The organism is Pseudomonas sp. P4_C8 (genome assembly GCF_056401975.1).
This window is the reverse complement of sequence record NZ_JBFUIH010000002.1, coordinates 1-55,709: the sequence shown is the minus strand read 5'-3', so window position 1 is coordinate 55,709 and position 55,709 is coordinate 1. Positions and strand designations below refer to the sequence as shown.

Genomic DNA, 55,709 nt, shown 5'->3' with positions numbered 1-55,709 from the left:
CCTTCGGACTCGTGTTGCTCTTCTTCGACTGCGTCGCCACTTCCATCTTTAGGCTTCAGTTCGCTCGGAATCGCTTCCTTGGCATCCTGGAACTGTCTCTGCACGTCCTGGTTGGCACGGGTTTCACCCGGCGGCAGTGGTGGGCGGGACTCGATCAGGCCCAGTGTGGCCTTGCTCATCCACGAGCGGTTGTCAGCTTCGGCAACCGAAGGCTTGAACTGACCGTCTTCCAGGCTTGGGTTGGTCGGGTAGTTGAGCTTCAGGGTTTCGAGGCTGGTGGCCGCCAGCTCGTCCAGATGCATACGCTGGTAGGCTTCAGTCATGATCGCCAGGCCGTCACCGACGGACGGGGTATCCTGGAAGTTTTCCACCACGTAACGGCCACGGTTCGCAGCGGCGACATAGGCCTGACGGGTCAGGTAATAGTGGCCAACGTGAATCTCGTAGGCCGCCAGCAAGTTGCGCAGGTAAATCATGCGCTGCTTGGCGTCTGGCGAGTAGCGGCTGTTCGGGAAGCGGCTAGTCAGCTGGGCGAACTCGTTGAAGGAGTCGCGAGCGGCACCCGGATCACGCTTGGTCATGTCCAGTGGCAGGAAGCGCGCCAGCAGGCCAACGTCCTGATCAAAGGACGTCAGACCTTTCATATAGTAGGCGTAATCCACGTTCGGGTGCTGCGGGTGCAGGCGAATGAAACGCTCGGCGGCCGACTTGGCAGCTTCTGGCTCGGTGTTTTTGTAGTTCGCGTAGATGAGCTCCAGTTGAGCCTGATCAGCGTAGCGACCGAACGGATAACGCGACTCCAGAGCCTTCAGCTTGGCAATGGCGCTGGTGTAGCTACTCTTGTCCAAATCTTGTTGAGCCTGCTGGTACAGCTCTACTTCGCTAAGGTTTTCGTCTACGACTTCCTTCGATGAGCAAGCAGCGGTCAATGCGAGGATGGCGATCAGCAGCAGGTGTTTCACTTGCATGGCGGCTTGCGTCCCTATGACGGCCGCTGTCTTGGGCGGGGCCGTCCTGTTATGATGAGCGCCCCGTTGTGTAGCCTCGGGGCAAAAGACGCCGTATTTAACCACAAGCGCGCAGCTGAAACCAAAAGCTGTGCCGACGCCTAGTCTGAGCATGTCCGATAAAATTGAACTCCGCGCAGAGGTGCCGTCCGAATTGGGCGGCCAACGCCTCGATCAAGTCGCCGCACAATTATTCGCTGAGCACTCGCGCTCGCGCCTTTCCGCCTGGATCAAAGACGGCCGCCTGACTGTGGATGGGGCGGTTATCCGCCCGCGAGACATCGTTCACGGTGGCGCCATTCTTGAACTGACTGCCGAGCAGGAAGCTCAGGGCGAATGGATCGCTCAAGACATCGAGCTGGACATCGTCTATGAAGATGACGACATCCTGGTGATCAACAAACCTGCGGGTCTGGTGGTGCATCCGGCTGCCGGCCACGCTGATGGCACCTTGCTCAACGCCTTGCTGCACCACGTGCCGGACATTATTAATGTGCCCCGCGCCGGTATCGTGCATCGCCTGGACAAGGACACCACCGGTCTGATGGTGGTGGCCAAGACCATTCAGGCGCAGACACAGCTTGTCACTCAATTGCAGAGCCGCAGCGTAAGCCGGATCTACGAATGCATCGTGATCGGTGTGGTGACAGCGGGTGGCAAGATCAACGCGCCAATCGGTCGTCACGGCCAGCAACGCCAGCGCATGGCGGTGATGGAAGGTGGCAAGCAAGCCGTCAGCCACTACCGCGTGCTCGAGCGTTTCCGCTCCCACACTCATGTGCGGGTGAAGCTGGAAACCGGTCGTACCCACCAGATTCGTGTGCACATGGCTCACATCAACTACCCGTTGGTCGGAGACCCTGCCTACGGCGGTCGCTTCCGTATTCCGCCGGCAGCCAGTGTGACCATGGTCGAATCGTTGAAGGCGTTCCCGCGTCAGGCCCTGCATGCGCGGTTCCTGGAGCTGGATCACCCGACCACCGGTAAACGCATGAGCTGGGAATCACCATTGCCGGACGATTTCGTCTGGTTGCTGACCCTGCTCAAGCAAGACCGTGAGGCGTTCATCGGATGAGTGACTGGCTGATTCCCGACTGGCCTGCGCCTGCCGGGGTGAAAGCCTGTGTGACCACCCGTGCGGGCGGCGTCAGCCTGACGCCGTTCGACAGCCTCAACCTCGGCGATCATGTCGACGACAGCCCCGAAGCTGTGGCCGAGAACCGTCGTCGCCTCACCGAACATTTCTCTATTCAACCGGCCTGGCTGCAACAGGTTCACGGCATCGCCGTGGCCCATGCGGATCCAAGCCTGGTAGCCACCGCTGACGCCAGCTGGACGGCCACGCCCGGTATCGCCTGCGCGGCGATGACGGCTGACTGTTTGCCAGCGCTGTTTTGCGACCGTGCCGGCACCCGCGTTGCAGCGGCGCACGCCGGTTGGCGCGGGTTGGCGGCGGGGGTGCTGGAAGCGACCCTCGACGCGTTGGCCGTACCGGCAGAAGACGTGCTGGTCTGGCTCGGCCCGGCCATTGGCCCGCAAGCCTTTGAAGTCGGCCCGGAAGTGCGCGAAACCTTCGTCCAGCAACTGCCAGAAGCCGCCAACGCCTTTGTGCCTAGTGCCAATGCTGGCAAGTTCATGGCCGATATCTATGAGCTGGCGCGTTTGCGTCTGGCGGTCCGTGGTGTCACTGCTGTTTATGGCGGCGGTTTTTGTACCGTGACCGATCCTCGCTTTTTTTCTTACCGCCGTAGTCCTCGCACCGGTCGGTTTGCCTCCCTTATTTGGCTCGAACGCTAAACTCTCCTGATCTGCGTCAACGTTACAACGCTTGAAACTCCCGGAATCGACCGCATCTATAACGTTATCTGGCAGGTTTCTTCATTCAGGATGTTTTATAGGTCCGGCCTGCTCAAAAGGAAGGTGACCCATGCGTATAGATCGTTTAACCAGCAAATTGCAGTTAGCACTATCCGACGCCCAATCCCTGGCTGTCGGCCTCGACCATCACGGCATCGAGCCGGCGCACTTGATGCAGGCCTTGCTTGAACAGCAGGGCGGCTCGATCAAACCCCTGCTGATGCAGGTCGGTTTCGACGTCAACAGCCTGCGTAAAGAGCTGACCAAAGAGCTCGACCAGCTGCCGAAAATCCAGAACCCGACCGGCGACGTGAACATGTCGCAGGACCTGGCGCGCCTGCTCAATCAGGCTGATCGCCTGGCCCAGCAGAAGGGCGACCAGTTCATCTCCAGCGAGCTGGTGCTGCTCGCTGCCATGGACGAAAACAGCAAACTCGGCAAGTTGTTGCTGGGGCAGGGCGTGAGCAAGAAAGCCCTGGAAAACGCGATCAATAACCTGCGTGGCGGCGAAGCGGTCAACGACGCCAACCACGAGGAGTCGCGCCAGGCACTGGATAAATACACCGTCGACCTGACCAAGCGTGCCGAAGAAGGCAAGCTCGATCCGGTGATCGGCCGTGACGATGAAATTCGCCGGACCATTCAGGTCCTGCAACGCCGTACCAAGAACAACCCGGTGCTGATCGGCGAGCCTGGCGTGGGTAAAACCGCCATCGCCGAGGGCCTGGCCCAGCGCATCATCAATGGCGAAGTGCCGGATGGCCTGAAAGGCAAGCGCCTGCTGTCCCTCGACATGGGGGCGCTGATTGCCGGCGCCAAGTATCGCGGTGAGTTTGAAGAGCGCCTGAAGTCGCTGCTCAACGAGCTGTCGAAGCAGGAAGGGCAGATCATTCTGTTCATCGACGAACTGCACACCATGGTCGGCGCTGGCAAAGGCGAAGGCTCGATGGATGCGGGCAACATGCTCAAGCCTGCCCTGGCTCGTGGCGAGCTGCATTGCGTCGGCGCGACCACGCTCAACGAGTACCGCCAATATATAGAGAAGGACGCAGCCCTCGAACGGCGCTTCCAGAAAGTACTGGTGGACGAGCCGAGCGAAGAAGACACCATCGCGATTTTGCGTGGCCTGAAAGAACGTTACGAGGTTCACCACAAGGTGGCGATCACCGACGGCGCGATCATCGCCGCGGCCAAGCTCAGTCATCGCTACATTACTGATCGTCAGTTGCCGGACAAGGCCATCGACCTGATCGACGAAGCGGCCAGCCGCATCCGTATGGAGATCGACTCCAAGCCGGAAGTGCTGGACCGTCTGGAGCGTCGCCTGATTCAGTTGAAGGTGGAATCCCAGGCGCTGAAGAAAGAAAGCGATGAGGCGGCGATAAAACGCCTGGAAAAACTCCAGGATGAAATCGGTCGCCTTGAGCGTGAGTACTCGGACCTCGAAGAAATCTGGAATTCGGAAAAAGCCGAAGTCCAGGGTTCTGCGCAGATCCAGCAGAAAATCGAACAGTCCCGTCAGGAGCTGGAAGCCGCGCGCCGTAAAGGCGACCTGAACCGCATGGCCGAGCTGCAATACGGGGTGATCCCGGACCTGGAGCGCAGCCTGCAAATGGTCGATCAGCACGGTAAAAGCGAGAACCAGTTGCTGCGCAGCAAGGTGACTGAGGAAGAAATTGCTGAAGTCGTGTCGAAGTGGACCGGCATTCCGGTGTCGAAAATGCTCGAAGGCGAGCGCGACAAACTGATGAAGATGGAAAGCCTGTTGCACCAGCGTGTGATTGGTCAGGACGAAGCGGTGATCGCGGTTTCCAACGCAGTGCGCCGTTCGCGGGCCGGGTTGTCTGACCCGAATCGCCCAAGTGGTTCGTTCATGTTCCTCGGCCCGACCGGTGTCGGTAAAACCGAGCTGTGCAAGGCACTGGCCGAGTTCCTCTTTGATACCGAAGAGGCGATGGTGCGGATCGACATGTCCGAATTCATGGAGAAACATTCCGTGGCCCGACTGATCGGTGCGCCACCAGGGTACGTGGGCTATGAAGAGGGCGGTTACCTGACCGAGGCGGTGCGTCGCAAGCCTTACTCGGTGATCCTCCTGGACGAGTTCGAGAAGGCCCACCCGGATGTGTTCAACATCTTGCTGCAAGTGCTGGAAGATGGCCGCTTGACCGACAGCCATGGCCGCACGGTGGATTTCAAGAATACCGTGATCGTCATGACGTCTAACCTGGGTTCGGTGCAGATCCAGGAACTGGTCGGTGATCGTGAAGCGCAGCGTGCGGCGGTGATGGATGCGATTTCCACCCACTTCCGGCCGGAGTTCATCAACCGGGTCGACGAAGTGGTGATCTTCGAGCCATTGGCGCGGGATCAGATCGCAGGCATTACCGAGATCCAGTTGGGACGCCTGCGCAGTCGTCTGACCGAGCGTGAGCTGAAACTGGAGCTGAGTCCTGAGGCCATGGATAAGCTGATCGCGGTGGGTTACGACCCTGTGTACGGCGCACGTCCGCTCAAACGAGCGATTCAGCGCTGGATCGAGAACCCTCTGGCTCAGTTGATTCTGTCGGGTCGTTTCATGCCCGGCGAGACCGCCAAGGGTGTGGTGGAGAACGACGAAATCGTATTCGTCTGACCCATCCAGGCAACAAAACTGATGAGGCCTCGCATTGCGAGGCCTTTTTTTCGCCAGGCTGTTGAACTCTAAGGAAAAGGCTTGTAAAGTGCGCCCCGCAGTAAGTCACCCGCCAGGGTTTCCGCTCCCCAAGCAGGAATCCAAAATAAGTTGCAAATCATTAACTTGAAAGCAATTTAGGGGGTTGACAGAGGTTCTGAAGATTGTAGAATAGCGCGCCTCAGACACACGAACGCAGCGATGCGAACGAGTCGAAGAGAACGCAAAAAGCTTCACCGTTGTAAATTGAAATATGTAGTTCCGTGATAGCTCAGTCGGTAGAGCAAATGACTGTTAATCATTGGGTCCCAGGTTCGAGTCCTGGTCACGGAGCCAATTTCAAACCGGGGTATAGCGCAGTCCGGTAGCGCGCCTGCTTTGGGAGCAGGATGTCAGGAGTTCGAATCCCCTTACCCCGACCATATTAAAAATCCTCGTATCGAAAGATACGGGGATTTTTTTTGTCTGCCGAAAAAGCCCCGCTTCTCGGTGGAGAAAGCGGGGCGTGGTACTCAGCGGCTTAGGCGCCTTCTTGATCTTTCAGGTGCTCGAACAAACCTTTTGGCATTTTCTTGCCGTTGGCTTCGAAGTTGGCTTTCACGTTGTTGTAAGCCTCTTGCTCGTCGATAAAACCGTCATGGTTGGTGTCGATCTTGTCGAAATTGGACTTTGGCGCGACTTTCAGGAATTCCGCACGGGAAACTTTACCGTCGTCATCGGTGTCGGTTTTGGCCATCGATGCATCGCCACACTTGCCTTCACCGCATTTGCCTTCAGGGGTTTTCACCACCTGTTCAGCCGAGGCCAGCAGATAGCCTTGAGTCAACGGCTGCGAAGCGAATACGGAGCCGGTCAACATCATGCCACCGGCCAAAACAGCGCCAAGCAGACCGATAGTGTTTTTGGTGGTACGGGACATTTCAATTCTCCTGGGTTGCACGACACAACCGCTTGATAACGGGTTGCCACGTAAGTGCGGCGATAAACCTGCGCAGGCGTGGTGCCTTGCTCGGGTGTGGCCATTTAGCGGGAGTGGTGTATCGCTACTGTGTCGCGCAAGGGGGGAGTTTGTAATCGAAGGGGCAAAAACGCGGGGGGAGATACAGTGAGACACAGATTTATACGTTGATGACTAAAAAATGTGGGAGCGAGCCTGCTCGCGAAGGCGGTGTAACAGTCAACACAGAGGTTGAATGTAATGGCCTCTTCGCGAGCAGGCTCGCTCCCGCAGTTGGATGTGTGTCAGTGCAGCTTGAGTCGCGGTTCAGTTCCGCGCCCGATCTTGCTGCCCAGCATCAGCATCGCCGTACGAAACGCGCCATACAGCGCCATCTGGTGCATACGGTACAGCGACACATAAAACATCCGCGCCAGCCAGCCTTCCAGCATCACACTACCGGTCAGGTTGCCCATCAAGTTACCCACAGCCGAAAAACGCGACAGCGAGATCAGCGAGCCGTAATCGGTGTACTTGTACTCCGGCAACGCCTTGCCTTCGATCCGCAGCTTCAGCGATTTGGCCAGCAACGAAGCCTGCTGGTGCGCCGCCTGGGCACGCGGCGGTACATTGCGATCAGTGCCCGGTTGCGGGCAGGCCGCGCAATCGCCGAAGGCGAAGATGTTCTCGTCGCGGGTGGTTTGCAGGGTTGGCAGCACTTGCAGCTGGTTGATGCGGTTGGTTTCCAGACCGTCGATGTCCTTGAGGAAACCCGGAGCCCGAATCCCGGCGGCCCAGACTTTCAGGCTGGCGTTGATCACTTTGCCATCGGCGGTGATCAGGCTGTCGGCCGTGACTTCACTGACCGCGGCATTGGTCATGACGTTGACCCCGAGTTTCTCCAGGGTTTTATGCACAGGCCCGCCGATACGTTCCGGCAGGGCAGGCAATACCCGTGGCCCGGCTTCGATCAGGGTGATGTGCATGTTTTCCGGTTTGATCCGATCCAGACCATAAGCGGCCAGTTCATGCGCAGCGTTGTGCAGCTCGGCGGCCAGTTCAACGCCGGTAGCGCCGGCACCAACGATGGCCACGCTGATCTGTTCGACTTTGTCGGTTTGCCCGGCATGGGCGCGTAGATAGTGGTTGAGCAGTTGCTGGTGGAAACGCTCGGCCTGTTTGCGCGTGTCGAGGAACAGGCAGTGCTGCGCCGCGCCTTGGGTGCCGAAATCGTTGGTGGTGCTGCCGACGGCAATCACCAGCGAGTCGTAACCCACTTCGCGGGCGGGCACCAGTTCCAGACCGGCTTCGTCGTAAGTGGCGGCCAGCTGGATTTTTTTCTGCGTGCGATCGAGCCCGCTCATGCGCCCCAGCTGGAACTCGAAGTGGTTCCATTTGGCCTGGGCAACATAGTTGAGTTCGTCTTCGGAGGAGTTCAGCGACCCGGCCGCCACTTCGTGCAACAGCGGTTTCCAGATGTGGGTCAGGTTCGCGTCGACCAGCATCACACTGGCCGTGCCGCGCTTGCCCAGAGTCTTACCCAGACGGGTAGCCAACTCCAGACCGCCGGCGCCGCCGCCAACGATGACAATACGATGAGTCATGGGGATATCTCGCAAGGCTAAAAGAAATCGGTGCAGTCAACCGAGCGAGCGCGATGCTGCTCATAGCGTCAGGTAACTGATAAATCGGCTCAACAGGCCCAGACCAATGGTCACTGCCAGTACTACCACCAGGAGCATCCACGGCCGGAAAGGACGGCGCTCGACTCGGTGCTGGGACAAGTGCAGGTACTCTTCGACATGCTTTTGGTCGTCGGGGTTCAGGCGGCTGGTCATAAAGGCCTCGTCAGTAGACGTTGCTGAATGTGTAGAAGCTACAGGCTGAGTTAACGAACGTTGAACGGAGCATAGCCGCTGTCCGGGACAGGCTCGACGCTCACCGTGTCGTCCAGGCGAATGATTCCACTTTGTATCACTCGGGCGGTGATTCCGCCATGTCCGCGCACGGCCTGAAAAGTCCCGGGGCCGAGGTTGTTTTGAAGGCGCGCACAAGGCTGGCACCAGCCGGTGGTTTCGAAAATCGCCTGACCGATCCGGAAGCGCCGACCCTTCAGGCTGAACAGGTTGATACCGCTGATAACGAGGTTGCGCCGCAAATCATTAGGTAATACCGGCTGATCGTCCGTGCGGCCCATCAACGAACTGATCACCGCCAGATGCTCCCACTGAATCAACGTCACCTGCCGCGCGTTACGCACGCCAGGGCGGGCTCGATCGCCGGTCAAACCGGCTTCGAGTCGCGCTTCCACGGCATCCAGTTCGATCATCGGTACGTGAGGTTCGGGGCGCACGCCGATCCAGCGTACGCGGCCGGTTTGCGGGACTTGCGCGATCAATTCCTGCAATGGGCTCACAGGCTGATTCCGACATCGAAGACGATGCTGCGCCCCAGATTACTGCGCAAGAAGTCCGGTGCATCCGGGTGCGCGAACAGCACCCGGGCGAACGTCGGGCCGACCAGTGACAGCGAACGCCAGCCCTGGCGCAGGTATTCGGTCGGCGGTGGAAAATGGCTGTTGAGGTCCAGCACTTCGCGCTTGAGGCTGGCGAAGGCGATGATGTCGAGCTCCCCCAGATCCATGCCACGTTCTTTGTAGTTGTGCGCTTTTTTGCGCAAGGTCGGCGCCAGTCTCAGCAAAAACTCATTGGCGGGGATGCGTTTGGGTTTGGCTTCGCGTCGCACTAACTGACTCAGGGAAAACGCACTGCGCCGACGTTGCAGTTCGTCGCGCCATTCGTCGTTCAGTCGCCGGCCCTCATCGAGCACGAAGAACACCTCGAAATTCGCCTCCCGAAACAATACGTCCGGCGGCTCGCCGGCCGGGGCGAACTCGTCGGCGCGGTAGGGAATGTTCAAGCCTTGCAGCAGGCGCTGGCACACCCAACGCTCACGCTCCCATTTGCGGGCATTGGACAGGAACGCGTTGGCTTGCTCGGCCGCGATGGTCAGCAGGCGTAAATAATCTGAGTCATCCATAGGCCCAAGCTTAGCGTTCAAATGCGACAAGCAGAAAGCGTTTACCGGCAATGGACGTCACTGGGCAGTCTGAAAGGGCGGTGTAGACTGATGGCCATCATGCAGAAGCGATAGGACAAGGGGTTGAAGGTGAAATATTGGCCGGTGTTGCTGCTCAGTTTTCTGCCCTTGTGGGCCCAGGCACTGGAAGTGGGCGAGCGACTGGCGCCCTGGACCTTGCTCGATCAGTACGACCAGGCGTTCACGCTAGATAATCAGGCTCGGACGCTGCTGGTGGCGCGAAGTATGGACGCCGCCAAACTGGTAGAGGCTGCACTGCAAGGCCAGCCAAAAGGCTATCTGGAGGCGCGGCACGTCGTATTTTTAGCGGACATCCAGCGCATGCCACGGTTGATTGCGAAGATGTTTGCCATTCCGGCCATGCGCGATTATTCCTACCGGGTAATGCTGGACCGTGAGGGGCGTGTGGCGCAGCGCTACCCCGGGGCTGAGGACAAGGTACTGTGGCTGCAACTCAAGGACGGCCAATTGTTGGCACAACACGAATATGCCACGGCCGCGCAGCTACATGAGGCGCTAGAGAAGGCCCGACCATGATTGGTGCCGAGTTGCTGTCACCGCAGACGCTGACGGTCGGCTGGCTGATCTATGTGCCTGTGCTGCTCTGGGCCATCTGGCGCACGCCCTGGGTTGAGCTATTCACAGACAGCCGCCGCCAGCATTTGCTGTTTGGCACGGTGTTCGCGCTGTTTATGCTGTGGCTGGTGCGGCGGGATTTCGACACTGGCGTGTCTTATCACTTCATCGGCATGACAGCCGTGACCCTGCTGCTGGATTGGCCGTTGGCGATCATCGGCGGCTTGATTGCGCAGTTCGGGCTGGTGTTGCTCGGGCGTCAGGACCTGGTCGCCGTTGGCGTAAACGGGGCGCTGCTGATTTTACTGCCGGTGCTGGTCACTGAGTGCATCGCCATCCGGGTGGAGCGGGCGCAGCCGCGTAACCTCTTTGTGTATATCTTTTGTTCCGGTTTTTTTGCGGCGGCGCTGTCGGCGTTGTTGTGCCTGCTGCTGGCGTTGTGGGTGCTGTGGTTCGACGAACGTTTTGCCATGCCGTATTGGCTGGAAGATTTTGTCGGCTATCTGTGGCTGCTGATTTTTCCGGAAGCGTTCATCAACGGCATGATCGTCAGCGCGCTGGTGGTGTTTTGCCCAGAATGGCTGGAGACGTTCAATCGCACGCGCTACCTTTCGGCCCCCTGGAAAGACGACGATCCGAAGTCTTGATCCACATCACATCGGCACTTCATCGACGAATTCATGCTCGACAAAACCTTCAGGAGCATCGGTATGAGTGTGTACGAGTGGGCGAGGCAGGAGTTGCGTCAGAGTCTGGATGGGGCGCAGGAGGTGGGGTTTGATCCGGGCTTGAGCCTGCGCGCCTTGCTCAGCGCGGTAGTAGAGCAAAGCAAGGCAGTGCGCAGTACCGAAGACCTGGCCGACGAGTTGCGTTTTCTCGCGGAAAACCTCGATGACGACCAGGACTACGGTTTTATGCGGCCTTGAACCTCAGTGACGCGGTTCGAAGTCTTCGCTGAACAGGTCGTCCTCGGCGTCCGGGCTGACCGGAATCTTGTGTTCTTCCGATGCCCATGCCCCGAGATCGATCAGTTTGCAGCGATCCGAGCAGAACGGCCGGAAGGTGTTCTCGGCACTCCATTCAACAGGAGCGCCACAGGTTGGGCATTGGACGGTTGGGGTCTGGCTCATGACTGGCCTCCACGCAAAGTAAGGTAAAAGTGATGCAGGCGTTCGACCTCGCTGTGCAGCCAGGCGAGGTCGCGGTCGTTGACCACCACATCGTCGGCATGGCTCACGCGGTCCTGGCGGCTGGTCTGGACCTTGAGGATCGCCTGGACCTGTTGTTCAGTGGTCTGGTCACGCTGCAAGGTGCGTTCGATTTGTAACTGTTGCGGGGCATCGATTACCAGGACGCGTTGAGTCATGGCGGTCTGCCCGGACTCGATCAGCAGCGGCGAAACCAGAATCGCGTAAGGCGATTGTGCCTTGGCCAGATTGTGAGCGATTTCTTCACCGATCAACGGATGCAACAAGCCTTCGAGCCACCGGCGTTCCTCCGGCACTTCAAAGATCAATGCGCGCAGGGCCGCACGATCCAGTTGTCCGTCGGCTTGCAGCACACCAGGTCCGAAGTGTTCGGCGATGGCGGCCAGCGCCGGGCGACCCGGTTCCACCACCCAGCGCGCCGCGTGATCGGCGTCCACGACGTGGATGCCCAGGTCGATGAAGTGTTGGGCGGCCGCGCTTTTGCCGCTGCCGATGCCGCCGGTCAGGCCGAGAATCCAGGGTTTTTCCACAGGGGTATTCATTTCAAACCGACAAACTGCCAATAGAAGTCGGTTATTTGACCACCCCAGAGCAAGGCAATCCAGCCGGCAATCGCCAGATAGGGGCCGAAGGGGATTGGCGACGAGGTTTTTGCGTTGCGCAGACGCAACAAAATCACCCCGAGAATGGCGCCCACGAGCGATGACAGCAGGATCGTCAGCGGCAGAATTTGCCAGCCACCCCACGCCCCGAGCATGGCCAGTAACTTGAAATCACCGTGGCCGATACCGTCTTTTCCGGTAAGCAGCTTGAACAGCCAGAAAACCGACCACAACGCCATGTACCCGGCCACCGCCCCCCAAAGAGCTTCATGTAATGATACGAAGACCCCGAAGCTGTTGACGATCAACCCCAGCCATAACAGCGGCAGTACCAGCACATCCGGCAGCAGTTGGTGCTCGGCGTCGATCAGGCTCATCGCCAGCAAGCCCCAGGTCAGGACCAACACCATGCAGGCCTGCCACCCGAAACCGAAATGCCAGGCGATAAACGCCGAGAGCAGGCCACAAGTCAGTTCGGTCAGCGGATAGCGCTTGCCGATAGGTGCGGCGCAGTTCGAGCATCGCCCCCGTAAAAACAGATAACTGAGCACCGGGATGTTTTCCCATGCGCGAATTCGATGGTCGCACTGCGGGCAATGGGAGTGGGGCAGCATCAGATTGTAGGTCGGGCCGGGTGCTTCGGGTGGTACACCCAGCACGTCATGGGCTTGTAGCCGCCATTCGCGGTCGAGCATTTTCGGCAGGCGCCAGATCACCACATTGAGGAAGCTGCCCACGACCAGGCCCACCACTAATGCGAGGGTCACGAAGAACGCCGGGTAAACAGTCAGAATTTCATTCAAAGGCATGTCAGATCGCTGAGCCGAGTTGGAAGATGGGCAAGTACATCGCAACCACCAGGCCCCCGACGATAACACCCAGCACGACCATGATGAATGGTTCCATCAGGCTGGTGAGGTTATCGACCATGTTGTCTACTTCGTCTTCGTAGAAGCCCGCGACCTTGTCAAGCATGGCATCCAGTGCGCCGGACTCTTCACCAATGGCCGTCATTTGAATCGCCATGTTGGGGAATACGCCGCAAGTGCGCATGGAAAAATTCAGTTGCATGCCGGTCGACACGTCCTGCCTGATGCGCAGGACCGCACGCTTGAACACGATGTTGCCGGTCGCACCGGCCACGGACTCCAATGCTTCGACCAATGGCACGCCGGCGGCAAAGGTAGTCGACAGCGTTCGGGCGTAGCGGGCCACGGCAGACTTGTACATCAGCGTGCCGATCAGGGGCAGTTTCAACAGCCAGGTGTCCAGCCAGTCGCGAAAGCCCGGGGATTTCTTGAAAGCGTGGCGCACGCCGAAAATCGCCGCGATCAGCACACCGAGCATCACCCACCACCAGTGCTGCATGAACGCCGACAGGCCGATGACCATCACCGTGAAGGCAGGCAGTTCGGCACCAAAACCTTTGAACACCGACTCGAACTGCGGCACCACCTTGACCAGTAGAATCCCCGTGACAATGATCGCGACAAACACCACGGCCAATGGGTAGGTCATGGCTTTCTTGATTTTTGCCTTCAGGCTTTCGCTCTTTTCCTTATAGGTCGCCACCCGTTCCAGCAAAGTATCGAGAGCGCCGGCCTGCTCGCCGGCATCCACCAGGTTGCAGTAGAGCTCATCGAAATACTGCGGCTTTTTGCGCAGGGACGCGGCGAAGCTGTTACCCGCCGCGACTTCCTGTTTCAACTCGTCCACCAGTTTGCGCATGGCCGGGTTATCGAAGCCTTCGCCGATAATGTCGAACGACTGCAACAGCGGCACGCCGGCTTTCATCATGGTCGCCATCTGCCGGGTGAACAGGGCGATGTCCTGAGTCTTGATGCGTTTGCCGACGTTGAAAATCGACGCGGATTTCTTGCGCACCTTGCCGGGGGTGATGCCTTGCTTGCGCAGTTGGGCCTTGATCAACGCCGGGTTCTGGCCGCTCAACTCACCGATCATCTTGGTGCCTTTCCTGTCTGTGCCTTCCCAAGCGTAGACATTTGTTTTTGCTGCTTTGACCGACATGTTCAGTCCTTGGTGACCCGATTGATTTCTTCATGGCTTATAGCCTAGTCAAGGCGCTGAGCCAAACCAGCGGCCTTGAGGTGACAAAAAGTGTCAGATAGTGCGCTTCCTGGGGGTAGGAACGGTCCTTGATTCGACTCGCCGCCCCGCGAACAAGGGCTGTAGCGCTTGGCATGGGCTGTGCTGATGCTCTTTCAGATCATGAGCTTTCGACTCATGCATGGAGCTTGTCTATGAAGACTCAGAAAGGTTTTACCCTGATCGAACTGCTGATCGTGGTGGCGATCATCGGGATTCTGGCGACGTTTGCGTTGCCGATGTATTCCAAATATCAGGCCAGGGCGAAGTTGACGGCTGGCCTGGCCGAGATTTCCGCGATGAAGGTGCCGTATGAAGATGCGATCAACCAAGGCATTGCGCCAACGGTAGCCAACGTGGCGCCGGCGGGTAATGCCACGACCAGCAATTGCACCGTCGCGGTCACCGGCGCAGTGGCCACAGGCAATGGCACCATCACCTGCACGATTTTGAATGCCCCAGGGCCAGTGCTGAGCAAGACCATTACGTTGAAGCGTGATGCGGCCAATGGCTGGTCGTGTATCAGTTCCGCTGACCAAGATTACTTACCTAAAGCCTGCACCAGTTCCGCCTCGTAAACGCTGACGCCCAACACGGCCCCGCTGCTTCGGTTGCGGGGCTTTTTTTTGTTTGTCGAATGCCTGGCTACTGCAAAAAAGGCAAAAAATTCAGGGTGTTAGGAACTTTGTGAAAACCCGCAAGTTGCATGCAGAGTTTTGCCTGGTCATGCATTTTGCATGATTTCGAAAATTCGCAATATTTATAACGTATTGATTTATAACGATTTAGTTGTTGTCTCAACGTTGGCACAGCGTTCGCACTCTACCCAGTAACCCTGCTGCGAAGACAACCAGCAGACTTTCTAGAAAAACAGGAGTTACTCGTATGAAGAAGTTCGCTATCGCTGCCGCTACTGCTACCGCGCTGACCCTGACGCTGGCCAACGCTGCATTCGCGCAGACCACCACCACTCAAGCCCCGTTGACAGTGGCTACTGGTGAAGCTGCCAAGGTCGAGGAAGTTACTTCCGATACCTGGATCACGACCAAAGTTAAAAGCGACTTGCTGACCGAAAAAGGCATTCCTGGCACCGACATCAAAGTCGAAACCAACAAAGGCGTCGTGTCACTGTCGTCCACTGTTGCAGTGACTGATTCCCAGAAAGCCACCGCAGTGGCGATCACCAAGAAAATCAAAGGCGTCAAAGCGGTCTCCGCTGACGGCCTGAAAGCCGAGTAAGGCAAGACTTCTCGCCTGGACCGGGAGAAGGTGTGGCAGACGGGCTGAGTAATACGGCTGCCACTTCTTGGGCGTTCATGCGAACGGCCATAAGGATGTGGTCATTACAGGCCCCCGACAATCGTGTCAGGGGCCTGTTCTATTTGGGTGGCACAAAACAACTGTGGGAGCGAGCCTGCTCGCGATAGCTGAGTGTCAGGCGACATCTATCTGGAATGTCCGATCCCCATCGCGAGCAGGCTCACTTCTACAATGGATTTTTGGTCACTCAAAATGGTGGTGAGTTCGATGGCTGCTGACCAATCTTCCGAGCATCACTCGGCATCCAGATGCAACGGCGTCACCACCCGGCCGTCACTTTGCGCTTCGCCAAGGTTGGCGTCGATGAAGTACACACGGTCGTCGGCCAGCTGACCTTTATCCACCAGATAGTCCTTGATGCTGCTCGCGCGCTCCTGCCCCAACTGACGCAACAGCACGTCACTGGTACTCCAGAACTTGATCACGTCGGCGCGCATTTTGGCGGTGCGTTCTTCCTTGCCCAGGTCCTTCCATTCGGCCGGCGGTTGAGTCTTCAGGCGCGTGCGGTAGATGCCTTCCAACAGCGGGCCTTTCTCGTTTTCCGGGACCACCAGCAATGAGGCCTGGGCCGGGACTTTGTCACCGCGACGCTGGAGCATTTTGTAGTAGTTGTATTGGTATTCCCGTTCCAGGCGTTGCTCGGCAATCAACGGGCCGTCACTGCTGGCGGCCGCCGTGCCTTCGATTTCAAGGCGCAGGGCCGGACGTTCCTTCAAGGCTTGGGACAGTTTGACCAACGCCCCTTCGGCTTCCTGGCTCAAATCGCTTGAGCCTGGTGCGAACGATACGGTGCCCAAGTCCTCGGAACCGCCGCCACTGACCAGTCCGCCAATCAGTTTGAACGGCGCAGCGGCGGCTTTGACGATCAGGTTGCGCAGGGTTTGCCAGATAATCGGCATGACGCTGAACTGCGGATTATTGAGGTCGCCAGTGACAGGCAATTCGATGGAAATCTTGCCATCTACGTCTTTGAGCAAGGCAATCGCCAGTTTCAGCGGCAGGCTCACGGCATCCGGGCTGTCGACCTTTTCACCGAGTTGCAATTGCTCGATCACCACTTTGTTCTCGGCCTTGAGCTGGCCTTTGGTGATCAGGTAATGCACATCGAGATTGAGCCGGCCCTTGCGGATGCGATACCCGGCGAATTTGCCGGAGTAGGGCGTGAGCGTGGTCAGTTCCACCCGTTTGAAGCTGGTGGCGATGTCGAGACTGGCCATCGGGTCGAACGGATTGACCGCGCCCTTGATGGTCACCGGCGCATAACGGTCAACCTTGCCTTTGACGTCCACGCTGGCCGGTTTCGCCTGGCGGCTGTCGATGGTACCGATCTGCCCGTTGAGCTGTTGGATGGCGGTGGCGAAGTTCGGTGTCAGGCTGAAGTCGGCGAAGTTCGCCGAACCGTCATTGATGGCAATGCCGCCGATGTGAATGCCCAGTGGTTTGTCTTTGCTGGCCGGTTTGGCCGCGGTGGTTTTGGCGCCGCTATCGGGCGGTTGCGGGATCAGCAGGTCATCGATGTTGGTGGTGCGATCATCATTGATCATGAAGCGCGCATAGGGCTGGAACAGATTGACCTTGTCGATCGACAGGCTGTCACCGTGCTGATAATTCAGGCCTTCGAGCACCAATTGTTGCCACTTGAGGAAGTCGCGGGTTTTAAGGGTGTCGAGGGTGTGCAACTGATCGACCTGAGCACGACCGGTGACGCTGAATGCCAATGGCTCGGTGCTTTTCAGATCGACCGCCAGATCACTGCCGAGCATGCCGCTGCGCAGTTCCAGGCGAATGAACGGGGTGATGTAGGACTGTGCGACACGCAGGTCGATGTCTTTGGTCTGCACCTTCAGTTTGGCGCTGACCGGGGCGAGATTGACCACGCCATCGGCCATGATCTTGCCCTGTTTGCCCACGCCGGTGTCGAGCTTGAGATTAAAGGGCGAACCATTGAGGCTGTCGAAGTTCTGCAGGTCCAGGTTCAACGGGCCGACTTCCAGCGCTACGGCGGGTTGTGCCTTGCGGTCGGCCAGGTGCACCTGGTAATCGCGCAATTGCACGTCTTTGAGCAACACCTGCCACGGTTTGCTCGGTGGCGCTGGTTCAGGTTTGGGTGAGTCGGCGGCTGCTGGTGTACTGGCGGGTTCGGCCTTGGCTTTGGCAGCGGGTTTGGACGGCTGGCTGGCGAACAGCTTTTGCCAGTCGAGTTGCCCGTCGGCTTCGAGGGCGGCCCAGGTTTCGAGTTTCTGGCTGCGAATCTTGCCGACTACCACTTGCTGCTTGGCCAGGTCGACCGTGGTTTCACTGATGTCCAGTCGTTCCAGCTTCGCCAACGCTCGGCCGTCCGGGGCCTTGATCGCGAACGGCGCGATGCTGGCCGCGAGGTTGTTCAGCAGCAGTTCGGTTTCTTTGGACAGGTTGAGTTTGTAGTCGGTACTGAGGCTCATGATGCCGCTTTCGAGGTCCAGGGGCACGGCGTCGCGCACATAGGGCCAGAAGGCTTTCATTTTGCCATCGGTGATTTTCAGCTTACCTTCGGAGGCGAGCGGGATCAGGCTGAAGTTGCCGGTCCAGTCTACCTGTCCGCCGTTGGGGCCGATGGCCACCAAGGTCATGTCGGCGCTGTCGTCGGGCAGGGTGCTGAGGTTTTTCAGCTCGAAGTCGAGTTTGTCGTAGAGGAACTCGATAGGTTCGCTTGGTCGGGCATCTTCAAAGTGCACGGCGCCGCCGGCCAGTTCGATCCGCTCGATGCGCAGCGGAAACGGCTTGGCATCCGGGTCGGCGGGGGTGGGTTCGCTCGCTGGCAGTTTGAACAGCCCAAGCAGATTGAGCTTGCCGTCCTTGCTGAAGAGGATTTCAGTCTTGGGCTTGACCAGTTCGATCTCGGACAAATGCACGGCCTTGGTCCACAGACTGTCCACTTGCAGGTTGGCGTACAGGCGTTCGAAGCCGAACTGCTCTTTGCCCGGCTCGCCGATGACCAGGCCCCAAAGGGTGACTTCCAGGCTGAACGGGTTGAGTTCGATCCGCTGAAGGTGGGCGGGCACCGTGGCGTAGTTGGCCAATTGTTGGTTGGCAACCCGCAACGCGATACCCGGTAAAATCAGAAACCCCAGCAAGCTGTAGAGGGCCAGAGCAGTCAACAAGGCGCCGATAGCGCGAATCAATCCTTTGGGCATGTGTGGCTTCATCTGTCTGAATCGGAGTGCCTTGGAGTATGGCATGCGATTGCAGTTCCGAAGTGACCACGCTTTGCAGGATTTAACTGAATTTTTGGGTGAATGTCAGAGCTGCAGGATCAGCGTTTTCAGCGGCGGCTGCTGATCCATCGACGGAAAATCAGCGCCCGGTGTCATCACTGTCCACTCGCGCACCGGTCGCCCGGCTTTCTCTGCGCAACGCAGCACCTGTTCGCGCCAGTCGTCCATGCTGACTTTTGCCAGGTTGTTGCAGCAGATCAGTACGCCATTGTCGGCGGTGGTCAGCAGCGCGGGTTTGAGCAGACTCTGGTAGTCGCGCAGCAGGTCGACGGTGCCGAAAGCACTCTTGGCCCACGCGGGAGGGTCGAGCAACACCAGGTCGTACTGGCGCTGTTCCAGGCGTTGGTAGCTCGGCAGTTTCTGCCCGCGCCGCTGGCTGATTGGCAGGCCGGCCAGTTGGCGGATCGCCGGGAAGTAATCGGACTGGACGAATTGCATGGCTGGCAACTGCGGATTCAGTAGACCGTTCTCACGGCCGACTGCCAGGTTGCCCTCGGCGAAATCCAGGTTGCACACCTCACGGGCGCCACCGGCCGCAGCGCTCAGGCCGACGCCACAGGTGTAGGCAAACAGGTTGAGCACGCTTTTGTTTTGGCTGTGCGCTTTGACCCAGCCACGGGTATTGCGCAGGTCGAGGAACAGCAGAGGATCCTGGCCGGCATGACGCCCGCGAACCCGGTAATTCAGGCCCCATTCGTGGCCAACCAAATCCTCCAGCGCCGCCTCATTCGCACGGTAGACCGTGTCTTCACGGTCGATGCGCGAATTGCCCCGGGAGCGGTCGTTGTAGACCAGCAGGGTGTCGAGGCCCAAATGCTGATTGATTGCCTCGTGCAGGTGCAGCAGTGAGTCGCGTTCCAGCGACTGGTGAAAGCTTTGCACCAGCAGCTGCGGGCCATAGCGGTCGATGGTCAGGCCGCCGGCGCCTTCCTGGCTGCCGTGGAACAGTCGATAGCAATCGGTGCCTTGCTGATGCAGTTCGGCAAGCAGGTCCTGGCGATGTTCGAGGGCGGCGCGCAGCGCCTGATTCAAGGAAGACATGCTGGGCGCCTTGCAGGAGGGAATTTGGCGCGGGAGTTTAACAGCTTGGCGCCACACCGAGGTGCTGCCTTCGCGAGCAGGCTCGCTCCCACAAGAGATCTCAACTGTTTGCACATTTATGTTCGACACATATCCACTGTGGGAGCGAGCCTGCTCGCGAAGCTTTTAGCTTTTCAGGTGAGCAACCCCATCCGCCGTTTAGCCCGCTGCACCGAGCCATTTCGCACCGCCCAGCGCAGCATCGGCGCGCTGCGATTGACGCTGGTGCGGATCAGTTTGCGTTGCAACGGGTTTTGGCTGACGCCCAGCATGTCACTGGCCCAGTCAGGCAACAGATCGATGCCGGCCTGCATCATCAAACTGCCGAAAGGTTTGGCCAAACGGCTGGGGGAGGGCGCGTTCAGCAACAGTCGCAAGACTTCGCGGCTGCGCTCATCGCACAGCAACTGTGGGCGAATGCGCTCAAGGTAATCAGCCATTTCCTGCCGCGAACGGGGCACATCACGGGCGCCCAGTCGTTCGGCGACCAACGCGATTTCCCCGTAGTAACGGTCTTGGTCGGCCAGTGACAGATTCGGATTGCGATAACGCAAATGCGCGGCGAGAAAGTTGCTGACTTCGGCCACATGCACCCAGGTCAGCAGGTCTGGATCGCTGGCCGCATAGGGGCGCCCGTCCGGCGCAGTGCCCGTCACTTGCAGGTGGATAGTGCGGACTTTCTCGATCAGCCAGTCGGCATCCTTTCGCGAGCCAAACGTGGTGCCGGAGATGAACTGCCCGGTGCGACGCAGCCGGCCGAGCATGTCCTGGCGAAAATTCGAATGGTCCCAGACACCAGCCAGGGCCAATGGATGCAAGGCTTGCAGCATCAGGGCACTGATGCCGCCGATCAGCATGCTGCTGAAATCGCCATGCACTTGCCAACTCACCGAGTCGGGGCCGAACAGGCCGGGATCGCCTTTGGGATTTTCCAGATCGAGCTTGCCGAGGGACAGACCGGTCAGGCTCATGATCTGGGTTTCGATGCGGGTACGGATGAATTCCATGGCGACTCAGTGGCGAACATAAAACGCGGCCATTGCTGGCCGCGCGAGGCTTATTGGTTCAGGCGTTTATCGACCAGATCCTGAACAACGCTCGGGTCGGCCAGGGTCGAAGTATCCCCCAGCGTGTCCAGTTCGTTGCAGGCAATTTTGCGCAGGATTCGCCGCATGATCTTGCCCGAACGGGTTTTCGGCAAGGCCGGGGCCCATTGGATCAAGTCCGGTTTGGCGAAGCTGCCGATTTCCTTGCTGACGTGGGCCAGCAACACTTTCTTCAGTTCGTCGTCGGGGGTAGTGCCGTTCATGGGTGTGACGAAGGCGTAGATGCCCTGGCCTTTGAGGTCGTGGGGGTAACCAACCACTGCGGCTTCGGCGATGCTGTCGTGCAACACCAGGGCACTTTCCACTTCGGCGGTGCCGATACGGTGCCCGGAGACGTTGATCACGTCGTCGATGCGCCCGGTGATCCAGTAATCGCCGTCCTCATCGCGTCGCGCGCCGTCGCCGGTGAAGTAATAACCGGGGTAGGGCTTGAAGTAGGTGTCGACCATCCGTTGCGGGTCGCCGTAGACGCTGCGGATCTGCGCCGGCCAGCTGGATTTGATGGCCAGCACGCCGCTGCCGGCGCCTTTGATTTCCTTGCCCGTTTCATCGAGCAACACCGGCTGCACGCCGAACATCGGTTGCGTGGCGCAGCCGGGTTTGATCCGTTGTGCGCTGACCAGCGGGCTGAGCATGATGCCGCCGGTTTCGGTCTGCCACCAGGTGTCGACAATCGGGCAACGCTGTTCGCCGACCGCATTGAAGTACCAGTCCCACGCTTCCGGGTTGATCGGCTCACCGACAGTGCCGAGTAATCTGAGGCTGGCGCGCGAGGTTTCCTTCAACGGTTCCGGCCCTTCGCGCATCAGCGAACGCAGGGCGGTTGGCGCCGTGTAGAAAATGTTGACGTGGTGTTTGTCGATGACCTGCCAGAAGCGCGAGCTGCTCGGGTAACTCGGCACGCCTTCAAAGATCAGCGTGGTCGCGCCGTTGGCCAGCGGGCCGTAGACGATGTAGCTGTGGCCGGTGACCCAACCGACATCGGCGGTGCACCAGAACACTTCGTTATCACGGTAGTCGAGCACGTATTTGAAGGTCATCGCGGCTTGCAGCAGGTAACCGCCGGTGGTGTGTAGCACGCCTTTGGGTTTTCCGGTGCTGCCGGAGGTGTAGAGGATGAACAGCGGATCTTCGGCGTCCATCGGTTCCGGCGGGCAATCGTCACTGACGTCGCGTAGAGCCTGGTGATACCAGAGGTCGCGGCCTTCAACCCACTTCACTTCGCCTTGGGTGTGCTCGACCACGATCACCGTGCTGACGTTCGGGCAATTTTGCAGCGCCTTGTCGACTTTCTCTTTCAGGGGCACGAATTTTCCGCCGCGCACACCTTCATCGGCGGTGATCACGGTGCGGCAATCGGCATCAAGAATCCGGTCGCGCACCGAGTCCGGGGAGAAACCGCCAAAGACCACCGAATGCACCGCGCCGATTCGCGTGCAGGCGAGCATGGCGTAGGCAGCTTCGGGGATCATCGGCATGTAAATACAGACGCGGTCGCCTTTCTTCACGCCACGGCTTTTCAGCACGTTGGCCAGGCGACAGACGTAGTGATGGAGTTTTTTGTAAGTGATTTGCGCGGATTCGGCGGGATCGTCGCCTTCCCAGATGATCGCGACTTGATCGCCGCGCTGTTCCAGATGACGGTCGATGCAGTTGTAACTGACATTCAACTTGCCGCCGGCAAACCAGCTGGCTTCACCGGTTTTCAGGTTGTAGCGCTGGACGGTGGCCCACGGCGTACTCCAGTCGAGAAAGCGCGTGGCTTGTTCGGCCCAGAAGGTAGAGGGGTGTTCGATGGACTCGCGGTACAGGCGGTGATAGTCGTCTTGACTTAAATTCGCAGACCGGCGGACGGCATCGGCTTTGGGGAACGTGCTGATATCGAACATGACGGTTCCTTATTCTTGTTGTGCGACAAGAGGGGAGCTACACGACCCTCGTAGGAGCTGGCTTGCCAGCGAAGGCGGTGTGTCATTCAACATTTATGTCGACTGATCCACCGCTTCGCTGGCAAGCCAGCTCCTACAAGGTTAGTACCGTCTGTAGTCTGGCGTCAGATCAACCGCGGTGACGGCCGCGGAAGTAGTTGATCAGGCCTTGGGTCGAGGCATCGTCAGCCGGGGTTTCTTCGCTGCCGACCAGACGGTTGTAGACGCCTTTGCCCAGTTCTTTACCCAGCTCCACGCCCCACTGATCGAAGGCGTTGATGCCCCAGATCACGCTTTGCACGAAGACTTTGTGTTCGTACATCGCCACCAGTGCGCCGAGACGACGCGGGCTGATGCGTTCGACCACCAGGGTGTTGCTCGGACGGTTGCCCGGGATCACCTTGTGCGCCGCCAGTTTCTGCACGTCGTCTTCGCTCATGCCTTTGTCACGCAGTTCGGCTTGCGCTTCGGCAAGGGTCTTGCCGAGCATCAGCGCCTGGCTTTGCGACAGGCAGTTGGCGTACAGCCACTGGTGGTGGTCGGACACCGGGTTGAAGCTGACGATCGGCACGATGAAGTCGGCCGGGATCAGTTGGGTGCCTTGGTGCAGCAGCTGGTGATAGGCGTGTTGGCCGTTGCAACCGACGCCACCCCAGATGACCGGGCCGGTGTCGGTGGACACCGGGGTGCCGTCCTGACGCACACTCTTGCCGTTGGACTCCATGTCCAGCTGTTGCAAGTGCTTGGTGATGTTGCGCAGGTAGTGGTCGTACGGCAGGATCGCGTGGCTTTGCGCGCCCCAGAAATTGCCGTACCACACGCCGAGCAAGGCCAGCAGCACCGGCATGTTCTGTTCGAAAGGCGCGCTCTGGAAATGCTGGTCCATGGTGTAGGCACCGGACAGCAGTTCCTTGAAGTTCGACATGCCGATGGCCAGCGCGATGGGCAAGCCGATGGCCGACCACAGCGAGTAACGGCCGCCGACCCAGTCCCACATCGGGAAGATGTTTTCTTCGCGAATACCGAACGCCACCGCCGCGGCATTGTTGCTGGAAACGGCGATGAAGTGACGATGCAGTTCGGCTTCCGAACCACCCTGAGCCAGGTACCAGGCGCGTGCTGCCTGGGCATTCTTCAGGGTTTCGAGGGTGTTGAAGGATTTCGACGAAACGATAAACAGCGTGGTCTCTGCACGCAGCTTCATGGTCAGTTCGTGGAACTCACTGCCATCGATGTTCGCCAGGTAGTGACAACGCACGCCTTTCTGGGCGTAGGACAGCAGCGCCTCGGACACAAGCTCAGGGCCGAGGAACGAGCCACCGATGCCGATGTTCACTACGTCAGTGATCGGCTTCTCGGTGTAACCGCGCCAAAGGCCATCGTGGATACGGCCCACGAGGTCGGTGATCTGGTTCAGTACCTTGTGTACCTGCGGCATCACGTTGACGCCGTCCACCGACAGCTTGTCGCCGACCGGGCGACGCAGGGCGGTGTGCAGCGCGGGGCGGCCTTCGGAGGCGTTGACGATTTCACCGTCGAACAGCGACTTGATCGCGCCGCTGAGGTCGACTTCGTTGGCCAGACCTACCAGCAGATTGCGGGTCTCGGCGTTGATCAGGTTCTTCGAGTAATCGAGAAACAGTCCGCAGCTGCTAAGAGTAAATTGAGTAAAACGCTGCGGGTCGGCATTGAAGGCTTCGCGCATGCTGAAATCCTGCATGGCTTGGCGGTGATCATTCAGCGCCTGCCAAGCGGGCAGAGCGGTCACGTCTTGAGGAGTGCGGTAGTACGCCATCGCTGCGGGTTTCCTTTTTACTTGAACGGCTTTTTGGACACTAAAAATCCCGGAGCGCTGCGGGTCGGCGTCCGGTCAACTGCGTCGACACGATTTCATGGCGCAGGGCGAATACAGTAAACCCCGCGCCTTGATCTGTCTTGACTTTGTCTGACCTGTTTCCGGTACTTTTTAACATTGAAGTCAGGAGCAGTCCGACAAACGGGAAAAAGACAGGATGTCGGTTCGATCAGGCGACCTGGACCGGAATGGCATTGCTGGTGTGGCTCAGTTCATTGCCCGGCGCCATGTAGAGCATGCGCGGCTTGAAGTTGAGCAGCTCGGCTTCGCTGTAATGAGCGTAAGCGCAGATGATCACGCGGTCGCCGACCTTGGCTTTGTGGGCGGCAGCACCGTTGACCGAGATCATGCGCGAGCCTTCTTCACCACGAATCGCGTAAGTGGTGAAGCGTTCGCCGTTGTCGACGTTATAGATCTGGATTTGCTCGTATTCACGGATGCCGGACAACTCCAGCCATTCGCCGTCGATGGCGCAAGAGCCTTCGTAATCGAGTACTGCGTGGGTGACTTCGGCGCGATGCAGCTTGGCCTTGAGCATGATGGCGTGCATGAGTGTTTTCCCAGGTCGGAATCGAACGGCGGGCAGTTTGCCCGAAGGCTTTGTGGGCGGCAATACGATGCAGGAATTGACGCGGGAGACCAATGTAGGAGCTGGCTTGCCAGCGAAGGCGGTGTGTCAGTCAACATCAATGCTGAATGACCCGCCGCCTTCGCTGGCAAGCCAGCTCCTACAGGGGTGGTGTTTTAGGCAGAGGCGTCGAGGTTCAGGTGCAGGTTGTCGATCAACCGTGTGGTGCCAAGGAACGCCGCGACCAGAATCACCAGATCGCGATCATCTGCCGTGGCCGGACGCAAGGTCAGCGCATGGCGAATCTCCAGGTAATCGGGACGCAATCCAGCCACTTCAAGCTGTTTGATCTGCACGTCGATCAGCGCGGGGAAATCCCGCTCACCCTGTTTGATCGCGTCGGCAATCGAACTCAGTGTGCGATAGACCACCGGCGCCACAGCCCGCTGCTCTTCGCTGAGGAAACCATTGCGAGAAGACAGTGCCAAGCCGTCGGCCGCACGGACAGTCGGCTCACCAATGATCTGGACCGGCATGTTCAGGTCATGGACCAGGGATTTGATCACCGCCAGTTGCTGGTAGTCTTTCTGGCCGAAGACCGCGAGGTCCGGCTGGACCATGTTGAACAATTTGCTGACCACCGTCGCCACACCTTCAAAATGCCCTGGGCGGCTGGCGCCGCACAGGCCTTCAGACAACAGCGGAACGCTGACGCGCGTCTGGCCGGCCATGCCGTCGGGGTACATTTCTTCAGCGCTAGGCGCGAACAGCAAGTGGCAACCGGCCTGGAGCAGTTTCTCCTGGTCGGCGGCGAGGGTGCGCGGGTACTTGTCGAGGTCTTCGCCGGCACCGAATTGCAACGGATTGACGAAAATGCTCGCGACCACGAAATCCACCCGTTGGGAGGCTTTGGTAATCAGCGCAATATGACCGCTGTGCAGGTTGCCCATGGTCGGCACGAAGCCGATGCGCTTGCCTTCACTGCGGGCACGGGCCACGGCGGCCCGCAGTTCGCGTACGGTTTTTACGGTGTTCATGCAGAGAATCCGTGTTCGATACCTGGGAAAGTCGCCGCTTTGACTTCAGTCACGTAAGCATTCAGGGCTGCTTGAATGGTGTGCTGTCCGGTCATGAAGTTCTTCACGAATTTTGGCACGCGACCGGTAATCGACAAGCCCAGCATGTCGTGCAGGACCAGTACCTGGCCGTCGGTGCCACTGCCGGCGCCGATACCAATGACCGGAATCTTCACGGCCTGGGTAATTTCTTCGGCCAGTTCGCTGGGCACGCATTCAAGCAGCAACATGGCTGCCCCGGCCTGTTCCAGCGAAATGGCATCGGCACGCATTTGCCGAGCCTGGTTTTCGTTGCGACCCTGGACTTTGTAACCGCCCAGGATGTTCACCGATTGCGGCGTCAGCCCCAAGTGCGCGCACACCGGGATGCCGCGCTCGGCCAGCAGGCGGATCGAGTCTGCCAGCCACAGAGCGCCTTCTACCTTGACCATGTGCGCACCGGCTTGCATCAACAGGGCACTGTTGGTCATGGCTTGTTCGGTGGTGGCGTAGGCCATGAACGGCAGGTCAGCGAGGATGAACGCATCGGTGTTGCCGCGTTTGACGGCTGCCACGTGGTAAGCCATGTCAGCGGTCGTCACAGGCAGGGTGCTGTCGTGACCCTGTAAAACCATGCCGAGGGAGTCGCCCACCAGCAGCACTTCGACGCCAGCCTCATTGCAGGCGTGGGCGAAGGTTGCGTCATAGCAGGTCAGCATGGTGATTTTTTCACCTTTTTGCTTGAGACCTTGCAGAGTGGTCAGGGTGATGGCTGGCATGAAAAGATCCTCATTCAGGCGCTGTGGAAACTACTGCGAGTAACGCGCGTGATTCTTCGTTAAATACAGGCGCACGGTCTGTTGTCGTGCTTTTAAGGCCTGGATTGCGCCCTTCAATGCCGTGTTGGCGGCAGCGGGACGCCTATAGTCGTGAGGAGAACTCGGGAAGTCAATTGGATGTGTTACCGCGTTGTTACGACGGGGGTGTTACCGGCGTAACTGATGCGATTCAGCAGCAGATTCTGTGTTCGACACAAAAACCAATGTGGGAGCGAGACCGGCTTGCCGGCGATGGCGTCCTGACAGTTAACATCTTTGGTGAATGTTAAGCAGCTATCGCGAGCAGGCTCGCTCCCACAGGGGATTTGCGTTAATTCGCAGGCAGGCGTTCCAGGCCAACGAACGGGCAGGCGACGAGTAATTCACCAAGAGTGCGACCATCGGCCAAACGCAAATCCGCAGGCGCCAGTTCGGCCAGCGGATACAGGACAAAGGCCCTTTCCTGCAGGTGGTAGTGAGGGACTTTGAGGCGAGGCTCGTCGATCAGTCGATCGCCAAACAGCACGATGTCCAGATCCAGGGTGCGTGGTCCCCAGCGTTCAAGACGTTCGCGACCCTGTTCGTTCTCGATGGCTTGCAGCGCATCGAGCAGGTCCAGCGGTGCGAGGGTGCTGTCGAGGGCGGCGACCGCGTTGGTGTAACGCGGTTGGCCAGGCAGCAGCGAGTCGCTCTGATAAAACGCGGACACCCCGACCAGCTCGGTCTGTGGCAGCTGCGCCAGCGCATCGACGGCGTTGCGCAATTGTTCGGCGGGGTCAGCCAGATTGCTGCCCATGCCGATGTAGATGCGTTCCATGGATTACTCGCCCGAGACGCTCGGTTCGCCGGCTGCGCGTTTACGCTTGGCGCCACCGCTGCGGCGACGTTTGCGTGGTGCGCCGGTGCCGTCTTCCTTGCCGCTGAGGTCGCGGATCATGTCGCGACGTTCGCTGTCATTGGCGTCCTGATAATCCGTCCACCATTCACCCAGGCCATCAGTCTGCTCACCGGCGCTTTCGCGCAGCAGCAAGAAGTCGTAACCGGCACGGAACCGTGGGTTGTCCAGCAACAGGTCGGCGCGCTTGCCGCTACGGCGTGGCAGGCGCTCCTGCATGTCCCAGATCTCGCGGATCGGCATGGTGAAGCGTTTCGGGATTGCGATGCGTTGGCACTGTTCGGCGATCAGTTCGTGAGCCGCTTCCTGCATGGCCGGAATCGGCGGCATGCCACGTTCTTGCAGGCGCAGTACACGAGCCGGCAGGGCAGGCCACAGCAGGGCGGCAAACAGGAACGCCGGGGTCACCGGTTTGTTCTGCTTGATCCGCAGGTCCGTGTTGATCAGTGCGTCGCTGATCAGAGTGTGGGTGTACGTCGGGTTGTATTCCAGCGCCTCGGCACTGGCCGGGAACAACGGATCGAACAGTTGCAGGTCGACCAGCATCTCGAAGGTGTCCGCGGCGTGGCCGGAGAGGAACAACTTGAGCACTTCTTCGAACAGACGGGCCGACGGGATCTCGCGCAGCATCGGTGCCAGTTCGCGAATCGGCAAGGCGCTGTGTTTTTCGATACCGAAATTCAGCTTGGCGGCAAAACGCACGGCCCGCAGCATCCGTACCGGGTCTTCCTGGTAGCGCTGTTTCGGGTCGCCGATCAGGCGGATCAGGTGATTGCGGATATCGTGTACGCCGTTGGCGTAGTCAAGAATGCGCTCGCTGACCGGGTCGTAGTACAGGGCGTTGATGGTGAAGTCGCGGCGTTGCGCGTCTTCTTCCAGTGTGCCGTAGACGTTATCGCGCAGGATGCGCCCGCTTTCATTACGGGAAGACTGGTTGCTGTCTTCTTCCTCGTCGTTTTGCGGGTGATTGGCGCGGAAGGTTGCGACTTCGATGATTTCACGACCGAAGTGAATGTGCACCAGCTTGAATCGACGACCGATGATCCGCGCATTGCGGAATTCGGCACGCACCTGTTCAGGTGTGGCGCTGGTGGCGACGTCGAAATCCTTGGGCGTGATGCCGAGCAGCATGTCACGCACACAGCCGCCGACCAGGTAAGCCTGGTAACCGGCGTTCTGCAGGCGTTCGACGATATTCACCGCGTAACGGCTGAATTGGGCCTTTTGCAGCGAGTGTTGGCCGCTGTTGAGCACTTCAGGCGTACTGCGAATGTGTTGCGTATGACGCTTGGGAGAACGGAATGACTGGAACAGCTTCTTCAGCATGGGATGCACTGTTTGAAGGAATGTTCGGCCATAACAGAAGAATGACCGCATGATGGGCGGGGATTCTAGCATTTAGTCGAGGGATGGTGTAGGAAGCTGCGCAAGCGCTTGAAGGGGGATATCTGGCAGACGCGATCTGTGTAGCAGCTGACGAGCAGCGCGAGGCTGCGTTCGGCTGCGAAGCCGTCGTAAAACCTGTAGTTGCGGTGTGTCAGACTAATCTCGTTGCCCGTATTGCGACTGCTGCGCAGTCGGACGCAGCCTCGCGTTGCTCGACAGCTGCTACGGGTCGGACGCTGCCTCGCGGGTTTGGCAATTGCTACGTAAACGCCAGAAACCACAAGGGGAGCCGAAGCTCCCCAAGAAGTAGTTGCATGCTCTATTTTTATTATTGGTTTCGGGCTTTTTGTTTTTGTTAAGTGCCCTCGTCATGAAAATTTTCTTTCATGACCCTCCCAATCGGGAGCCAAGAGCAAACGGATTGCTTTGGTCGCTGTGCTGCAGTGATCTTGCGATCCAACCAGTTCAGGCACTGTCTTAGGACAGTTTTTTATTATTCTCGGCCTGGTCGTGGGGCGATCCCCCAAATACAACGCCTCTCCAAAAGAATCAGTTAGCTGCGCCTCTCGCCGTCTTGTTTTTATTGTGCGTGAGTCGATTCGTCTTATTTTTATTATGTTATGCATTGCTTGTTATTGTTCTTGTACCAAACATATTGCAGGGTGCGTGCCAACTTTTGCGAACCCCAGTAAAACAAGGAGTTAGGTCGGTCGGTGGGGCTTTTTCAGGCCCAAAAAAACCGGGGCTTCGTTACCGTAAGCCCCGGCTTCTGTTACGTGAAAAATCTGAGGTAACAGTTTTTTCAGAAAGTCATGTGTTACCCGCGCATCAGACAGGTGCCATTCAGCTTTCGCTGGCGACCCCGGTCTTGCGCCGCGGGATGCCCAGGCGCTGACGGCGCTCCCACAGGCATTTGCGGCTGACCCCGAGTTTGCGGGCCAGTTCGGTTTCGGTCATGTGGTCCTGATGCTCGAGGACGAAGTGCTGGAAGTAGTCTTCCAGTGACAGGTCTTCGGTCGGCTCATGGCTGGAGTTACCGCCATTGTTGCCCTGCTGTGCTGCCAGGCCGATGAACTCATCCTCTTCCAGGCCACTCAGTTCGATGTCGATACCCAGCAGCTCGGCCGAAATTTCCGGGCTCTCGCACAGAATGACCGCGCGCTCGACGGCGTTTTCCAGCTCACGAACGTTACCTGGCCAAGTGTAATGACGAATTGCTTGTTCGGCATCCGGGGCGAATTTCAGATCGGTGCGGTTGACCCGCGCGCTCTGCCGCGCCAGGAAGGCATTGGCGATTTCGTTAACGTCCGCACCGCGCTCGCGCAAGGCCGGCAGCTTCAGGGCGATCACGTGGAGGCGGTAATACAAGTCTTCACGGAACTGGCCGATTTTTGCCAGGCTCTTGAGGTCCCGGTGAGTCGCGGCGATCAGGCGTACGTCGACCTTCTGCGATTGCACCGAGCCCACCCGGCGAATTTCGCCTTCCTGCAACACGCGCAGCAAGCGGGCCTGGGCTTCAAGGGGCAATTCGCCGATTTCATCGAGGAACAGGGTGCCGCCGTCTGCCGCTTCCACCAGACCGGCACGCCCGGCGCTGGCGCCCGTGAACGCGCCTTTTTCGTGACCGAACAGCTCGGACTCGATCAGACTTTCCGGAATGGCCGCGCAGTTCACCGAAATCATCGGTGCCTTGGCGCGCTTGGACAGGTTATGCAGGGCACGAGCCACCAACTCTTTACCGGTACCGGATTCACCTTGAATCAGGACATTGGAATCGGTTGGCGCGACTTTGCGGATTTTGCTGTAGAGGTCCTGCATCGGCGGGCACGAACCGATAATGCCTATTTCGCCGTTACTGTTGTCGACGCCAGCTTTCGCGGCGCCATTGCCAGCTTTGCCAGCGGCAGGTTCGCCGTTGGCTGGCAGTGATTGTCGGTCGCGCAGGATGCGGGCGACGGCCTGAAGCATTTCATCGTGATCGAAAGGCTTGGCGATGTAATCCACCGCGCCCATCTTCATCGAGTCGACCGCCGAACGCAGGCTGGCGTAGCTGGTCATGATCAGCACAGGTGTGCCTTGGCCGAGTTTGATCAACTCGGTGCCAGGCGCGCCGGGTAGGCGCAGGTCACTGACGATCAGGTCGAACGTGGGAATAGTGAAGCGTTCTTGTGCTTCCTGCACTGAACCGGCTTCGCTGACCTGGTACTGGTTACGTTCCAGCAGGCGGCGCAAGGCGGAGCGGATAATTGTTTCGTCTTCGACGATCAAAATGTGCGGCATTGATTCGATACTCTCGACGGTCTCAGTTCACAGCGGACGTCGCTTCGACATGACGCGGCAAGGTCACCCGGATACGGGTGCCGCGTTGGCTTTGAATATCAGCCGGGCTGTCGATGGTGATTTGTCCATAATGCTCTTCAACGATGGAATAGACCAGTGCAAGGCCCAGACCGGTGCCTTCGCCAGGATCCTTGGTGGTGAAGAAAGGTTCGAACAATCGGTCCATGATGTTCTTCGGAATACCGCTGCCTTCGTCTTCCACGATCAAGTCGACCGTGTGTTCGCCGGCTTCGCTTTTAACCCGCACCGCGCTGCCGGGAGGCGAGGCGTCGCGGGCGTTTGAGAGCAGGTTGATCAGTACTTGGGCGAGTCGCTGTGGATCGCCTTCGACCCAGTGATCGGGGTCGCACAAATTATAGAACTGCACTTCGAAATTGCGTCGGTTCAGCGCCAGCAAGCCGATGGCATCCTGAGCCACTTCGGCCAGACAGACGGGCTCGTCGCTTTGCTGGTGGCTGCCGGCGTGGGCGAAGCTCATCAGCGACTGGACGATGCGTGACACGCGCTTGGTCTGCTCCAGGATCTGTCCACTGATTTCCTTCAGCTCGCCATCGTCTTCGCGCTCTTCGCGCAGGTTTTGCGCCAGACAAGCAATGCCGGTGATCGGGTTGCCGATTTCATGGGCCACGCCCGCCGCGAGTCGACCGATGCTGGCCAGGCGCTCGGAGTGCACCAGTTTGTCTTCGAGCATCTGGGTTTCGGTCAGGTCTTCCACCAGCAACACCAAGCCGCTGTTGCCCGGTGCGAGCGGTTCATCGATCGCCGCTTTGTGCAGGTTCAGCCAGCGGGTCTGGCCATCAAGGGCCAGGTGCTGTTTGTGCAGATGTTCGTCTGGCAGGTTGATGAAGCCTTGCAGCAGTTCTTTCCATGGATCGGCAATCGTGCTCAGGCGCGAACCGACCACACGCTGCGCGGCAATCCCGGTCAGCTCCTCCATGGCTTTGTTCCACATGAGGATTTCCTGATCCTTGGCCAGCGAGCAGACGCCCATTGGCAGTTCCTGCAGGGTCTGGCGGTGATAGCGGCGCAGGGCATCGAGTTCGGCGGCAAGGCCGGTCAGGCGCGAGTGGTAATCCTCAAGGCGACTTTCGATGAAGTGAATGTCTTCGGTGACATAGTTCTCGCCGCCCGCCTTATACGGCAGGAATGTTTCGACCATGTCCTGCGCCACACTCGGGCCCATCAGGCCGGACAGGTTGGCTTCGATGCGGTCGCGCAAGCGGCGCAAGGCATAAGGCCGGCGCTCGTCAAACGGCAGATAGAGATCGCGCAGTGCCTGTTCGACTTCTTTCTGTGCCGCCTTGGCGCCCAAGGGTTTTGCCAGCTGCGTAGCGAATTCCTGAGGGGAAGCGGCGTGCAATTCGCGGCGTTGAGGGCGACGCACGTTGTCCACGGCGCAAGCTTCGGCGGCACTGGCTTCTTCCGGGCTGGCGTTAGTGAACAGCGAGATCAGGGTGAACATCAGCACGTTGGCCGCCAGCGAGGCAATCGCCGCCATGTGCCAACTGGTGTCGTCCAGCACGTAGATCATGTTCAGCAGCGGGATGTAGAAACCCTGAAGATTGCTCACCAGCGGCAACAACATCGTTACCAGCCATACCAGAATCCCTGCCAGCAAACCGGCGATGAAGCCACGGCGGTTCGCGGTCGGCCAATACAGAACCGAGAGCACGCCCGGCAGGAACTGCAACGTGGCGACAAACGCGACGATGCCGAGGTTCGCCAGATCCTGATCTGTACCCAGCAGCAGGTAGAAGCCGTAGCCGGCCATGATGATCGCAACGATCAGCGCCCGACGGGTCCACTTCAGCCAACGGTAGATGTTGCCTTCGGCCGGCGGCTGATAGAGCGGCAACACCAGATGGTTCAGTGCCATCCCGGACAGCGCCAGGGTAGTGACGATGATCAGACCGCTTGCCGCCGACAAACCTCCGACATACGCCAGCAGCGCCAAGGCTTTGCTGTTGGCGGCAATGCCGATGCCCAGCGTGAAGTATTCGGGATTGGTGGTGGCGCCGAGTTTCAGGCCAGCCCAGAGAATCAGCGGCACTGCCAGGCTCATCAGCAGCAGGAACAGGGGCAGGCCCCAGCTGGCACTGACCAGCGAGCGCGGGTTGAGGTTTTCGGTAAAGGTCATGTGATACATGTGCGGCATCACAATCGCCGAGGCGAAGAACACCAGCAGCAACGTCCGCCACGGCCCTTCTTGCAGCGGCGTGTGCAGGGCGGCGAGGGCGGTCTGGTTTTGCAGAAGCCACAGTTCCAGCTGTTGCGGGCCGTCGAACACGCCGTACAACGCATACAGGCCGACACCGCCGATGGCGATCAACTTGATCACCGACTCGAAGGCAATGGCGAACACCAGGCCTTCATGTTTCTCGCGGGTCGCGATGTGGCGCGAGCCAAAGAAGATGGTGAACAGGGTAATCAGTGCGCAAAAGCTCAGGGCGACCCGATGCTGCACCGGTTCGCGGGTGAGAATGCTGATGGAGTCGGCGACCGCTTGAATCTGCAAGGCCAGCAGCGGCAACACGCCGACCAGCATGAAGACCGTGGTCAGCGCGCCAGCCCATGTACTGCGAAAGCGGAACGCGAACAAGTCGGCCAGCGACGACAGCTGATAGGTGCGGGTAATTTTCAGAATCGGGTACAGCAGCACCGGCGCCAGCAAAAATGCGCCTGAGACCCCGAGGTAGCTGGATAAAAAACCGTAGCCGTACTGATAGGCCAGGCCCACTGTGCCGTAAAACGCCCAGGCACTGGCGTAAACGCCCAATGAAAGGGTGTAGGTCAACGGGTGGCGAATGATCGCCCGGGGGATCATGCCCCGTTCACTGACCCAGGCCACGCCGAACAGCACCGCCAGGTACGCGGCGCTGATCAGGATCATCTGGGTCAGGCTAAAGCTCATCGGCATCTTTTTGACTCTGCAGGATGAAGGTCACGACGATCAGAATCAGCCAGAGCAGATAAGGGCGATACCAGGCGCCAGTGGCGTCGATCCACCAATCCATGATGGCCGGGGAGAACAGGTAAATCCCCACTACCAGGAGCAGGACCAAGCGATAGATGTACATCCCGGCCTCTCTTTTTTATGCGCGTGCCCGAAAACGTGCGGCGATGGTAACGGATGGGCGCGCCACTGCAAGTGCGATCACTGCAGTTGTGCCTCGGGCAGGTTCAGTGTGCGCGGGATCAGCGCCGCATCCCAGTGGGCAATGCCCCAGTTCAACACTTCCCGTGGGCTGGCGTAAGCCAGTTCGGTAGCGGGGTTTTGCCCGAGTGCGCGCAATGCGCGCAGCAATAAAGGTGTCGCCTGGTCTTCGGTCAACGGCGGCGAGCGGTAGGATTTGCCGAGTTTGTTGCCATCGGGCTGGGTAATCAGCGGGATGTGCAGATAACGCGGTTGGCGCAGGCCGAGCAGTTCTTGCAGATAGAGCTGGCGCGGCGTGGAATCCAGCAGGTCGGCGCCACGCACGATGTCGGTGATGCCTTGCCAGGCATCGTCCAACACGACGGCCAGTTGATAAGCGTAGAGCCCGTCGCGACGGCGAATCACAAAATCGCCCACCTCGCGACCCAGATGCTGGCGAAATTCACCTTGCACGCGGTCGATGAAGTGGTATTCCAGTTCGGGCACGCGCAAGCGAATCGCTGCGTTTTCTGTGCCGTGGCCGGCGTTGCGGCACAGCCCCGGATAAATGCCGTGATAGGGTTCCAATTGTTTGCGCGAGCAGGTGCAGGCGTAAGCCAGGCCATGATTGAACAGGCGATTGAGCACTTCAGCGTAAGCCTCGTGCCGGTCGCTCTGACGGACCATTTCGCCGTCCCACTCAAAACCGTAGCTTTCAAGTGCCTTGAGAATCGCTGTCTGAGCGCCGGGTTCTTCCCGTGGCGGGTCGAGGTCTTCCATGCGCATCAGCCAACGGCCACCCACCGCGCGGGCGTCGAGGTACGAGGCCAGTGCGGCGACCAGCGAACCGAAATGCAGGTGTCCACTGGGCGTGGGGGCGAAACGCCCGATGTAGGGAGTGGAAGTCGTGGCGGTCATGGACGAATGTTACATCTCTGGTCGTGCGCGAGTCCCTGTGGGAGTGAGCCTGCTCGCGATAGCGGTTTCACATACAACACATTCGTTGACTGACTCACCGCTTTCGCGAGCAGGCTCGCTCCCACAGGGGGCACTGAAGCAAATTTCAGAAACAAAAACGGAGCGTTCGCACGCTCCGTTCTTCGTTCAAGTCGATATTACTTGCCGACTTGTTTTTCCTTGATTTCCGCCAGGGTCTTGCAGTCAACGCACATGTCGGCGGTAGGGCGGGCTTCCAGTCGCTTGACGCCGATTTCGACGCCGCAGGACTCGCACCAGCCATATTCTTCGTCTTCAATCAGTTGCAGCGTCTTGTCGATCTTCTTGATCAGCTTGCGCTCGCGGTCGCGGGCACGCAGCTCGAGGCTGAATTCTTCTTCCTGGCTGGCACGGTCTGCCGGGTCCGGGAAGTTGGCCGCTTCGTCTTTCATGTGATCAACAGTACGGTCGACTTCCTGCATCAAGTCCTGTTTCCACTTGTTCAGGATCTTGGTGAAGTGCGCGCGCATGGGCTTGCCCATGTACTCCTCGCCCTTCACTTCTTTGTAGGGTTCGAAGCCGCTGATCGACTGGTTTTGCTGCTTTGCTTGGGTGGGCATGAAATGGACCGCCTCTACTCTTGTAATCCATCTGCGCAGGATTGCTCCATCACCGACACCTGCCGGCCCTGCGGCTGCAAGCGGGCGAACTTACCAGATCAAATCGGGGCGCGCTACTCCCGGATGTTGAAGTAGTGGCTCGGGGCCCTTGCAAATCATTGCAAAGCCTTGTCTGGTGGTGTTGGAGACCTGATCAAATATTGATTTTAGTCAAACTTGGGATACTCGTTTGAGTCGTTTATGGTCAGGTGCTAAAGCGTCTGACCGCTTTAAGCTCTCGCTCGTTCCTGCGCTTGGGTAGAATTGATTTTTTTCTCTGTTGAAGGAAGGCTAATGGCTCAGTCCTACAGTGCCCGCAGTCGTGCAATCGAACCTTTCCACGTCATGGCGTTGCTGGCGCGGGCCAATGAACTGCAAGCCGCTGGGCACGACGTGATTCACCTGGAAATCGGCGAGCCTGACTTCACCACCGCCGAGCCGATCATTCAGGCCGGCCAGGCCGCATTGACGGCGGGGAAGACCCGTTACACCGCTGCGCGGGGCATTCCCGAGCTTCGAGAAGCCATTTCCAGTTTCTATCAGCAGCGTTATGGGTTGAACATTGACCCCAAACGAATCCTCATCACCCCCGGCGGTTCGGGCGCCTTGTTGCTGGCCAGCGCCTTGCTGGTCGACCCGGGCAAGCACTGGCTGTTGGCGGATCCCGGTTACCCCTGCAACCGGCACTTTCTGCGGCTGGTGGAGGGTGCGGCGCAGCTTGTTCCTGTAGGTCCGGAGGTGCGTTATCAGCTAACCCCTGATCTGGTCGCGCGTCACTGGGACCACGACAGCGTCGGCGCGTTAGTGGCTTCCCCGGCCAATCCGACCGGGACGATCCTGACTCGCGACGAGTTGGCGGGCTTGTCTGCGGCGATCAAGCTGCGACACGGCCATCTGGTGGTGGACGAGATCTATCACGGCCTGACGTACGGCACCGATGCCGCCAGCGTGCTGGAAGTCGATGACAACGCATTTGTGCTGAACAGCTTTTCCAAGTATTTCGGCATGACCGGCTGGCGTCTCGGCTGGCTGGTCGCGCCGGAGGCGGCTGTCGGCGAGCTGGAAAAGCTCGCGCAAAACCTCTACATCAGCGCGCCCAGCATGGCCCAATACGCCGCATTGGCCTGCTTTGAGCCGGCGACCATCAGTATTCTCGAAGAGCGCCGCGCCGAATTTGGTCGTCGTCGCGATTTCCTGCTGCCTGCCTTGCGTGAATTGGGTTTTGGCATTGCCGTGGAACCGGAGGGCGCGTTCTATTTGTACGCGGATATCAGCAAGTTTGGCGGTGATGCCTTCGCGTTCTGCCGGCACTTCCTCGAAACTGAACATGTGGCTATTACCCCGGGACTGGATTTCGGGCGTTTTCACGCTGGGCACCATGTGCGGTTTGCCTACACCCAAAGCCTGCCGCGCTTGCAGGAAGCGGTCGAGCGGATCGCTCACGGTTTGAAGAGCTGGCAAGGCTGATGCGTTTTCAGCCTCCCCTCGAAGAAGGCCGCTTGATCCGTCGTTACAAGCGTTTTCTCGCCGATATCGAAACCGTTAGCGGCGAGTTGCTGACTATTCATTGTCCCAACACGGGCTCGATGCTCAATTGCCAGGTTGAAGGTGGGCAGGTCTGGTTCAGCCGCTCCAACGACCCGAAGCGCAAGTTGCCCGGCACCTGGGAAGTCGGCGAAACCCCTCAAAGGCGCTTGTTTTGCGTCAATACCGGGCGAGCCAATGGATTGATTGAAGAGGCACTGCGCGCCGGTGTGATCAGTGAGCTGAACGGTTTTACCGAGCTCAAGCGCGAAGTCGCCTACGGCCAGGAAAGCAGCCGGATCGATTTCCGTCTCGATTACCCCAACGGCCCGGCTTATGTTGAAGTCAAAAGCGTCACCCTGGGCTTCGACGGTTCCTCGGTGGCCGCGTTTCCCGATGCGGTGACCCAGCGCGGGGCCAAGCATTTGCGCGAACTGGCGCACTTGGCCCGGGACGGGATTCGTGCGGTTCAGTTGTATTGCGTCAATCTGAGTGGCATCGAAGCCGTGCGTCCTGCAGAAGAAATCGATTCGGCCTACGCGGCGGCCTTGCGTGAGGCCGTGGCGTGTGGGGTCGAGGTGCTGGCCTATGGCGTGCGTTTGACCCATGAGGAGATGGTGGTTGATCGGCGCCTGGACGTGCTGCTCAACGGCTAAAGGCTGACCCAGATACCTTGCGCGTCTTCACGGCAGGGCACGGCGGTCAACGATTGACCGGCGCAGGGGCCGGAAACGCATTCGCCGTCTTCGATCAGAAACAGTGCGCCGTGGGTGGCGCACTGGATCAGGCTGTTGCTGGGGTCGAGAAAGCTGTCTGGCGTCCATTCCAGGCCAACCCCGCGGTGCGGGCAGCGATTGACGTAGACGTAGACCTGGCCACCGCGGCGTACGGCAAAGAGCTTCTGCCCTTCGATGTCGAAACCGCGACTGCTGGCGTCAGCCAATTCGGCACCTGTGCAAAGAAACTTCATGTATATCCTCAATGCATCTCGTGACCAGAAATGTCCGAGCTTGACGTTCAAATGCAAACAATTATCAAATGGCTGCCTTGCCCTTCGGGCGCAGGTGCCAGAGGCCGAGAATACTTGGCCTGTCATCTCGATGCCTGGGAAAACTGTAAAGGAAGCTGTTTATGCGCCTGAGTACCCGCGTTGCTGCGCTCTGTGTCGGACTTTTCGTCAGTCACCATGGCGCAGCGGCCGAGTTGCCGCAACGTTGGGTAGGGGAAGCGGCGCGTGTAGCGTTGCTCAAGGAAAACACGATGTTGTCCTCGACCCGCGCGGCGAGGGACGGTCGAGTCATAGAGCTGGATCCGACGTTGCTGGTGGGCGGGCTGGGACCACGGTTGCCCGAAAGCCTGAAAAAGCTGTCTGGCGGGTTCTTTCCTGGCACGGCCGGCCAATGACCGTCCTGGTTAAACCTCGTGCACTGTTCATTGGCCTGAGCCTTCTGTGTTTGCTGGCGATCTGGCTGTCGCTGGCACTGGGGCCGGTCAGTTTGCCGTTGCTCGACACCTTGCACGCCGCGTTGCGCCTGGTCGGATTGCCGATTGCGCCGGACGGTCTGGAGCAAGCCGAATTGATCGTGGGGCAGATCCGTCTGCCGCGAACCTTACTGGGCCTGGCGGTGGGCGGCGTGCTGGCGCTGACCGGTGTGGCGATGCAGGGCCTGTTTCGTAACCCGCTGGCCGATCCGGGATTGGTCGGGGTGTCCAGCGGCGCAGCATTGGGTGCGGCCATTGCGATTGTGGGCGGGTCAATGTTTGGCGGCCTACCCGAGTCGTTCGGGCCATATCTGCTGTCGGTATGTGCGTTTCTCGGTGGCTTGGGGGTGACGGCGCTGGTGTATCGACTGGGCCGACGAAACGGCCAGACGAACGTCGCGACGATGCTGCTGGCCGGTATCGCATTGACCGCTCTGGCGGGTTCGGCGGTGGGGTTGTTCACCTATCTGGCTGACGACGCGACCCTGCGTACGCTGACGTTCTGGAATTTGGGCAGCCTCAATGGCGCCAGTTACGCGCGACTCTGGCCATTGCTGGTGGTGAGTGCGGGCGTGGCGATGTGGTTGCCGCGTCGAGCCAAGGCCTTGAATGCGTTGTTGCTGGGGGAGTCGGAGGCCGGTCACCTGGGCATTAACGTCGAGGGGCTCAAGCGCGAATTGGTGTTCTGCACAGCGCTGGGGGTTGGCGCGGCGGTGGCGGCGGCGGGGATGATCGGATTTGTCGGGCTGGTGGTGCCGCACCTCGTGCGTTTGCTGGCCGGTCCCGATCATCGAGTTTTGTTGCCCGCCTCGGTTCTGGCAGGTGCGAGTCTTCTGTTGTTTGCCGATCTGGTGGCGCGACTGGCGCTAGCGCCCGCCGAACTACCGATCGGCATCGTCACGGCCTTTATCGGTGCGCCGTTTTTCCTGTTCTTGTTGCTCCGGAGGCGCGCCTGATGTTGCGCACGCAGAACCTGCAAATCCGTCGCGGCGCCAAGACTGTGCTGACGGACATCACGCTTGAGCTCCTGCCTGGCGAAGTGCTTGGCGTGCTCGGCCCCAATGGCGCCGGCAAAAGTACTTTGCTGAGTGCCTTGTGCGGCGAATTGCACGCCCATCAGGGAAGCGTCTGGCTCGATGATCGCGAGTTGCGTCACTGGGCCGCCGCGTTGCGCGCGCAACGTCTGGCGGTGCTGCCGCAGGTGTCGACCCTGGACTTTGCCTTTCGCGTCGAAGAAGTGGTGGGTATGGGGCGTTTGCCCCATCAAAGCGGTCGGGTGCGCGATGACGAGATTGTCGCTGCCGCGTTGCACGCCGCCGATGCCGGACACCTGAGTGGTCGCAGCTATCTGGCGTTGTCCGGCGGCGAGCGTCAGCGGGTGCATCTGGCCCGGGTGCTGGCGCAGCTCTGGCCGGGCGAGGCGGGGCAGACGCTGTTGCTCGATGAGCCGACCTCGATGCTCGACCCGCTGCATCAGCACACCACGCTGCAAGCGGTGCGCGAATTTGCCGATCGTGGCGCGGCCGTGTTGGTCATCTTGCATGATCTGAACCTGGCGGCGCGTTATTGTGATCGTCTGTTACTGCTTGAGGGTGGGCGTCCGGTGGCACTGGATACGCCGGAACAGGTCCTGAAACCCGAGCCGCTCAAAGCCGTGTTCGGGCTGGAAGTATTGGTCCAGCAGCATCCGGAGCGTGGGCATCCGCTGATCATCGCCCGCTGATACTTTTCATCGAGGTGAACATGCGTGGAATTTTACTGTTGGCCGTACTGCTGTTCAGTGCCTGCCAGCATGTCTCGGAGCCACCGCCGGTCAGCGCTGACATTCGGGACCTGAGTACGGGTGAAACTCTGACGGCGCAGGAACTGATCGAACGACTTGCCAAGCCTTCGCGGCTGATCGTCGGTGAGCAGCATGACAATCACGATCACCACCAACTGCAACTGTGGTTGCTGCAGTCGCTGGGTGAGCGGCGGCCACAAGGCAGTTTGCTCCTGGAAATGCTTACGCCCGATCAACAACAGCGCGTCGATGATGTTCGTCATGCCTCGACACCACCGGAAAACTTGCCTGCTGCTTTGGCTTGGCAGGAGGGTTGGGACTGGGACCTGTACGGGCCGATCGTACGTTTCGCGCTGACTCAGCCTTATCCGCTGCTCGCGGCCAATCTGGATAACCTCGAGGTTCGTGCGGTCTACGCCAAACCGCCGGCATTGAGCGGTTCGCGGTCCAATGCAGCGTCGGTCAAAGAAGTGTTGCTGGCACAGATCAGCGACTCCCATTGCGGCTTGCTGCCCACTTCACAAATGCCCGCCATGTTGGCGGTCCAGCAGCAACGAGATCGGCGAATGGCTGAGCGTTTGCTGGCAGCCCCGACGCCCTCACTACTGTTTGCCGGTGCCTATCACGCGCGCAAGGACGTTGGCGTGCCGATCCATGTGCTGGATTTGGGCCAGGCCCAAGCGCCGACGGTATTGATGCTGGCAGAGCAGGGGGCCGTGGTAACAGCAGCAATGGCCGATTACGTCTGGTACACCCCCGCTTCACCGCCTCAGGATTATTGCGCGCAGATGCGTCAGCAGTTCGGCAAATAACGTTCGGGTTTTTCACGGGCAAAAAAAACCCGGCAAGAGCCGGGTCAAATAACCGTGATTAGCCTGATGAGGAGATATCTGAGAGTCCGAACCAAGGGCTTTTCAAATATCGACCAGTCTCGCGACCAGTTGTGATAATAATATCGATTCTCATTACCATGTCAACCGCTGTTTTTTGATTTCTTTTAAATGCATCGTCAACCTGTTTCAAAACTCAGTAATCACTGAGTAATCACGGCGCCTGGCGAAATCAATGCCTCAAGCCTTGTGGCGGGACGAAATCGCTTCCAGTTGTTTGTTCAAGTCTTCTTTGCGCTCGGCTGGAATGTCGTTCCAGTGCACATCCATCAATGCGCCTTCGATTGCATACAACAACACCTTGGACGCCCGAAACCCGCGAGTACGCACGGCCCGATACGCATCCACCGCCCCAAGGCGACGCAAATCCGAGGCGCTGTGGATACCCACGGCATGCAGCCACTGCGCCGACGTCTTGCCAAGATTCTTCAGGTGTTGCAGCTCATCATTCATCGAGCCTCCTTGCGACGGCCGAACGGCGTGTGTGCGAACTTCTCAGGAGTGTAGCCATCAGTAGGAAAAGCGTGATTGTTTGGTTGATTTCGACGTAAAAGCTTCTAAGAAGCAAACTCAACTTGGGTGAATTTCGGCGAACGCAATGGGGTGGGTACTGGAAGTCTAGCTGTCGGGAGCAAACACGGAGTCCAGCGCAAAGCGGGGGCGCTGGACTTGTCAGGTAACACGTCGTTTTTAGCGAGTGCGATAACGCAGGCGAGTGCCGAAGTTCATCGACATCAAGATCTCATCTGCGCTCAGCTCTGGCGGGAAGTACGCGCCGGAGATCTGTGCGTGGGCAAGGCTGGCACCTTCGAGGGATGCGTTGCGAAAGTCGATGCCGCGCAAGTCCGCGGAACGGAAATAGGCATCGGTAAAGTCGACGCCATCAGCGTTTAGCTCGCGCAAGTCCAAGCCGCGGAAATCGCCACCGACCATGTCGATAGGTCCGTCTTTGGGCCGTTCGTTGTTGAAGCCTGTGATGTCGTCTTTGTGCAGCAAGGCATACAGCTGGGTGTCGAGAAATTTGGGCTGGCTCATGTCGCATCACCTGATGGTTTTATGACGCCAGTGTAGTGCCACTATTTGACAGCCGTGAAGCCAGTGGAGGCTTCACGGCTGAAAATAGTTTTACAGGCCTGGCATGCGTTGACGAATTTGCGCAACGACCGTGTCGAGGGTCCCGCTTTCATTGGTCTGGACACGCTTGCTGCACAGAATCTCTGCTGGCGTCAGCGGTTCACGATTGGCTTGCTGGGTTTGGATAACGGCCAGGTTGGCGTCGGATGGATCCTTGTTGTCTGCCTGGCGCAGGGCCAGCCAGCTCTCGATTACGGCTTGCGGTGCATTGCAATCGAGGATCAGGAACGGTGCACCGGTGGCCTCGGCGATTTTTGCCGCGCCGTCGCGCTGGTCGCGCTTGAGGTAAGTGGCATCGATCACCACCGGGAAACCGGCACGCAGGATAACTCCGGCAATCTCATGCAGACGGCTGTAGGTGGCGGTGCTGGCGTCGGCACTATAAATGCCGGCCTGCGGGTCATTCGGTACGGTTTGTTCGCCGAACAGACGCTTGCGTTCTACATCCGAGCGAAGGCGAATGGCGCCCAGTGCTTCGACCAGACGCATGGCGACGTGGCTCTTGCCGACGGCGGACACGCCGTGGGTAATCGCCATGAAACGCGAAGGAATGGTGCTGTAGCTTTCCGCGAGGTTGGCGTAGTTGCGGTACTGGCGCAGGGTCGTGGCGCGCTGTACCGGATCGGCTTCGGCCGGCATGCTGAACAGGCTGACCTTGGCGCGAACCAGTGCGCGGTAGGCTTTATAGAAGTTCAGCAGTTCAAGGCCCTGATAATCGCCGGTCAGCTCCAGGTATTGGCTGACGAAACGGCGCGCGAGGCACTTCAGACCACGGTCTTCCAGGTCCATCGCCAGGAAGCCGGTGTCGGCGTAGACGTCGGTGAAGCGGAACGGTTCGTTGAACTCGATGCAGTCGAAGATCACGACCTTGTCATCGATCACGGTGGCGTTACCCAGGTGGATATCACCGTGGCATTCACGAATGAAACCCTCGGCCTTGCGCTGGGCGAACAGTGGCTTGAGACGTTCGAAGCTGCTTTCGGCCCAAGCTTGCAAGGCATCGAGTTGTAGCAGATCGGCCTTGTCGCTGAGGAACGGACGGATCTGTTCGAAGTTCTGACGCACGGGCGCCATGACGCTGTCGGGGGTGCCAGCTTCGTGTTCGGCAGGGACTTTCGGCGCATTGAGATGGAATTGAGCGATCTGCGCAGCCATCTCGTCGATGTGCGCGGTGGTCAGTTCGCCATTGGCCTGCAGGGTGCTGAGTAGCTGGCTTTGTGGGAATTGACGCATTTTCAGGGCGAAATCGACGACCGGACCTTCACCGCCCAGTTGTGGTGCTTCGGCACTGCCGGTGATTGGCAACACTTCCAGGTATAAATCGTTGGTCAGGCGCTGGTTCAATCGCAGTTCTTCACCGCAGAAGTGCTCGCGGGCGTCGAGGCTGGAGAAGTCGAGGAAGCCGAAATTCACTGGCTTCTTCACTTTATAAGCAAAGGGGCCTGTGAGGATGACCCAGGAAATATGGGTTTCGATGACCTGGAACCCGTCTACCGGATGCGGGTAGAGGGCCGGGTTTTGCAGAGCGGCGATCAGGGACTGGCTCACAGGCGATCCTTCAGAGTCTGGGAAAAATTCAAGGCCGCCATTATGGCCGCAAGTCCGCCTGACGCAAACCTTGGAGGGCGCCTGTTGAGTATGAATAAAGTGCGTATAATCCGCCGCCATGACTCGTACTCGATCCCCCCGCACTCCAAAAAAACCACCTTCCAGGGGCCTGAGCCCGTGGCTGGGCTGGGCCCTTAAACTCAGTCTGGTCGGCCTCGTCGTGCTCGCCGGATTCGCGGTTTACCTCGACGCTATCGTCCAGGAAAAATTCTCCGGCAAGCGCTGGACTATCCCGGCCAAGGTGTATGCGCGCCCGCTTGAGCTGTTCACCGGCCAGAAGCTGAGCAAGGATGACTTCCTCACAGAGCTTGACGCTTTGGGCTACCGACGTGAAAGCGTGAGCAACGGCCCGGGCGCTGCGTCGGTCAACGGCAATACCGTCGATTTGAACACCCGTGGCTTCCAGTTCTATGAAGGCCTGGAAAAGCCCCAGCCCGTGCGCGTACGGTTCTCCGGTGACTATGTAGCGGAGCTCTCGGCGACCGACGGTTCGAAGCTTTCGGTAGTGCGGCTGGAGCCGCTGATGATCGGCGGGATTTACCCGAAAAACCTGGAAGACCGCATCCTGATCAAACTCGATCAGGTGCCGCCTTATCTGCTGGAAACCCTGGTTGCCGTGGAAGACCGGGATTTCTATAGCCACTGGGGCGTGTCACCCAAGTCGATTGTCCGAGCCGTCTACGTCAACACCTCTGGCGGCAAGATGACCCAGGGCGGCAGTACGCTGACACAACAGTTGGTCAAGAACTTCTACCTGACCAGTGAACGCAGCCTGTCGCGCAAACTCACCGAAGCCATGATGGCGATGTTGCTTGAGCTGCATTACGACAAACGAGAAATTCTTGAGGCTTACCTCAATGAAGTGTTCGTCGGTCAGGACGGTCAGCGCGCGGTTCACGGTTTCGGTCTGGCCAGCCAGTTCTTCTTCGGGCAGCCGTTGTCCGAACTGAAACTGCATCAAGTTGCCATGTTGGTGGGGATGGTCAAGGGGCCATCCTATTACAACCCGCGTCGCAATCCTGAGCGAGCGCTGGAGCGACGCAATCTGGTACTCGATGTCCTTGAACAACAAGGCGTCGCCACCGCTGAGCAGGTCGCTGCCGCGAAGAAAATGCCACTGGGTGTGACAACCCGCGGCAAGCTGGCCGACAGTTCGTTCCCGGGCTTTATCGATCTGGTTAAACGCCAGTTGCGCGAAGACTACCGCGACGAAGACTTGACCGAAGAAGGGCTGCGGATCTTCACCAGCTTCGACCCGATTCTGCAAATGAAAGCCGAAGCCTCCGTCAACGACACCTTCAAGCGTCTGTCCGGTCGCAAGGGTTCCGATGAAGTTGAAGCGGCCATGGTCGTGACCAACCCGGAAACCGGTGAGGTCCAGGCCATGATCGGCAGCCGTCAGGCCAGTTTTGCCGGTTTCAACCGTGCACTGGACGCGGTACGCCCCATCGGTTCGTTGATCAAGCCGGCGGTCTATCTGACGGCTCTTGAAAAACCCACTCAATACACTCTGACCAGCTGGCTGTCGGACGAATCCTTCTCGGTCAAAGGCGCGGATGGTCAGGTCTGGAAACCGCAGAACTACGATCACCGTTCCCACGGTACGGTTTTCCTGTATCAGGGGCTGGCGCATTCCTACAACCTGTCGACCGCGCGTCTCGGCTTGGCAATGGGTGTACCGAATGTCCTCAAAACCCTGGCTCGCTTGGGCGTGACTCGCGAATTTCCGGCGTTCCCGTCGATGTTGCTGGGCGCAGGTGGCATGACGCCGATTGAAGTGGCGACCATGTACCAGACCCTCGCCAACGGTGGTTTCAATACGCCGATGCGCGGGATTCGTAGCGTATTGACCGCCGAAGGTGAACCGCTCAAGCGCTATCCGTTCCAGATCGAGCAGCGTTTTGACCCGGCATCCATTTACCTGATCCAGAGCGCCATGCAGCGGGTCATGCGTGAAGGTACCGGCAGTTCGGTTTATAACGTGTTGCCGAAGACCCTGACCCTGGCCGGCAAGACCGGTACCAGTAACGATTCCCGGGACAGCTGGTTCGCCGGTTTCAGTCAGGACTTGCTGGCGGTGGTCTGGCTGGGCCGCGATGACAACGGCAAGACGCCGTTTACGGGTGCCACCGGTGCCTTGCAGGTCTGGACCAGTTTCATGCGTAAGGCCGATCCGCTGCCGCTGGACATGCCGCAGCCGGACAACGTAGTTCAAGCCTGGGTCGATTCGCGTACCGGGCAAGGCTCCGATGCGGGCTGCCCAGGCGCTGTACAGATGCCGTATATTCGCGGCAGCGAACCACCTCCCGGTGCGGCTTGTGGTGGCGAAGGCCCTGCTTCCGGTGAAACGGTGATGGATTGGGTCAAGGGCTGGATGAATTAAGCAAAGAGGGATTCAAGTGAACAAGTGGTTGATACCAGCGGTTGTCACCGTGGCGTTGCTCAGCGGTTGCTCCACCGTACAACGTGGTTCGATTCCGGTTGAGGATGCCGGCACGGCTGTGTCCAACAGTGAGCGGATTTCGGCGAATGGTGGCTTTCGCAAGTCGACTGTGAAGCGTCCTGCGCAAGCGCAAACCCAATCCCAAACCCAGGCGATTCCGCAAGGCGACACCGGTGTAGTGGTGATGGTCCCGGGTGGCGGCGCCGCCACCTCTGCGCCGATCAGTACCTCGCCAATTACGCCGGGCCCGATTACTCCTGGGCCGATCGACACGTCGCCGGTCCAGTCAGCACCGATCAATCAGGGCAGTTACAGCATGCCGCCGACGCCGAGCGGAATTCCTTCGGCGAGCGCTGGCGGTCTGTCAGCCGACGAGCAGCTGGATGGTCCGGTGCTGGCGTTGTTGACCACGGCTCAGCAGCAACAGGCAAGCGGCGACCTCAACGGTGCTTCGTCCAGTCTGGAGCGTGCTCAGCGAGTCGCGCCGCGTGAGCCGCAAGTGCTTTATCGCCTGGCTCAGGTGCGCATGGCTCAAGGGGATGCCGCGCAGGCTGAACAATTCGCTCGTCGTGGTCTGACGTTCGCCAATGGCCGTCCGGATCTTCAAGCCAGCCTTTGGGATTTGATTGCCCAGGCGCGTGACAAACAAGGTGATTCTGCCGGCGCAGCATTGGCCCGTCAGAAGGCCAAGGTAGCGCTGTGATGGACTCACGTTTCCCGAAGATTGCCGAGCAGTTGCTGCTGATTGAGCGTGAACTGCGCGTGCAGGGTTGGTGGGATGATGTGTCGCCCTCCGCTGAAGCGCTTTCCAGTGTCGAGCCTTTTTCTGTCGATACGCTGGATTTCGAGCAGTGGCTGCAATGGATCTTCTTGCCGCGCATGAAGATGATCCTGGAACAGGATTTACCGCTGCCTAACGCTTCGGGCATTCAGGAAATGGCCGAAATGGTCTTCGCCGGGCGCAATGTCCAAGGCAAGGATCGGCAGCTGCAAGTGCTGCTCAAAGAGTTCGACCTGCTGATCACTGCCTCCCGCTAACTCCGATCCTTTGTAGGAGCCAAGCTTGCTCCGGGCGGCGTTCCGACGATAGCGGTGAAACATTCAACAAATCTGTTGAGTGCTATGCCCTCATCGCAAGCAAGCTCGGCTCCTACAGCAGTTATCCGCAATCTGTTTCTGTGTTTCGCTGATGCGCTCCTGACGTTGTTGGTCGGTCAGGCGGCGCATCTCGCCGTCCACATCCTCCCGAAGTCGCGGATTGTTTTGCAGTCGAGCCAGGTTCGTCCGCGCCTGCACGCAAAATGCGTTGAGTTGAGCTTGCTGCTCGGCGACCTGCTTTTTTACGGTGTTGTCGATGTCCTGTTGATTACCGATGGCGCTGCTGCCTGGCAGCGTGTCCGGTTTGCTGGCAGAAGAGGAGGGCGTCACCAGGGTGGCGGCTTCCTGTCCTTGGGGTGGTTGTGAATCGAAGTGAGTCACGCCTTGGACATCGACCCATTTGTAGATCTGGCCCGCCATGCATAAAGGGCTGATCAGCAGGCTGACCGTGAAGAAGATCGTTCGCATGCCATTTCCTAGTCTTGAGTTGCGCAATCGAAGCTAACACAGTCGTTGTTTGGCGATTTTTTCTTGCTTTCTCATGTGCTTACTTCAATAAAGCACATTGACGACTTGACTTGCAGAGGACGAAACAGAAGAATCCAAAGTCCGCTGTAGAGGGACTGCCAGAAGCAGACCCACTCAGCAGATCATGAGGCGCACATCCGCGCCGACTTGTTACACCCGCAACGCGTTACCTCGCGCTGGGTGGGAAAGGCCCGCAACACTTGGGACGATCCCAATACTTGCTCAGTCAGTGCTGACGTAGTCGGCGACCACCGTCGCTCATGCTCTGCTGAGAAGTAAACCTATTAAGACCCGTCCCCGTTTTTGTGGGCGGTATTCTGGCGTTTTAGAGGTGAACAACGTGGAGCTTTTATCTGGCGGTGAGATGCTCGTCCGCTTCTTGCGTGACGAAGGCGTCAAATATATCTACGGGTACCCGGGTGGTGCTCTTCTTCATGTCTACGATGCCCTGTTCAAAGAACCGGAAGTGACCCACATCCTGGTTCGTCACGAGCAGGCTGCGACCCATATGGCTGACGGTTATGCCCGTGCCACCGGTAAAGCCGGCGTGGTACTGGTGACTTCCGGCCCGGGCGCAACCAACGCCATCACCGGTATTGCCACGGCCTACATGGACTCCATTCCGATGGTGGTCATTTCCGGCCAGGTGCCTAGCAGCATGGTGGGCACTGATGCGTTCCAGGAAACCGACATGATCGGTATCTCCCGGCCGATCGTGAAGCACAGCTTCATGATCAAGCACGCATCGGAAATCCCGGAAGTCATGAAGAAAGCGTTCTACCTGGCGCAATCCGGTCGTCCGGGCCCGGTCGTTGTCGATATTCCGAAAGACATGACCAACCCGGCCGAGAAGTTCGAATACATCTTCCCAAAGAAAGCCAAGCTGCGTTCCTACAGCCCGGCCGTTCGCGGTCACTCCGGGCAAATCCGCAAGGCGGCAGAAATGCTCCTGGCGGCCAAGCGTCCAGTGATGTACGCCGGCGGCGGTGTGGTTCTGGGTGGTGGCTCCGCGCCGCTGACCGAATTGGCGAAGATGCTCAACCTGCCAGTGACCAATACCCTGATGGGACTGGGTGCCTACCCTGGCACCGACCGTCAGTTCATCGGCATGCTCGGCATGCACGGCAGCTACACCGCCAACCTGGCGATGCACCATGCGGACGTGATCCTTGCAGTCGGCGCCCGCTTCGATGACCGCGTGATCAACGGCCCAGCCAAGTTCTGCCCGAATGCCAAGATCATCCACATCGACATCGACCCGGCTTCGATTTCCAAGACCATCAAGGCAGACGTGCCTATCGTCGGCCCGGTCGAGAGCGTCTTGACCGAAATGGTCGCGATCCTCAAGGAAATCGGTGAGACCCCGAACAAGGAGTCCGTTGCCAGCTGGTGGAAGCAGGTCGACGAATGGCGCGGTGATCGTGGCCTGTTCCCTTACGACAAGGGCGACGGCAGCGTCATCAAGCCGCAGACCGTGATCGAAACCCTGTGCGAAGTCACCAATGGCGATGCCTTTGTGGCCTCCGACGTGGGTCAGCACCAAATGTTCGCGGCGCAGTACTACAAGTTCAACAAGCCGAACCGCTGGATCAACTCCGGTGGATTGGGCACCATGGGCTTCGGTTTCCCGGCGGCCATGGGCATCAAGTTGAGCTTCCCGGATGCGGATGTCGCCTGTGTGACGGGCGAGGGCAGTATCCAGATGAACATTCAGGAACTGTCCACCTGTCTGCAATATGGCTTGCCGGTCAAAATCGTGATCCTGAACAACGGCGTTCTGGGTATGGTTCGCCAGTGGCAAGACATGAGTTACGGCAGCCGACACTCGCACTCCTACATGGAGTCGCTGCCTGACTTCGTCAAGCTGGCGGAGGCCTATGGCCACGTCGGCATGCGTATCACCGAATCGAAAGATTTGAAGACGAAGATGGAAGAGGCGTTCGCCATGAAGGATCGTCTGGTGATCATCGACGTTTCGGTCGACACCAGCGAGCACGTCTACCCGATGCAGATCAAAGACGGCTCCATGCGCGATATGTGGCTGAGCAAGACGGAGCGTACTTAATCATGCGACACATTATTTCCTTGCTTCTGGAAAACGAACCGGGCGCTCTGTCTCGTGTAGTCGGCCTGTTCTCGCAGCGCAACTACAACATCGAAAGCCTGACCGTGGCACCCACCGAAGACCCGACTCTGTCGCGTCTGACGCTGACCACCGTCGGCCACGATGAAGTCATCGAGCAGATCACCAAGAACCTGAACAAGCTGATCGAAGTGGTCAAACTGGTCGACCTTTCGGAGAGTGCTCACATCGAGCGCGAACTGATGCTGGTCAAGGTCAAGGCTACCGGCGCCCAGCGTGCCGAGATCAAGCGCACTACCGATATTTACCGTGGACAGATCGTCGATGTCAGCGCCAGCGTGTATACCGTTCAATTGACCGGTACCAGCGACAAGCTCGACAGCTTCATTCAGTCCATTGGCACTGCATCGATTCTGGAAACCGTCCGTAGCGGCGTAACCGGTATTGCCCGCGGCGACAAAGTACTCAGCATCTAAACCAAATTAGCGAATGGCCTGAACGGCCTGGATATATAGGGGAATTTCATGAAAGTTTATTACGAAAAAGACTGCGACCTGTCCATCATCCAGGGCAAGAAAGTTGCCATTATCGGTTACGGTTCCCAGGGCCACGCTCAAGCGTGCAACCTGAAAGATTCCGGCGTTGACGTGACTGTTGGTCTGCGTAAAGGTTCGGCCACTGTTGCCAAAGCCGAAGCTCACGGCCTGAAAGTGACCGACGTTGCTTCCGCTGTTGCGGCTGCCGACCTGGTCATGATCCTGACCCCGGACGAGTTCCAGTCTGCCCTGTACAAGAACGAAATCGAGCCGAACATCAAGAAAGGCGCCACCCTGGCCTTCTCCCACGGCTTCGCGATTCACTACAACCAGGTTGTTCCGCGCGCTGACCTCGACGTGATCATGATCGCGCCGAAAGCACCGGGCCACACCGTGCGTTCCGAGTTCGTCAAAGGCGGCGGCATCCCTGACCTGATCGCTATCTATCAGGACGCTTCGGGCAACGCCAAGAACGTTGCGCTGTCCTACGCTGCTGGCGTTGGTGGCGGTCGTACCGGCATCATCGAAACCACCTTCAAGGACGAGACTGAAACCGACCTGTTCGGCGAACAAGCCGTTCTGTGTGGCGGTACTGTTGAACTGGTTAAAGCCGGTTTCGAAACCCTGGTTGAAGCTGGCTACGCGCCGGAAATGGCCTACTTCGAGTGCCTGCACGAACTGAAACTGATCGTTGACCTCATGTACGAAGGCGGTATCGCCAACATGAACTACTCGATCTCCAACAACGCTGAGTACGGCGAGTACGTGACCGGTCCGGAAGTGATCAACGCCGAGTCCCGTCAGGCCATGCGCAACGCCCTGAAACGTATTCAGGACGGCGAATACGCCAAGATGTTCATCAGCGAAGGCGCAACCGGCTATCCTTCGATGACCGCCAAGCGTCGTAACAACGCCGCTCACGGTATCGAGATCATCGGCGAGCAACTGCGCTCCATGATGCCGTGGATCGGTGCCAACAAGATCGTCGACAAAGCCAAAAACTAAGTCACGCCCTTGTACGGAAAACGCGGCCTAGGCCGCGTTTTTTCGTTTGGATCGCCGCTTCTGGTATAAAGCTGCATCGTTTGTGGCCGAACCGTCGTCCCAGACACCTGTCGAAAACTTTCCATCCTGTTGCAAGGTAATGTCCATGAGCGAACGCCCCGAAGAGCCAAACCAGGCTTCTGACGCCGAAAGCCTGCTGCCCATCGATGAGCACATCGAAGAAGGGCATGACGCTGAAGGTCGCAAAGTCCGGCATCGTGGTATCTATCTTCTGCCGAATCTGTTCACCACTGCGAACCTGTTCGCAGGGTTCTACTCCATCATCAACTCGATGAGCGCCCAGGCGGCGTTGAGTGCCGGTGATTCGGTCAATGCGAGCAAGTACTTTGCTTTCGCCGCGATCGCGATTTTCGTCGCGATGGTACTCGACGGTCTCGATGGCCGCGTGGCGCGCATGACCAATACCCAGAGCGCTTTTGGTGCCGAGTACGACTCGCTGTCGGACATGGTCGCCTTTGGTGTTGCGCCGGCATTGCTGGCGTTTGGCTGGGCCTTGGGTGATATGGGCAAGGTCGGCTGGATGGTTGCCTTCATTTATGTGGCGGGTGCGGCGTTGCGTCTGGCGCGCTTCAACACTCAGGTCGGCACCGCGGACAAGCGCTACTTCATCGGCCTGGCCAGTCCGGCGGCGGCGGGTGTGGTTGCCGGGATTGTCTGGGCGTTCAGCGACTACGGCATTCAGGGATCAAAGATGTCCTTCCTGGTTGCGCTGATGGTTGCGGCTGCCGGCATGCTGATGGTCAGCAACATCAAGTACAACAGCTTCAAGGAGCTGGACTTGAAAGGGCGCGTACCTTTTGTGGCGATCCTTGCGGTGGTGCTGGTGTTTGCTGTGGTCTTCAGCGATCCGCCACGCATTCTGTTGCTGGTTTTCCTCGCTTACGCGGCCTCCGGCCCGGTGCAATACCTGTTGCGCCTTCGTCGGCACAAAAACGCCGAGTGATGTAATTTCCCCCATACTCCGCAGTCTATTGGTGCATCTGTTCTCCAAAGCTGCGGAGTTGCCATGCTGATCAAAGTACCCAAAGCGTCTGACTGCCATGAGTCGGACGTCACGCCTGAATCTTTCTATCTATCTCGTCGTAATGTTCTCGGTGCCGCCGTTGCAGGTTTGGCTTTCAGTAGCTTGCCGCGCTGGGCGAGTGCCGAGGAGGCTTCGCGCTATGCGGATGTCGAGCCTGGCAAGGCGCCTTCCTGGTTTGCCGAAAAGCTTCCTTCTACTAAATGGGGTGCGGTCGCCGTCAAGGACGAAGCGATTACGCCCTTCAAAGATGCGACCTACTACAACAACTTCTATGAGTTCGGTACTGATAAAGGCGACCCTGCTGCCAATGCGGGGGCGTTAAAGACTGAGCCGTGGAGCGTGGTGGTGGATGGAGAGGTGGGCAGGCCGGGGCGGTATACGCTGGAAGACTTCATGAAGCCTTACCAGTTAGAGGAGCGGATCTATCGTCTTCGCTGTGTTGAAGCGTGGTCGATGGTCATTCCGTGGATCGGGTTCCCCATCTCGGCCTTGCTCAAGCAAGTCGAGCCGACCTCAAAGGCGAAGTACATTCGTTTCGAAACCCTGGAAGATCCCAAGAGTATGCCGGGGCAGCGGTCAGGCTTTGCCTTGATTGACTGGCCATATGTAGAAGGGCTGCGTCTGGATGAAGCGATGAACCCGCTGGCGATTCTTGCGGTAGGCATGTACGGGCGTGAACTGCCTAATCAGAATGGAGCGCCGCTACGCCTGGTGGTGCCCTGGAAGTACGGCTTCAAGAGCATCAAATCCATTGTGCGTATCAGTCTGGTCAGCGAGCAGCCGAAAACGACATGGCAGAGCATTGCTGCGGATGAGTATGGTTTTTACGCAAATGTGAATCCCATGGTTGATCACCCGCGCTGGACTCAGGCGCGGGAGCGTCGTCTGCCCAGTGGTCTGTTCAAGCCGAATGTGCGGGACACGCAGATGTTCAACGGCTACGCGGATGAAGTCGCCTCTCTATATACAGGGCTCGATTTGCGGAAGAACTACTGATGCGTTTTCCGGTTTGGCGTATTGGCGTCTTCATTGCGGCAGCGGTGTGGCCGCTACTCTGGTTGTATCAGGCGTGGGCGGATGTGCTGGGGCCTGATCCGGGCAAGGTGCTGGTTGACCGGTTGGGGTTGGGTACGCTTGTTCTGCTACTCATTGCCCTCAGCTTGACGCCCCTGCAAAAACTCACCGGGTGGGCGGGGTGGATTGCGGTGCGAAGACAGATCGGTTTGTGGTGCTTCGCGTATGTGGTTTTGCATTTAAGCGGCTATACGGCGTTCATCCTTGGGTTCGACTGGTCGCAACTGGGTGTTGAGTTGCGCAAACGGCCGTACATTATTGTCGGTACATTGGGATTCTTGTTTTTGCTGGCGTTGGCGGTGACCTCCAATCGCTACAGTCAGCGGCGTTTGGGCGCTCGCTGGAAGAAGCTGCATCGCCTGGTCTATGTGATTCTCGGGCTTGGGTTGCTGCATATGTTGTGGATCGTCCGTGCCGACCTGAAGGAGTGGGTGGTGTATGCCTCTATAGGGGTGTTGCTATTAGTGCTGCGTATACCGGTAGTTACCCGTCGAATCCCGCGTTTAGTGGCTAAAAAGGCACCGTCTGTACGAAAGGCGTAATTAAAGGTTGACGGCAGATTCTGGGTGTCTATAATTCGCCCCACTTCCGGCGCAGTCGAAACGGAAAACTCCTTGGTAAACAAAGAGTTACGCAGTTTTCGGCAGCAAGCGGCTTCRGTTCATCGAAGCCCGAAAGGAGTTGAAAAAGAGGTGTTGACAGCAGCGTGTAACGCTGTAGAATTCGCCTCCCGCTGACGAGAGATCGAAAGCGCAAGTGGTTGAAGTTACAAAGGAAACTTTGAAARCTTCTGAAAATAACCGCTTGACAGCAACAGAGGCTGCTGTAGAATGCGCGCCTCGGTTGAGACGAAAGATCTTAACCAACCGCTCTTTAACAACTGAATCAAGCAATTCGTGTGGGTGCTTGTGGAGTCAGACTGATAGTCAACAAGATTATCAGCATCACAAGTTACTCCGCGAGAAATCAAAGATGTAACCAACGATTGCTGAGCCAAGTTTAGGGTTTCTTAAAAACCCAAAGATGTTTGAACTGAGA

General features: G+C 58.7%; 52 protein-coding genes, 2 tRNA genes and 1 pseudogene (1 of these 55 running past the window's edge). 25 read left to right on the top strand and 30 right to left on the bottom strand.

The annotated features are described in order from the left end of the window. Positions 1–968, bottom strand: partial view of an outer membrane protein assembly factor BamD gene (locus AC1DWM_RS01450; protein ID WP_223515569.1) — the 5' portion only. Its footprint begins 55 nt before the window's first position; only the first 968 of its 1,023 coding nucleotides appear in the window; its start codon is at positions 966–968; the stop codon falls past the left edge of the window. Positions 969–1,119: 151 nt separating this feature from the next. Between AC1DWM_RS01450 and rluD the strand changes: the two genes are divergently transcribed. The 5 genes from rluD to AC1DWM_RS01425 all read left to right on the top strand — a co-directional run bounded on the left by rluD (position 1,120) and on the right by AC1DWM_RS01425 (position 5,960). After that, positions 1,120–2,082, top strand: a complete 963-nt coding sequence (gene rluD, locus AC1DWM_RS01445) for a 23S rRNA pseudouridine(1911/1915/1917) synthase RluD (RefSeq protein WP_007942311.1) — start codon at positions 1,120–1,122, stop codon at positions 2,080–2,082. Then, entirely contained in the window at positions 2,079–2,804 is a 726-nt protein-coding gene (gene pgeF, locus AC1DWM_RS01440; RefSeq protein ID WP_477794481.1) for a peptidoglycan editing factor PgeF, read from the top strand. Before rluD ends, pgeF begins: the two co-directional genes overlap by 4 nt. A 130-nt stretch (positions 2,805–2,934) precedes the next feature. After that, the gene (gene clpB / locus AC1DWM_RS01435) at positions 2,935–5,499 is read left to right on the top strand and encodes an ATP-dependent chaperone ClpB (RefSeq protein WP_477794480.1); all 2,565 of its coding nucleotides are present in this window, start codon (positions 2,935–2,937) and stop codon (positions 5,497–5,499) included. Positions 5,500–5,798: 299 nt separating this feature from the next. Further along, positions 5,799–5,874, top strand: a tRNA-Asn gene (locus AC1DWM_RS01430). Positions 5,875–5,883: 9 nt separating this feature from the next. After that, positions 5,884–5,960: transfer RNA gene (locus AC1DWM_RS01425), tRNA-Pro, on the top strand. Positions 5,961–6,058: 98 nt separating this feature from the next. Here the strand turns inward: AC1DWM_RS01425 and AC1DWM_RS01420 are convergent. From AC1DWM_RS01420 to AC1DWM_RS01400, 5 genes are all read right to left on the bottom strand, one after another. Further along, the gene (locus AC1DWM_RS01420; protein ID WP_477794479.1) at positions 6,059–6,457 is read right to left on the bottom strand and encodes an HvfA family oxazolone/thioamide-modified RiPP metallophore; all 399 of its coding nucleotides are present in this window, start codon (positions 6,455–6,457) and stop codon (positions 6,059–6,061) included. A gap of 323 nt (positions 6,458–6,780) precedes the next feature. Further along, a complete protein-coding gene (locus AC1DWM_RS01415; protein ID WP_223515596.1) occupies positions 6,781–8,079 on the bottom strand; it encodes an NAD(P)/FAD-dependent oxidoreductase in 1,299 nt (432 codons plus the stop codon). Between the two features lie 60 nt (positions 8,080–8,139). After that, complete coding sequence (locus tag AC1DWM_RS01410) at positions 8,140–8,313, bottom strand: DUF3094 domain-containing protein (RefSeq protein ID WP_008028730.1); 174 nt, start codon at positions 8,311–8,313, stop codon at positions 8,140–8,142. A gap of 50 nt (positions 8,314–8,363) precedes the next feature. Next, complete coding sequence (locus AC1DWM_RS01405) at positions 8,364–8,891, bottom strand: MOSC domain-containing protein (protein ID WP_477794478.1); 528 nt, start codon at positions 8,889–8,891, stop codon at positions 8,364–8,366. Continuing rightward, positions 8,888–9,514, bottom strand: a complete 627-nt coding sequence (locus AC1DWM_RS01400) for a DUF1780 domain-containing protein (protein ID WP_007942303.1) — start codon at positions 9,512–9,514, stop codon at positions 8,888–8,890. The genes AC1DWM_RS01405 and AC1DWM_RS01400 overlap by 4 nt, the downstream gene beginning before the upstream one ends. A gap of 129 nt (positions 9,515–9,643) precedes the next feature. On the opposite strand from AC1DWM_RS01400, the gene AC1DWM_RS01395 reads away from it, so the two are divergent. From AC1DWM_RS01395 to AC1DWM_RS01385, 3 genes are all read left to right on the top strand, one after another. Next, the gene (locus AC1DWM_RS01395; protein WP_223515602.1) at positions 9,644–10,111 is read left to right on the top strand and encodes an FAD/FMN-containing dehydrogenase; all 468 of its coding nucleotides are present in this window, start codon (positions 9,644–9,646) and stop codon (positions 10,109–10,111) included. Beyond that, complete coding sequence (locus AC1DWM_RS01390; protein ID WP_223515605.1) at positions 10,108–10,797, top strand: energy-coupling factor ABC transporter permease; 690 nt, start codon at positions 10,108–10,110, stop codon at positions 10,795–10,797. The genes AC1DWM_RS01395 and AC1DWM_RS01390 overlap by 4 nt, the downstream gene beginning before the upstream one ends. Positions 10,798–10,860: 63 nt before the next feature. Then, positions 10,861–11,076 carry a hypothetical protein gene (locus tag AC1DWM_RS01385; RefSeq protein WP_223515608.1) on the top strand — a complete coding sequence of 72 codons (216 nt, stop codon included), beginning with the start codon at positions 10,861–10,863 and terminating at the stop codon, positions 11,074–11,076. 3 nt (positions 11,077–11,079) lie between these two features. Here AC1DWM_RS01385 and yacG read toward each other — a convergent pair whose 3' ends face one another. From yacG to AC1DWM_RS01365, 4 genes are read right to left on the bottom strand one after another with little or no spacing between them, the layout of a single operon-like run. Next, positions 11,080–11,280: a DNA gyrase inhibitor YacG gene (gene yacG, locus AC1DWM_RS01380; RefSeq protein WP_007942299.1), complete on the bottom strand. Its 201-nt coding sequence runs from the start codon at positions 11,278–11,280 to the stop codon at positions 11,080–11,082. Continuing rightward, complete coding sequence (gene coaE / locus AC1DWM_RS01375) at positions 11,277–11,900, bottom strand: dephospho-CoA kinase (RefSeq protein ID WP_452628184.1); 624 nt, start codon at positions 11,898–11,900, stop codon at positions 11,277–11,279. Before coaE ends, yacG begins: the two co-directional genes overlap by 4 nt. Beyond that, a complete protein-coding gene (locus tag AC1DWM_RS01370; RefSeq protein ID WP_223515613.1) occupies positions 11,897–12,769 on the bottom strand; it encodes a prepilin peptidase in 873 nt (290 codons plus the stop codon). Before AC1DWM_RS01370 ends, coaE begins: the two co-directional genes overlap by 4 nt. 1 nt (position 12,770) lies before the next feature. Beyond that, entirely contained in the window at positions 12,771–13,988 is a 1,218-nt protein-coding gene (locus AC1DWM_RS01365; RefSeq protein ID WP_477794477.1) for a type II secretion system F family protein, read from the bottom strand. Positions 13,989–14,221: 233 nt separating this feature from the next. Between AC1DWM_RS01365 and AC1DWM_RS01360 the strand changes: the two genes are divergently transcribed. Then, on the top strand, positions 14,222–14,644 hold the full coding sequence (locus AC1DWM_RS01360) for a pilin (protein ID WP_223515619.1): 423 nt from the start codon (positions 14,222–14,224) through the stop codon (positions 14,642–14,644). A 307-nt stretch (positions 14,645–14,951) separates the two neighbouring features. After that, a complete protein-coding gene (locus AC1DWM_RS01355; RefSeq protein WP_223515622.1) occupies positions 14,952–15,305 on the top strand; it encodes a BON domain-containing protein in 354 nt (117 codons plus the stop codon). A 314-nt stretch (positions 15,306–15,619) separates the two neighbouring features. Here the strand turns inward: AC1DWM_RS01355 and AC1DWM_RS01350 are convergent, their stop codons facing one another. The 15 genes from AC1DWM_RS01350 to dksA all read right to left on the bottom strand — a co-directional run bounded on the left by AC1DWM_RS01350 (position 15,620) and on the right by dksA (position 36,360). Continuing rightward, on the bottom strand, positions 15,620–18,604 hold the full coding sequence (locus tag AC1DWM_RS01350) for a DUF748 domain-containing protein (RefSeq protein ID WP_477794476.1): 2,985 nt from the start codon (positions 18,602–18,604) through the stop codon (positions 15,620–15,622). Positions 18,605–18,664: 60 nt separating this feature from the next. Beyond that, positions 18,665–19,681 carry a class I SAM-dependent rRNA methyltransferase gene (locus AC1DWM_RS01345; protein ID WP_477794475.1) on the bottom strand — a complete coding sequence of 339 codons (1,017 nt, stop codon included), beginning with the start codon at positions 19,679–19,681 and terminating at the stop codon, positions 18,665–18,667. Between the two features lie 173 nt (positions 19,682–19,854). Further along, positions 19,855–20,727: an oxygenase MpaB family protein gene (locus AC1DWM_RS01340; protein ID WP_223515631.1), complete on the bottom strand. Its 873-nt coding sequence runs from the start codon at positions 20,725–20,727 to the stop codon at positions 19,855–19,857. 50 nt (positions 20,728–20,777) lie between these two features. Next, positions 20,778–22,715 carry an acetate--CoA ligase gene (gene acs, locus AC1DWM_RS01335; RefSeq protein WP_223515634.1) on the bottom strand — a complete coding sequence of 646 codons (1,938 nt, stop codon included), beginning with the start codon at positions 22,713–22,715 and terminating at the stop codon, positions 20,778–20,780. 169 nt (positions 22,716–22,884) lie between these two features. Further along, positions 22,885–24,549 (bottom strand): glucose-6-phosphate isomerase, encoded by a 1,665-nt coding sequence (gene pgi / locus AC1DWM_RS01330; RefSeq protein WP_477794474.1) that lies wholly within the window; start codon positions 24,547–24,549, stop codon positions 22,885–22,887. A gap of 229 nt (positions 24,550–24,778) precedes the next feature. Continuing rightward, complete coding sequence (gene panD / locus AC1DWM_RS01325) at positions 24,779–25,159, bottom strand: aspartate 1-decarboxylase (RefSeq protein WP_223515639.1); 381 nt, start codon at positions 25,157–25,159, stop codon at positions 24,779–24,781. Between the two features lie 194 nt (positions 25,160–25,353). Further along, positions 25,354–26,214 (bottom strand): pantoate--beta-alanine ligase, encoded by an 861-nt coding sequence (gene panC / locus AC1DWM_RS01320; protein ID WP_223515642.1) that lies wholly within the window; start codon positions 26,212–26,214, stop codon positions 25,354–25,356. Further along, positions 26,211–27,011 carry a 3-methyl-2-oxobutanoate hydroxymethyltransferase gene (gene panB, locus AC1DWM_RS01315; protein WP_223515645.1) on the bottom strand — a complete coding sequence of 267 codons (801 nt, stop codon included), beginning with the start codon at positions 27,009–27,011 and terminating at the stop codon, positions 26,211–26,213. Before panB ends, panC begins: the two co-directional genes overlap by 4 nt. A 370-nt stretch (positions 27,012–27,381) precedes the next feature. Further along, the gene (folK, locus tag AC1DWM_RS01310; protein ID WP_223515648.1) at positions 27,382–27,867 is read right to left on the bottom strand and encodes a 2-amino-4-hydroxy-6-hydroxymethyldihydropteridine diphosphokinase; all 486 of its coding nucleotides are present in this window, start codon (positions 27,865–27,867) and stop codon (positions 27,382–27,384) included. Positions 27,868–27,870: 3 nt separating this feature from the next. Continuing rightward, positions 27,871–29,271 (bottom strand): polynucleotide adenylyltransferase PcnB, encoded by a 1,401-nt coding sequence (locus AC1DWM_RS01305; protein WP_223515650.1) that lies wholly within the window; start codon positions 29,269–29,271, stop codon positions 27,871–27,873. A gap of 903 nt (positions 29,272–30,174) precedes the next feature. Beyond that, on the bottom strand, positions 30,175–31,611 hold the full coding sequence (locus AC1DWM_RS01300) for a sigma-54-dependent transcriptional regulator (RefSeq protein ID WP_477794473.1): 1,437 nt from the start codon (positions 31,609–31,611) through the stop codon (positions 30,175–30,177). A gap of 22 nt (positions 31,612–31,633) precedes the next feature. Beyond that, positions 31,634–34,588 carry a sensor histidine kinase gene (locus tag AC1DWM_RS01295; RefSeq protein WP_223515656.1) on the bottom strand — a complete coding sequence of 985 codons (2,955 nt, stop codon included), beginning with the start codon at positions 34,586–34,588 and terminating at the stop codon, positions 31,634–31,636. Next, positions 34,572–34,748, bottom strand: coding sequence for a hypothetical protein (locus tag AC1DWM_RS01290; RefSeq protein ID WP_003176118.1), 177 nt, complete (start codon positions 34,746–34,748; stop codon positions 34,572–34,574). The genes AC1DWM_RS01295 and AC1DWM_RS01290 overlap by 17 nt, the downstream gene beginning before the upstream one ends. Positions 34,749–34,825: 77 nt before the next feature. Further along, positions 34,826–35,722 carry a tRNA glutamyl-Q(34) synthetase GluQRS gene (gene gluQRS, locus AC1DWM_RS01285; protein ID WP_223515658.1) on the bottom strand — a complete coding sequence of 299 codons (897 nt, stop codon included), beginning with the start codon at positions 35,720–35,722 and terminating at the stop codon, positions 34,826–34,828. Positions 35,723–35,919: 197 nt separating this feature from the next. After that, positions 35,920–36,360 carry an RNA polymerase-binding protein DksA gene (gene dksA / locus AC1DWM_RS01280; RefSeq protein ID WP_007902025.1) on the bottom strand — a complete coding sequence of 147 codons (441 nt, stop codon included), beginning with the start codon at positions 36,358–36,360 and terminating at the stop codon, positions 35,920–35,922. Between the two features lie 333 nt (positions 36,361–36,693). Between dksA and AC1DWM_RS01275 the strand changes: the two genes are divergently transcribed. Together AC1DWM_RS01275 and sfsA are read left to right on the top strand one after the other, a co-directional pair. Then, positions 36,694–37,866, top strand: a complete 1,173-nt coding sequence (locus tag AC1DWM_RS01275) for a pyridoxal phosphate-dependent aminotransferase (protein ID WP_477794472.1) — start codon at positions 36,694–36,696, stop codon at positions 37,864–37,866. Continuing rightward, the gene (gene sfsA / locus AC1DWM_RS01270) at positions 37,866–38,579 is read left to right on the top strand and encodes a DNA/RNA nuclease SfsA (protein WP_477794471.1); all 714 of its coding nucleotides are present in this window, start codon (positions 37,866–37,868) and stop codon (positions 38,577–38,579) included. The genes AC1DWM_RS01275 and sfsA overlap by 1 nt, the downstream gene beginning before the upstream one ends. On the opposite strand, the gene AC1DWM_RS01265 is transcribed toward sfsA, so the two are convergent. Next, the gene (locus tag AC1DWM_RS01265; RefSeq protein WP_477794470.1) at positions 38,576–38,893 is read right to left on the bottom strand and encodes a Rieske (2Fe-2S) protein; all 318 of its coding nucleotides are present in this window, start codon (positions 38,891–38,893) and stop codon (positions 38,576–38,578) included. The genes sfsA and AC1DWM_RS01265 overlap by 4 nt on opposite strands. A gap of 251 nt (positions 38,894–39,144) precedes the next feature. Between AC1DWM_RS01265 and AC1DWM_RS01260 the strand changes: the two are divergent. The 4 genes and pseudogenes from AC1DWM_RS01260 to AC1DWM_RS01245 form a co-directional block, all read left to right on the top strand. After that, positions 39,145–39,327: pseudogene (locus AC1DWM_RS01260) on the top strand (hemin ABC transporter substrate-binding protein); the annotation flags it as partial. Between the two features lie 50 nt (positions 39,328–39,377). After that, entirely contained in the window at positions 39,378–40,361 is a 984-nt protein-coding gene (locus tag AC1DWM_RS01255) for a FecCD family ABC transporter permease (RefSeq protein ID WP_477794535.1), read from the top strand. Then, positions 40,361–41,128 (top strand): heme ABC transporter ATP-binding protein, encoded by a 768-nt coding sequence (locus AC1DWM_RS01250; RefSeq protein ID WP_223515674.1) that lies wholly within the window; start codon positions 40,361–40,363, stop codon positions 41,126–41,128. Before AC1DWM_RS01255 ends, AC1DWM_RS01250 begins: the two co-directional genes overlap by 1 nt. 20 nt (positions 41,129–41,148) lie before the next feature. Further along, a complete protein-coding gene (locus tag AC1DWM_RS01245) occupies positions 41,149–42,000 on the top strand; it encodes a ChaN family lipoprotein (RefSeq protein WP_477794469.1) in 852 nt (283 codons plus the stop codon). Positions 42,001–42,258: 258 nt separating this feature from the next. Here AC1DWM_RS01245 and AC1DWM_RS01240 read toward each other — a convergent pair whose 3' ends face one another. The 3 genes from AC1DWM_RS01240 to AC1DWM_RS01230 form a co-directional block, all read right to left on the bottom strand. Then, a complete protein-coding gene (locus tag AC1DWM_RS01240; RefSeq protein WP_223515680.1) occupies positions 42,259–42,531 on the bottom strand; it encodes a TfoX/Sxy family protein in 273 nt (90 codons plus the stop codon). 237 nt (positions 42,532–42,768) lie between these two features. Next, complete coding sequence (locus AC1DWM_RS01235; protein WP_223515683.1) at positions 42,769–43,113, bottom strand: pentapeptide repeat-containing protein; 345 nt, start codon at positions 43,111–43,113, stop codon at positions 42,769–42,771. A gap of 90 nt (positions 43,114–43,203) precedes the next feature. Next, the gene (locus AC1DWM_RS01230; RefSeq protein ID WP_223515685.1) at positions 43,204–44,760 is read right to left on the bottom strand and encodes a bifunctional aminoglycoside phosphotransferase/ATP-binding protein; all 1,557 of its coding nucleotides are present in this window, start codon (positions 44,758–44,760) and stop codon (positions 43,204–43,206) included. Between the two features lie 118 nt (positions 44,761–44,878). Here AC1DWM_RS01230 and mrcB point away from each other — a divergent pair, with 118 nt between their 5' ends. From mrcB to AC1DWM_RS01215, 3 genes are read left to right on the top strand one after another with little or no spacing between them, the layout of a single operon-like run. Then, positions 44,879–47,203 carry a penicillin-binding protein 1B gene (gene mrcB / locus AC1DWM_RS01225; protein WP_223515688.1) on the top strand — a complete coding sequence of 775 codons (2,325 nt, stop codon included), beginning with the start codon at positions 44,879–44,881 and terminating at the stop codon, positions 47,201–47,203. A 16-nt stretch (positions 47,204–47,219) separates the two neighbouring features. After that, positions 47,220–47,966 (top strand): tetratricopeptide repeat protein, encoded by a 747-nt coding sequence (locus AC1DWM_RS01220; RefSeq protein WP_223515690.1) that lies wholly within the window; start codon positions 47,220–47,222, stop codon positions 47,964–47,966. Further along, complete coding sequence (locus tag AC1DWM_RS01215; protein ID WP_223515693.1) at positions 47,966–48,301, top strand: YqcC family protein; 336 nt, start codon at positions 47,966–47,968, stop codon at positions 48,299–48,301. The genes AC1DWM_RS01220 and AC1DWM_RS01215 overlap by 1 nt, the downstream gene beginning before the upstream one ends. A gap of 90 nt (positions 48,302–48,391) precedes the next feature. Here the strand turns inward: AC1DWM_RS01215 and AC1DWM_RS01210 are convergent, their stop codons facing one another. Beyond that, positions 48,392–48,829, bottom strand: coding sequence for a DUF4124 domain-containing protein (locus AC1DWM_RS01210; protein WP_223515696.1), 438 nt, complete (start codon positions 48,827–48,829; stop codon positions 48,392–48,394). 400 nt (positions 48,830–49,229) lie between these two features. On the opposite strand from AC1DWM_RS01210, the gene AC1DWM_RS01205 reads away from it, so the two are divergent. The 6 genes from AC1DWM_RS01205 (at position 49,230) to msrQ (ending at position 55,213) form a co-directional block, all read left to right on the top strand. Next, positions 49,230–50,954, top strand: coding sequence for an acetolactate synthase 3 large subunit (locus AC1DWM_RS01205; protein WP_477794468.1), 1,725 nt, complete (start codon positions 49,230–49,232; stop codon positions 50,952–50,954). Between the two features lie 2 nt (positions 50,955–50,956). Beyond that, the gene (gene ilvN, locus AC1DWM_RS01200; protein ID WP_003176102.1) at positions 50,957–51,448 is read left to right on the top strand and encodes an acetolactate synthase small subunit; all 492 of its coding nucleotides are present in this window, start codon (positions 50,957–50,959) and stop codon (positions 51,446–51,448) included. Between the two features lie 48 nt (positions 51,449–51,496). Continuing rightward, positions 51,497–52,513 (top strand): ketol-acid reductoisomerase, encoded by a 1,017-nt coding sequence (gene ilvC, locus AC1DWM_RS01195; protein WP_007948647.1) that lies wholly within the window; start codon positions 51,497–51,499, stop codon positions 52,511–52,513. A 145-nt stretch (positions 52,514–52,658) separates the two neighbouring features. Beyond that, positions 52,659–53,516, top strand: a complete 858-nt coding sequence (gene pssA, locus AC1DWM_RS01190; protein WP_007948646.1) for a CDP-diacylglycerol--serine O-phosphatidyltransferase — start codon at positions 52,659–52,661, stop codon at positions 53,514–53,516. 63 nt (positions 53,517–53,579) lie between these two features. Further along, positions 53,580–54,593, top strand: a complete 1,014-nt coding sequence (gene msrP / locus AC1DWM_RS01185) for a protein-methionine-sulfoxide reductase catalytic subunit MsrP (protein WP_477794467.1) — start codon at positions 53,580–53,582, stop codon at positions 54,591–54,593. After that, positions 54,593–55,213 carry a protein-methionine-sulfoxide reductase heme-binding subunit MsrQ gene (gene msrQ, locus AC1DWM_RS01180; protein ID WP_477794466.1) on the top strand — a complete coding sequence of 207 codons (621 nt, stop codon included), beginning with the start codon at positions 54,593–54,595 and terminating at the stop codon, positions 55,211–55,213. The genes msrP and msrQ overlap by 1 nt, the downstream gene beginning before the upstream one ends. Positions 55,214–55,709 lie beyond the last annotated feature (496 nt).

Bases quoted from the DNA above. Each gene is read 5' to 3' on its own strand.
- AC1DWM_RS01420 (WP_477794479.1), bottom strand. From the start codon at position 6,457: ATGTCCCGTACCACCAAAAACACTATCGGTCTGCTTGGCGCTGTTTTG.
- dksA (WP_007902025.1), bottom strand. From the start codon at position 36,360: ATGCCCACCCAAGCAAAGCAGCAAAACCAGTCGATCAGCGGCTTCGAA.
- panD (WP_223515639.1), bottom strand. From the start codon at position 25,159: ATGCACGCCATCATGCTCAAGGCCAAGCTGCATCGCGCCGAAGTCACC.
- AC1DWM_RS01355 (WP_223515622.1), top strand. From the start codon at position 14,952: ATGAAGAAGTTCGCTATCGCTGCCGCTACTGCTACCGCGCTGACCCTG.
- AC1DWM_RS01210 (WP_223515696.1), bottom strand. From the start codon at position 48,829: ATGCGAACGATCTTCTTCACGGTCAGCCTGCTGATCAGCCCTTTATGC.
- acs (WP_223515634.1), bottom strand. From the start codon at position 22,715: ATGTTCGATATCAGCACGTTCCCCAAAGCCGATGCCGTCCGCCGGTCT.
- AC1DWM_RS01215 (WP_223515693.1), top strand. From the start codon at position 47,966: ATGGACTCACGTTTCCCGAAGATTGCCGAGCAGTTGCTGCTGATTGAG.
- AC1DWM_RS01385 (WP_223515608.1), top strand. From the start codon at position 10,861: ATGAGTGTGTACGAGTGGGCGAGGCAGGAGTTGCGTCAGAGTCTGGAT.
- AC1DWM_RS01245 (WP_477794469.1), top strand. From the start codon at position 41,149: ATGCGTGGAATTTTACTGTTGGCCGTACTGCTGTTCAGTGCCTGCCAG.
- mrcB (WP_223515688.1), top strand. From the start codon at position 44,879: ATGACTCGTACTCGATCCCCCCGCACTCCAAAAAAACCACCTTCCAGG.
- ilvN (WP_003176102.1), top strand. From the start codon at position 50,957: ATGCGACACATTATTTCCTTGCTTCTGGAAAACGAACCGGGCGCTCTG.
- AC1DWM_RS01290 (WP_003176118.1), bottom strand. From the start codon at position 34,748: ATGTACATCTATCGCTTGGTCCTGCTCCTGGTAGTGGGGATTTACCTG.
- AC1DWM_RS01275 (WP_477794472.1), top strand. From the start codon at position 36,694: ATGGCTCAGTCCTACAGTGCCCGCAGTCGTGCAATCGAACCTTTCCAC.
- AC1DWM_RS01240 (WP_223515680.1), bottom strand. From the start codon at position 42,531: ATGAATGATGAGCTGCAACACCTGAAGAATCTTGGCAAGACGTCGGCG.
- AC1DWM_RS01305 (WP_223515650.1), bottom strand. From the start codon at position 29,271: ATGCTGAAGAAGCTGTTCCAGTCATTCCGTTCTCCCAAGCGTCATACG.
- pgi (WP_477794474.1), bottom strand. From the start codon at position 24,549: ATGGCGTACTACCGCACTCCTCAAGACGTGACCGCTCTGCCCGCTTGG.
- clpB (WP_477794480.1), top strand. From the start codon at position 2,935: ATGCGTATAGATCGTTTAACCAGCAAATTGCAGTTAGCACTATCCGAC.
- rluD (WP_007942311.1), top strand. From the start codon at position 1,120: ATGTCCGATAAAATTGAACTCCGCGCAGAGGTGCCGTCCGAATTGGGC.
- msrQ (WP_477794466.1), top strand. From the start codon at position 54,593: ATGCGTTTTCCGGTTTGGCGTATTGGCGTCTTCATTGCGGCAGCGGTG.
- AC1DWM_RS01365 (WP_477794477.1), bottom strand. From the start codon at position 13,988: ATGTCGGTCAAAGCAGCAAAAACAAATGTCTACGCTTGGGAAGGCACA.
- pgeF (WP_477794481.1), top strand. From the start codon at position 2,079: ATGAGTGACTGGCTGATTCCCGACTGGCCTGCGCCTGCCGGGGTGAAA.
- yacG (WP_007942299.1), bottom strand. From the start codon at position 11,280: ATGAGCCAGACCCCAACCGTCCAATGCCCAACCTGTGGCGCTCCTGTT.
- AC1DWM_RS01295 (WP_223515656.1), bottom strand. From the start codon at position 34,588: ATGCCGATGAGCTTTAGCCTGACCCAGATGATCCTGATCAGCGCCGCG.
- AC1DWM_RS01345 (WP_477794475.1), bottom strand. From the start codon at position 19,681: ATGTCTTCCTTGAATCAGGCGCTGCGCGCCGCCCTCGAACATCGCCAG.
- AC1DWM_RS01415 (WP_223515596.1), bottom strand. From the start codon at position 8,079: ATGACTCATCGTATTGTCATCGTTGGCGGCGGCGCCGGCGGTCTGGAG.
- AC1DWM_RS01350 (WP_477794476.1), bottom strand. From the start codon at position 18,604: ATGCCATACTCCAAGGCACTCCGATTCAGACAGATGAAGCCACACATG.
- AC1DWM_RS01370 (WP_223515613.1), bottom strand. From the start codon at position 12,769: ATGCCTTTGAATGAAATTCTGACTGTTTACCCGGCGTTCTTCGTGACC.
- sfsA (WP_477794471.1), top strand. From the start codon at position 37,866: ATGCGTTTTCAGCCTCCCCTCGAAGAAGGCCGCTTGATCCGTCGTTAC.
- panB (WP_223515645.1), bottom strand. From the start codon at position 27,011: ATGCCAGCCATCACCCTGACCACTCTGCAAGGTCTCAAGCAAAAAGGT.
- AC1DWM_RS01390 (WP_223515605.1), top strand. From the start codon at position 10,108: ATGATTGGTGCCGAGTTGCTGTCACCGCAGACGCTGACGGTCGGCTGG.
- AC1DWM_RS01340 (WP_223515631.1), bottom strand. From the start codon at position 20,727: ATGGAATTCATCCGTACCCGCATCGAAACCCAGATCATGAGCCTGACC.
- AC1DWM_RS01410 (WP_008028730.1), bottom strand. From the start codon at position 8,313: ATGACCAGCCGCCTGAACCCCGACGACCAAAAGCATGTCGAAGAGTAC.
- pssA (WP_007948646.1), top strand. From the start codon at position 52,659: ATGAGCGAACGCCCCGAAGAGCCAAACCAGGCTTCTGACGCCGAAAGC.
- msrP (WP_477794467.1), top strand. From the start codon at position 53,580: ATGCTGATCAAAGTACCCAAAGCGTCTGACTGCCATGAGTCGGACGTC.
- folK (WP_223515648.1), bottom strand. From the start codon at position 27,867: ATGGAACGCATCTACATCGGCATGGGCAGCAATCTGGCTGACCCCGCC.
- AC1DWM_RS01300 (WP_477794473.1), bottom strand. From the start codon at position 31,611: ATGCCGCACATTTTGATCGTCGAAGACGAAACAATTATCCGCTCCGCC.
- AC1DWM_RS01265 (WP_477794470.1), bottom strand. From the start codon at position 38,893: ATGAAGTTTCTTTGCACAGGTGCCGAATTGGCTGACGCCAGCAGTCGC.
- panC (WP_223515642.1), bottom strand. From the start codon at position 26,214: ATGAACACCGTAAAAACCGTACGCGAACTGCGGGCCGCCGTGGCCCGT.
- AC1DWM_RS01250 (WP_223515674.1), top strand. From the start codon at position 40,361: ATGTTGCGCACGCAGAACCTGCAAATCCGTCGCGGCGCCAAGACTGTG.
- AC1DWM_RS01235 (WP_223515683.1), bottom strand. From the start codon at position 43,113: ATGAGCCAGCCCAAATTTCTCGACACCCAGCTGTATGCCTTGCTGCAC.
- AC1DWM_RS01400 (WP_007942303.1), bottom strand. From the start codon at position 9,514: ATGGATGACTCAGATTATTTACGCCTGCTGACCATCGCGGCCGAGCAA.
- AC1DWM_RS01360 (WP_223515619.1), top strand. From the start codon at position 14,222: ATGAAGACTCAGAAAGGTTTTACCCTGATCGAACTGCTGATCGTGGTG.
- coaE (WP_452628184.1), bottom strand. From the start codon at position 11,900: ATGAATACCCCTGTGGAAAAACCCTGGATTCTCGGCCTGACCGGCGGC.
- gluQRS (WP_223515658.1), bottom strand. From the start codon at position 35,722: ATGACCGCCACGACTTCCACTCCCTACATCGGGCGTTTCGCCCCCACG.
- ilvC (WP_007948647.1), top strand. From the start codon at position 51,497: ATGAAAGTTTATTACGAAAAAGACTGCGACCTGTCCATCATCCAGGGC.